41 protein-coding genes (1 of these 41 running past the window's edge) are annotated in these 47784 nt (G+C 56.7%); 13 read left to right on the top strand and 28 right to left on the bottom strand.

Annotation, left to right across the window (positions count from 1 at the left end):
• Positions 1-933: 933 nt before the first annotated feature.
• On the top strand, positions 934-2397 hold the full coding sequence (gene rng / locus OSH04_RS18130) for a ribonuclease G (protein WP_009461688.1): 1464 nt from the start codon (positions 934-936) through the stop codon (positions 2395-2397).
• Here rng and OSH04_RS18125 read toward each other — a convergent pair.
• The 4 genes from OSH04_RS18125 to msbA form a co-directional block, all read right to left on the bottom strand.
• Positions 2384-4162 carry an amidohydrolase gene (locus OSH04_RS18125; protein WP_266108996.1) on the bottom strand — a complete coding sequence of 593 codons (1779 nt, stop codon included), beginning with the start codon at positions 4160-4162 and terminating at the stop codon, positions 2384-2386. The genes rng and OSH04_RS18125 overlap by 14 nt on opposite strands.
• A gap of 460 nt (positions 4163-4622) precedes the next feature.
• On the bottom strand, positions 4623-5102 hold the full coding sequence (locus tag OSH04_RS18120) for an AAA family ATPase (RefSeq protein ID WP_238441682.1): 480 nt from the start codon (positions 5100-5102) through the stop codon (positions 4623-4625).
• 186 nt (positions 5103-5288) lie between these two features.
• Entirely contained in the window at positions 5289-5747 is a 459-nt protein-coding gene (locus OSH04_RS18115) for a hypothetical protein (RefSeq protein WP_115634061.1), read from the bottom strand.
• A 30-nt stretch (positions 5748-5777) separates the two neighbouring features.
• Positions 5778-7571 (bottom strand): lipid A export permease/ATP-binding protein MsbA, encoded by a 1794-nt coding sequence (gene msbA, locus OSH04_RS18110; RefSeq protein WP_143241206.1) that lies wholly within the window; start codon positions 7569-7571, stop codon positions 5778-5780.
• Positions 7572-7718: 147 nt separating this feature from the next.
• Here msbA and OSH04_RS18105 point away from each other — a divergent pair, with 147 nt between their 5' ends.
• From OSH04_RS18105 to OSH04_RS18095, 3 genes are read left to right on the top strand one after another with little or no spacing between them, the layout of a single operon-like run.
• On the top strand, positions 7719-8624 hold the full coding sequence (locus OSH04_RS18105) for a glycosyltransferase family 9 protein (RefSeq protein WP_035270695.1): 906 nt from the start codon (positions 7719-7721) through the stop codon (positions 8622-8624).
• Entirely contained in the window at positions 8621-9385 is a 765-nt protein-coding gene (locus OSH04_RS18100; protein ID WP_009461680.1) for a YdcF family protein, read from the top strand. The genes OSH04_RS18105 and OSH04_RS18100 overlap by 4 nt, the downstream gene beginning before the upstream one ends.
• Positions 9382-9648: a zinc/iron-chelating domain-containing protein gene (locus tag OSH04_RS18095; RefSeq protein WP_009461678.1), complete on the top strand. Its 267-nt coding sequence runs from the start codon at positions 9382-9384 to the stop codon at positions 9646-9648. Before OSH04_RS18100 ends, OSH04_RS18095 begins: the two co-directional genes overlap by 4 nt.
• A 67-nt stretch (positions 9649-9715) precedes the next feature.
• On the opposite strand, the gene OSH04_RS18090 is transcribed toward OSH04_RS18095, so the two are convergent.
• The 8 genes from OSH04_RS18090 to hrpA all read right to left on the bottom strand — a co-directional run bounded on the left by OSH04_RS18090 (position 9716) and on the right by hrpA (position 23072).
• A complete protein-coding gene (locus OSH04_RS18090; protein WP_266108995.1) occupies positions 9716-10831 on the bottom strand; it encodes a glycosyltransferase family 4 protein in 1116 nt (371 codons plus the stop codon).
• 158 nt (positions 10832-10989) lie between these two features.
• Positions 10990-12174, bottom strand: coding sequence for a glycosyltransferase family 4 protein (locus tag OSH04_RS18085; protein ID WP_137431242.1), 1185 nt, complete (start codon positions 12172-12174; stop codon positions 10990-10992).
• Positions 12171-12887 carry a polysaccharide deacetylase family protein gene (locus tag OSH04_RS18080; RefSeq protein ID WP_009461672.1) on the bottom strand — a complete coding sequence of 239 codons (717 nt, stop codon included), beginning with the start codon at positions 12885-12887 and terminating at the stop codon, positions 12171-12173. Before OSH04_RS18080 ends, OSH04_RS18085 begins: the two co-directional genes overlap by 4 nt.
• Before the next feature lie 33 nt (positions 12888-12920).
• A complete protein-coding gene (locus OSH04_RS18075; protein ID WP_266108994.1) occupies positions 12921-13727 on the bottom strand; it encodes a glycosyltransferase family 2 protein in 807 nt (268 codons plus the stop codon).
• Positions 13700-14542, bottom strand: coding sequence for a polysaccharide deacetylase family protein (locus tag OSH04_RS18070; protein WP_022983576.1), 843 nt, complete (start codon positions 14540-14542; stop codon positions 13700-13702). The genes OSH04_RS18075 and OSH04_RS18070 overlap by 28 nt, the downstream gene beginning before the upstream one ends.
• On the bottom strand, positions 14539-15645 hold the full coding sequence (locus OSH04_RS18065; protein ID WP_083053968.1) for a glycosyltransferase family 4 protein: 1107 nt from the start codon (positions 15643-15645) through the stop codon (positions 14539-14541). Before OSH04_RS18065 ends, OSH04_RS18070 begins: the two co-directional genes overlap by 4 nt.
• Positions 15642-19118, bottom strand: a complete 3477-nt coding sequence (dnaE, locus tag OSH04_RS18060) for a DNA polymerase III subunit alpha (RefSeq protein WP_266108993.1) — start codon at positions 19116-19118, stop codon at positions 15642-15644. The genes OSH04_RS18065 and dnaE overlap by 4 nt, the downstream gene beginning before the upstream one ends.
• A gap of 162 nt (positions 19119-19280) precedes the next feature.
• Positions 19281-23072: an ATP-dependent RNA helicase HrpA gene (hrpA, locus tag OSH04_RS18055; RefSeq protein ID WP_035270709.1), complete on the bottom strand. Its 3792-nt coding sequence runs from the start codon at positions 23070-23072 to the stop codon at positions 19281-19283.
• 72 nt (positions 23073-23144) lie between these two features.
• Between hrpA and argA the strand changes: the two genes are divergently transcribed.
• From argA to OSH04_RS18040, 3 genes are all read left to right on the top strand, one after another.
• Positions 23145-24500, top strand: a complete 1356-nt coding sequence (gene argA / locus OSH04_RS18050; RefSeq protein WP_009461662.1) for an amino-acid N-acetyltransferase — start codon at positions 23145-23147, stop codon at positions 24498-24500.
• Between the two features lie 70 nt (positions 24501-24570).
• Complete coding sequence (locus OSH04_RS18045; protein WP_009461661.1) at positions 24571-24843, top strand: oxidative damage protection protein; 273 nt, start codon at positions 24571-24573, stop codon at positions 24841-24843.
• Between the two features lie 358 nt (positions 24844-25201).
• Positions 25202-26482 (top strand): EAL domain-containing protein, encoded by a 1281-nt coding sequence (locus OSH04_RS18040; RefSeq protein ID WP_266108992.1) that lies wholly within the window; start codon positions 25202-25204, stop codon positions 26480-26482.
• A 68-nt stretch (positions 26483-26550) separates the two neighbouring features.
• Here the strand turns inward: OSH04_RS18040 and phoU are convergent, their stop codons facing one another.
• From phoU to alr, 12 genes are all read right to left on the bottom strand, one after another.
• Positions 26551-27285 carry a phosphate signaling complex protein PhoU gene (gene phoU / locus OSH04_RS18035; protein WP_009461659.1) on the bottom strand — a complete coding sequence of 245 codons (735 nt, stop codon included), beginning with the start codon at positions 27283-27285 and terminating at the stop codon, positions 26551-26553.
• 87 nt (positions 27286-27372) lie between these two features.
• Positions 27373-28056 (bottom strand): ribose-5-phosphate isomerase RpiA, encoded by a 684-nt coding sequence (rpiA, locus tag OSH04_RS18030; RefSeq protein ID WP_009461658.1) that lies wholly within the window; start codon positions 28054-28056, stop codon positions 27373-27375.
• Between the two features lie 38 nt (positions 28057-28094).
• Positions 28095-28439 (bottom strand): Spx/MgsR family RNA polymerase-binding regulatory protein, encoded by a 345-nt coding sequence (locus tag OSH04_RS18025; protein WP_009461656.1) that lies wholly within the window; start codon positions 28437-28439, stop codon positions 28095-28097.
• Positions 28440-28466: 27 nt separating this feature from the next.
• Positions 28467-29273, bottom strand: coding sequence for an ABC transporter permease subunit (locus OSH04_RS18020; protein WP_009461654.1), 807 nt, complete (start codon positions 29271-29273; stop codon positions 28467-28469).
• Complete coding sequence (locus OSH04_RS18015) at positions 29270-30190, bottom strand: ABC transporter permease subunit (RefSeq protein ID WP_026484352.1); 921 nt, start codon at positions 30188-30190, stop codon at positions 29270-29272. The genes OSH04_RS18020 and OSH04_RS18015 overlap by 4 nt, the downstream gene beginning before the upstream one ends.
• Entirely contained in the window at positions 30187-31317 is a 1131-nt protein-coding gene (locus OSH04_RS18010; RefSeq protein ID WP_009461650.1) for an ABC transporter ATP-binding protein, read from the bottom strand. The genes OSH04_RS18015 and OSH04_RS18010 overlap by 4 nt, the downstream gene beginning before the upstream one ends.
• A 6-nt stretch (positions 31318-31323) precedes the next feature.
• Positions 31324-32430, bottom strand: coding sequence for a polyamine ABC transporter substrate-binding protein (locus OSH04_RS18005; protein WP_060185758.1), 1107 nt, complete (start codon positions 32428-32430; stop codon positions 31324-31326).
• A 77-nt stretch (positions 32431-32507) separates the two neighbouring features.
• The gene (locus OSH04_RS18000; protein WP_060185757.1) at positions 32508-33227 is read right to left on the bottom strand and encodes a 3-deoxy-D-manno-octulosonic acid kinase; all 720 of its coding nucleotides are present in this window, start codon (positions 33225-33227) and stop codon (positions 32508-32510) included.
• Positions 33228-33236: 9 nt separating this feature from the next.
• Positions 33237-34016 (bottom strand): sulfite exporter TauE/SafE family protein, encoded by a 780-nt coding sequence (locus OSH04_RS17995; RefSeq protein WP_266108991.1) that lies wholly within the window; start codon positions 34014-34016, stop codon positions 33237-33239.
• A gap of 5 nt (positions 34017-34021) precedes the next feature.
• Positions 34022-35407 carry a DNA repair protein RadA gene (radA, locus tag OSH04_RS17990; protein ID WP_266108990.1) on the bottom strand — a complete coding sequence of 462 codons (1386 nt, stop codon included), beginning with the start codon at positions 35405-35407 and terminating at the stop codon, positions 34022-34024.
• Between the two features lie 9 nt (positions 35408-35416).
• On the bottom strand, positions 35417-36133 hold the full coding sequence (locus tag OSH04_RS17985; protein WP_009461640.1) for an SDR family oxidoreductase: 717 nt from the start codon (positions 36131-36133) through the stop codon (positions 35417-35419).
• An 18-nt stretch (positions 36134-36151) separates the two neighbouring features.
• On the bottom strand, positions 36152-37282 hold the full coding sequence (alr, locus tag OSH04_RS17980; protein WP_009461638.1) for an alanine racemase: 1131 nt from the start codon (positions 37280-37282) through the stop codon (positions 36152-36154).
• Between the two features lie 70 nt (positions 37283-37352).
• On the opposite strand from alr, the gene hpnC reads away from it, so the two are divergent.
• From hpnC to hpnE, 3 genes are read left to right on the top strand one after another with little or no spacing between them, the layout of a single operon-like run.
• Positions 37353-38213: a squalene synthase HpnC gene (hpnC, locus tag OSH04_RS17975; protein WP_266108989.1), complete on the top strand. Its 861-nt coding sequence runs from the start codon at positions 37353-37355 to the stop codon at positions 38211-38213.
• 6 nt (positions 38214-38219) lie between these two features.
• Positions 38220-39083 carry a presqualene diphosphate synthase HpnD gene (gene hpnD / locus OSH04_RS17970; RefSeq protein WP_009461634.1) on the top strand — a complete coding sequence of 288 codons (864 nt, stop codon included), beginning with the start codon at positions 38220-38222 and terminating at the stop codon, positions 39081-39083.
• Positions 39080-40366: a hydroxysqualene dehydroxylase HpnE gene (hpnE, locus tag OSH04_RS17965; RefSeq protein ID WP_266108988.1), complete on the top strand. Its 1287-nt coding sequence runs from the start codon at positions 39080-39082 to the stop codon at positions 40364-40366. The genes hpnD and hpnE overlap by 4 nt, the downstream gene beginning before the upstream one ends.
• Positions 40367-40382: 16 nt before the next feature.
• On the opposite strand, the gene speG is transcribed toward hpnE, so the two are convergent.
• The 4 genes from speG to alaC all read right to left on the bottom strand — a co-directional run bounded on the left by speG (position 40383) and on the right by alaC (position 45115).
• Positions 40383-40940 (bottom strand): spermidine N1-acetyltransferase, encoded by a 558-nt coding sequence (speG, locus tag OSH04_RS17960; RefSeq protein WP_009461630.1) that lies wholly within the window; start codon positions 40938-40940, stop codon positions 40383-40385.
• 283 nt (positions 40941-41223) lie between these two features.
• Positions 41224-42633 (bottom strand): threonine synthase, encoded by a 1410-nt coding sequence (gene thrC / locus OSH04_RS17955; protein WP_060185754.1) that lies wholly within the window; start codon positions 42631-42633, stop codon positions 41224-41226.
• A complete protein-coding gene (locus OSH04_RS17950) occupies positions 42633-43931 on the bottom strand; it encodes a homoserine dehydrogenase (protein ID WP_022983573.1) in 1299 nt (432 codons plus the stop codon). The genes thrC and OSH04_RS17950 overlap by 1 nt, the downstream gene beginning before the upstream one ends.
• Entirely contained in the window at positions 43928-45115 is a 1188-nt protein-coding gene (alaC, locus tag OSH04_RS17945; protein WP_026484343.1) for an alanine transaminase, read from the bottom strand. Before alaC ends, OSH04_RS17950 begins: the two co-directional genes overlap by 4 nt.
• A 167-nt stretch (positions 45116-45282) precedes the next feature.
• Between alaC and OSH04_RS17940 the strand changes: the two genes are divergently transcribed.
• The 3 genes in view from OSH04_RS17940 to OSH04_RS17930 are tightly spaced (at most 52 nt apart) and all read left to right on the top strand, a layout consistent with a single transcriptional unit that may run on beyond the window.
• Entirely contained in the window at positions 45283-45726 is a 444-nt protein-coding gene (locus tag OSH04_RS17940; RefSeq protein WP_009457563.1) for an Mth938-like domain-containing protein, read from the top strand.
• Positions 45723-46190, top strand: coding sequence for a peroxiredoxin (locus OSH04_RS17935; RefSeq protein ID WP_088450767.1), 468 nt, complete (start codon positions 45723-45725; stop codon positions 46188-46190). The genes OSH04_RS17940 and OSH04_RS17935 overlap by 4 nt, the downstream gene beginning before the upstream one ends.
• Positions 46191-46242: 52 nt before the next feature.
• Positions 46243-47784, top strand: the 5' portion of a protein-coding gene (locus OSH04_RS17930) for a PhoH family protein (RefSeq protein WP_257113171.1). The gene runs 183 nt beyond the window's last position; only the first 1542 of its 1725 coding nucleotides appear in the window; the start codon lies at positions 46243-46245; its stop codon lies beyond the right edge, outside the window.

Raw genomic sequence — 47784 nt, 5'->3', positions numbered from 1 at the left:
CTTTGCAAGCGCTTCATGGGGTTTTTCTTGGCATTTAAGAAGCAGAAACCCTTCAAAAACACTTAGACCATTGATAACAATAAGGAATAACTATAAAAATAATTTTTAGCTTATTTCGACTTTTTGCCTTCAGGCAGGAGGCTTCGAGCTTCTTCAGAGCAAAACACGAACTGAAAGCTATTTTTCTCACAGAAATTCGTTAAATCATCTCCCCCGTTCTCTGACAACTCCTCCCTCTATCCGCCTCTATATAGATAGAAGAGAAACTCCCTCCGAAAAACAGTCGCCAGTCGATGGGTTGGTTGGTTGGTTGGTTGGTTGGTTGCTGGGTGGATGGATGGATGGATGGATGGATGGATGGATGGATGGATGGATGGATGGATGGATGGATGGATGGATGGATGGATGGATGGCGGACAAAAGAACGGCCACACGAACACTGCATCGGCCCTGTGCCTTCAACCAACAGCGTCTCTATATAGATAACGAGTTGAATGGCCTCCAAGATCGAGCACTATGCTGGGCTGCTAGCCGCTCGAGGCCCCGGGTCCGGGTGTTGGGGCGAGTCAGAGTACTTGCCACAGTCGGAGCCATGATCGGGGATGCAAGCAGTCTGCTGTTTGAGCCCAAGGTTTGTGATTGGTCCGGGGGACCAATCACTGGGCGAGTTCAGACTGCGCCCCGATTGTGACTCCGACAAGGGGACCGGCGCATTGCGCCGGCAAGTAGTCCGCCCCAACACCCGGACCCGGGGCCTCGAGTGGCGACCTGCATAAAGCAGCTGGAACCTTAAACATCCCCAAGCAGTCTCCGAAACAAAGACAAGCGAAGCATTCATCCTCCCTAAACTCTCTATATAGTCATAAAGGCATAGCAGCCTCACCGACTTGGCCCTACACTAGCCCGGAACAGATATTCCTGAGCGAAATTACTATGCATGAAGACATCCTGATTAACGTCACTCCGTTTGAAACCCGTGTTGCCCTGGTCGAGCAAGGTGCTGTCCAGGAAATTCATATCGAGCGCAGCATCCAACGCGGTTATGTGGGGAACGTCTATCTGGGAAAAGTGGCGCGGGTTTTGCCCGGCATGCAAAGTGCCTTTATTGATATTGGCCTGGAACGCGCGGCGTTTATCCATGTCGCGGACTTACGCCAGAATCGCACCGAGCGTAATCAGGGTAGTCCGACCACGCCGATTGAAAAGCTCTTGTACGAAGGTCAGTCTCTATTAGTACAAGTCATCAAGGATCCTTTGGGCACCAAGGGTGCTCGTGTATCAACACAAATCAGTATTGCGGGCCGCATGTTGGTGTATCTGCCTTTTGATCCTCATATTGGCGTATCGCAACGGATTGGTTCGGATGCAGACAGGATCGAGCTGCGCGAGCGTGTCAGTCGTCTTATGCCCAAGGATGAGAAAGGCGGTTTCATCGTACGGACTCAGGCCGAATGCGCGACGGATGAAGAGATCAGTGCAGACCAGCAGTATCTGCGTACTTTGTGGACACGTATTCAGGAACGTATCCGCGAGCAAGGCGCCCCCTCTGTTCTTTATACGGACTTGAGCCTGGCGCAACGTGTTTTACGCGATATGGTGACGCCCAACACCCAATCCATCATCGTGGACTCACGCACCGTCGTGCAGGAGATGAAGGAGTGGGCACAGATTTACACTCCCTCGGTGCTTGAGCGCATCAGTCACCACAAAGGCAGTCGCGCTCTGTTTGATACAGCCCATGTAGATGAAGAAATCAATCGCGCCCTGTCGCGTCGGGTGGATTTGAAGTCCGGCGGCTATTTGATTATCGATCAGACCGAAGCACTCACTACGGTGGATGTGAATACCGGCGGTTTCGTCGGTGGTCGCAACTTTGACGACACGATCTTCAAAACAAACCTGGAAGCAGCGATTGCCCTGGCCCGCCAGCTGCGTCTGCGCAATCTGGGTGGCATCATCATCCTGGACTTTATTGATATGGACGACCCTGCTCACCGGGAGTCTGTCTTGCAGGAGCTGCAAAAAGCGCTGGCCAAAGACCGCACTCGCGTGACGATCAATGGCTTTAGTCAATTAGGTCTGGTAGAAATGACGCGCAAACGTACGCGTGACTCTTTGGCGCACCAACTATGCGAGCCCTGCCCCACCTGCCAATCGCGAGGTTCCGTCCGCACGGCCCGCACCGTCTGCTATGAAATCTTGCGCGAGGTCCTGCGCGAAGCCAAACAATTCAATCCCAAAGAATTTCGTATTTTGGCGGCTCAAGAGGTCGTGGACCTGTTTCTGGAAGAAGAAAGCCAGCACCTGGCCGTGGCGGGCGACTTTATTGGCAAGCCCATTTCCCTGGAGGTAGATCCGCACTACTCCCAGGAACAGTACGACATTATTTTGCTTTAAGTGCTGCTTGACGATTGTGGGATTGACCCTTGAGCCAATCCTCTCCATGCACGACACGCCCACCTAACAAAGTCAGCAAAGATTGTGTCTGGTGCAATTGATTGGCGGGAATGCTCAAGGGGTCTTGATTCAATACCGCAAGATCCGCTAATTTGCCTGTCTCCAGACTGCCACGAGTCTCATCAGCAAAGGCCAACCACGCCGCATCTCGCGTATACAAGGTCAAGGCCTGTTCGGGTGTGAGCAACAAATCAGCTCGGCGCTGAACGACGCCCCCCAAAGAACGCCCACTTACCTGATACTCAATAGCCTGCCAGACACCGGCCACGCCAATACGGGTGGCATCCGTCCCCCCTGCAACCCTCATACCCATCGCCATCGCAGCCTTGCTAGGCGGCGTTTGTTCGGCAACACGAGGACCATTCGCTGCCAGAATTGCAGGGGCCTCGAAGTAAGGTCCCATTTGCACGCTAAACGCCAGCCCCAAATCACGCATACGTCGCAGCGTAACAAGCGAGCCCGTATTCAAATGCGCCAGCGACCAGCGTAAATCCTTGATTGGGTGCTCACGAGCCACTTCCTCAATGGCATCAAGAATGCTGGCTGCACTGTCATCCGTATAGGCATGCAGTTCAACGGGAATACGGCGTTTTGCCGCATAGGCCAATGCCTTACGCATTTCCTTCTGATCAGTAGAAGAGGGAGCGAACCCTGGGGCCATACGTACAGCATCGTTCATGCCCATGACCAAACTTTCACCCAAGCCCAGAAATGCCAGATAACCGTCGTCATGCATGGAAGGTCGAAACGCCATATGGGTTTGCACCCAAGTCGTTTCATTTCCGCCCGGCGGAGGAGACAGACGATATCCCACACGCACGCTCAACGCGCGCTGCTGATGCAGCGAAAAGAGTGGCTCGAAAGCAGCGGGGCCACCGGCCGATGGGTCAATAAAACCGGTCACCCCACGCGCATTCAGTTCCTTAAAAAAAGCACGCAGATTGGCTTCCTGATTCAAACCCTGACTAATGTGGGCAAACAAGGCATTGAAGGGGCCAATTCCACCCAACAATTTCCCAGTCGCTTTACCCTGATCATCTCGCTCTACGGTGATACCCGCTGGCACCAAAGGTTGAGCTGTATCCAGCGCCAGCACCTCGATGCCACGGCGATTGACCAAGGCATAGTCATACAAGGACTGCACATACGCCGGATGATCCGGCACAAAACGGTCCAGGTCAGCGACCGTAGGCGCATGCTTTTCTGCAAACTGCTCGGGGATCCAGGAGCCTACCACAGCAAGCCACTGATCCGGACTACGTTCCTGTGCTGCGCGTTGCAAATCCAATAATCCCGACTGGAGGCTCAAGGCGTCATGCCAGTAGGTTTCGAACAGATAAGTTTGCCCGCCGCGTATTCCATGCAGATGGGCATCGATCAGACCAGGAATCACCACACGACCATTCGCATCCACCACCTGCGTCTCGGGACCAATTTGCGTTTGAACGTCAGCATCATTGCCAACTGCACTCAAATACCTTCCTCGCACCGCCAAGGCCGTGGCCCGCGGTTGCTCGGGGTTCATCGTCAGAATTAGAGCATTACGAATGACGATATCGGCCGATTCCCGCCCGCCGTTCGACATGACAGCCATGGTATCGGCTTCTGGCTGCGCATAAGCCACCACGCTACTCAAACTACAGGCCGTCAGTAAGGCTCGCACTAAAAAACGACGAAAACTGGGAAGGCATACGGGAGAACTCATAGCAAAGGTTTCCTGTTCTAGTTGTTCGATGCCCTTCTTGGAGAGGCAGCAGACACTGAGTCGGCATACCTTGGCAGAGCGGCCTAGCAATATGCAGGAGCCAGGTTCAAAGAGGCGACATGAGTTCACGTAAAACTCTCCAGCCATCTTGCATCTGCTCAAATCCAGGCAAAGGCAAACTCACTATAAACAGCCGAAATCAAGGTCGGTAGTAGGGTGAAAAGCACCTCAGCGTCCCATTTATGGAACGACATTGACTAGCAAGGCGAGATTTCCAAGAACTGAGCTGTTTAAGAGGACGCTGTACAGAGAGTTGTGGCTGTCATTACTGCCGAGCAGATGAGGCCAAACAGAAGCATTTGCTGAAGGTAGAGTGATACCGACAAGGTTATGGCATGAGGTAACTATCAAACTCCCCAAGCCACCCTTCCTTCAGCAGCCTGAACGCCGAAACTGAAGCTTATTCACTAATCTGATGGCGGATGATATGAAAGCCCTCTGACTCCTGAGGTGCCACAAAGTAAGAGCTGAACAAATCAAACTGCGCTTCGGTCGTCTCAAAGGGATGCTCACCACTGGCATTACGAGCATGCAAACGTGCCTTGCACAGTTCGTCAGCTACATCCAGATAATGCAGTTCGTGAGCCACAGCCGATTTTTCAATCAGTTCCCGCGCCCAAGCGCGTGTTGCCAAGGTATTGGACGGAAAATCCAGCACTACAGACATTCCAGCCTGCAACAAAGCAGCAATATGCGGTGCCATGGCCGCCCGCAACTGCGCTGAACAGCGCGCGTAATCTTCCAAAGACGCAATTTGACCGGGGTATACGTTAGCCAGCCAGAAATCTTCGCTGATTAGCACGGTCTTGGGCTGCTCGGACAGCTTTTTAGCAAGGGTGGATTTACCCGCCGCAATCTTGCCGCAAATCAGATAAAGCATCGCTGCTGTCGAGGCTATCTGTCTGGCTTGGGGTGTAGAGGCAAGATCCATAATCATCTCTGTTCATTGAGAGGGACTGAAAACAATAAACCCGCCTGAAAAAGCGGGTCACGAGCAGGACAGTCTTGTCCTGCGATCAGGGCGCCTCATGTGCTGAGCGAGTTGCCCAGCACAAAGCTTGGACACTTACAGCGGCGCAACCGGTACAAAATCATCCTCGGGCAGCACTTCTTTTGGTGCATCGTCCGGGTTGCACACACCTGGAGCACGAATTGAAGTGAAGATCTCCTGAATCTCTCGCTTCACATCAGCGCGGTAAGCGTAAACCTTTGCGTCTACCCAACCCTTTTGCATCAGGGTCAGATCGATCAGGATACTTTTATCCCAGCCCGCCCCCGGTTCCAGTTCGTAGCGCAAAGTGCCGTAGCTGGCCTGACGCTCATCCATTTTGAAAACCGCTGCTTTGCCACACTCGGCCTGATGCTTGAACAAGGCACGCTGAATACCCACAAAGTCCGTATTGATGCGGCGCTCCGTCTTGAAGTAACTGGGACGACGCAAATCCTGTTCTCGCAGTTCCGCACCCTGCTTGGCACACCCTGCCAACACAGCCAGCCCGGCCAGCGCAAGAATGATTTTCTTCATGATGTTCCTTATCGTGCAGCCCCAGGCTGCTTATTCGTTGAACTGAAACTGCATTTGGTAGAAACCGGCGTACACACCGTTGCGGGCCAGCAATTCGTCGTGACGGCCCTGCTCAATAATCCGCCCTTCGTCCAGCACCAGGATTTGATCCGCATTTTGTACGGTAGACAGACGATGCGCAATCACCAAGGTACTGCGGCCCTTCATCAGGGTCTCCAGCGACATCTGAACCTGACGCTCGGACTCATTATCCAGAGCCGAGGTGGCCTCATCCAGAATCAGAATGGGAGCATTTTTAATCAAGGCACGGGCAATGGCCAGACGCTGACGCTGGCCACCAGACAGAGAGTTGGCGTTCTCGCCCACCATCGTATCCAGACCTTGTGGCAAGCCTTCCACGAACTCGCGCAGATTGGCTGCCTCCAGCGCTTCCCAGATACGCTCCGGCGTAACATCGGCTCCCGCACCATAGGCCACGTTTTGGCCAATCGTCGCCTCAAACAGCACCACATCCTGGCTGACCAAAGAAATCTGGCTACGCAAGCTACGCAAGGTCAGCTCTTCGGAGGGAATGCCGTCTACCCGCACTTGCCCACTACTAGGAATCAAGAAACGCGGCAACATATTGGCCAGTGTGGTCTTGCCACTACCGGAACGACCAACCAGAGCAATGGTCTGGCCGGGCTGCACCGCAAAACTGACCTCGGACAAGGTATCGCGATGCGCGTTGGGGAAACGATGTGACACCGAGTCGAACTCGATATGACCGCGTACAGGCTGCGTGAACTCTCGAGTCCCGGTATCGGGCTCCGGGTCCTGGTCAACCAGCTTGAAGACACTTTCTGCCGCCACCAGCATGCGCTGCATCGTGCCGGTGATATTGGTCAAACGCTTGATAGGATCAAAAATCTGTCCCAGGGCAGCCATGAAAGCGGCAAAGCTACCGATGGTCAGCGTGCCGGTATTGGCCTGGTAAAGAGCGACAAAAATCACTCCGGCCACGGCAATCGACACAAACAGCTGTGTAATAGGAGACAGAGCGGCATCCGCAGAAGCTGCACGCATGGCGAAGCGGCGCAGGCGCGCATTCACATACATGAAACGGGTGTTTTCACGCTCGTAGCCATCAAACAGCTTGATGACACGTTGGGCATCGATAGCTTCACTGACCACACGAGTCAGCTCGGCATTCATGTTCACGGTATCGCGGTTGATGCGGCGCAGGCGACGCGACACCAGTTTGGCCACAAAGACCGAGGCGGGCATGACCAGAAACACGATCACGGTCAATTGCCAGGACATGTAAAGCAGAACGCCCAACAAGGCGATCACGGTCAAGGTTTCACGCACTACGACGGTGACCACCTCGGTGGCCACGCCAGTCATGGTGCCGGCATCAATCGTGAAGCGGTTCAGCAAACGGCCAGTATCCCCTTGCTTGAACTCCGAATCGGACAATCCCAGCAAGCGGGAGAACATGTCACCACGTAAAGTCAGCAACATTTTGTTGGCGATCCAGGCAAACAAATAAGAACTGCCGTAACTGGTCACGCCGCGCACAAACATCAGCCCGATCACCGCCAGCGGGATGGACCACATATAGTCCGGATTGGCACCCGTAAAGCCATCATCCAGCAAAGGCTTCATGATCACCGCCAGCACTGGCTGGGTAGCCGAGGAGATACTGACCAGGATCAGCGCCAGCACCGCCACCTTCCAATAAGGCAGCAAACGGCTATAAATGCGCTTCCAGAGATCGGATTTGACAGGATCGTGCCCAGCAGGCTTGATTTTGGTTTCTATGGCGTTGGACAACGAGGACACCCTATATACTATCTAATTGTGTTTATTCTAACGCTCATTGCCTGAGTCGAGCGCCTCCGCACTTGTTGGTTCTGCCTAGTTGTCCTGTTCATGTCTGATCCCTCTGCCCTTTATTTACGATTGCCTAATTGGCTAGGCGATGTATGCATGAGCCTGCCGTGTTTACAGGCTCTGCTGGATACCGGTTTGCCCGTCGTGGTTTGCGCCCGCCCCTGGGCCCGCGAACTGCTGTCGGCTTACCCCTTGCATGGCTTCATCCCCATGAGCAGCCACTGGCACCAGGATGCCAAGGCCATACGCCGTTATCGTCGCCAGCACGGCCATCGCCAAGCGTATGGCCTGCTGCTGCCCGATTCGCTGAGCAGTGCCCTCAGCTTCAAACTGGCAGGTCTGCCAGCCTGCGGTTACCGGGACGATGGCCGTAGCCTTTTATTACGATGGCCGTTAAATAAGCCGCAAAAGCAGTTGCATGCGGTGCAATCCTGGTTCTATATTGTTCAGCAGGCTTTGGCGCTGTGGAAATTGAACCCGGCGCCTGAACAAGCCCCAGCCACCCTGGATTTGACGCTCAGCCCCCTGCAACGGCAAGAAGGCGACAACAGTCTGCGCCAAGCCGCCCTGCGCCCCGGTGACTATATTCTGATCGCCCCTACCGCAACGGGACTGCACAAAGGCCGCGTCAAAGTCTGGCCGTATTTCGACCAACTGACCCGCCATCTGCAAGCCCAAGGCAAAACCGTCATTATGTGCCCCCCGCCCAACGAGCATGAGGCTGCCCTGCAAAATGCGCCCAGCGCACGTTGCCTGCCGCCCCTGCCTTTAGGAGCGTTTGCGCGGCTTTGCCAACAGGCGCAGTGGGTTATTTGCAATGACTCTGGCGTCTCCCATGTCGCGGCAGCTATCAAGGCCCAGCAGCTGACCTTATGTGGCGTCACCAACCCTGAAGACACCGGTCCCTGGTCGCCACGGGCGATTTGCCTGGGGCGCGATGGCCAATGGCCAACGCTGGACGAGGTGGTGCAAGTGCTGGAGTCAGAGCGGGAGCACCCATGAATGTATCGAGCATCCTGACCAGCCTGGTCATTCCGCTGAATTTGTTTGCCGCCCTACTACTTGTGGCGGTGCTGCTCTTTATCTTGCGCCTGCGCAAAACCGCCGCCGCTCTGGCCTTGGCCGGACTGCTCTGGACCGGCGCCTGGTCCCTGCCTGCCACCAGTCTGTATGCGGGCGGTTATCTGGAAAAAATGTATCCCTATCAGCCGGCTGAGCAGGTAACGCAAGCCGATGCCATTGTGGTTCTGGGCGGCCACACTGCTCAAAACCGCAGCAATTGGTTCTTGCCCCAAACAGCACAGAAAACATCGGCGCGGGTAGAACGAGCGGCCGATCTGTATAAAGCGGGCCGTGCACCTTACATTGTCTTGTCCGGAGCCGCGCTGGACGGCGGCATCAGTGAAGCCAAGGTCATGGCCAACACCCTGACTAATCTGGATGTGCCCGCCTCGGCCACACTGATGGAAAACGAAAGCCTGACCACCCAGCAAAATGGTGCATACACCGCCCAGCTACTGCAAGAAAAGCAGGCCAAGAAAGTCTTGTTGGTAACCTCTGCCCTGCACATGCCACGCGCCATGGCAATTTTCCGCAAGCAAGGGGTCGATGTCATTGCGGCTGGTGCCGCCCCACAGCTAACGGTTCCGAACAGCCCCGAGTTTTCCATGTGGAAACCGAATCTGATGGCCCTGCAATCCAGCCGCTCCATCATCAAGGAATATGTCGGGATTCTGGTGTACTGGTCCCGAGGCTGGGCATGATTTGCCGTTCTGAATGTGGGGCCTGCTGTATCGCCCCCTCTATCTCCAGTCCTATCCCCGGCATGCCCCACGGCAAGCCTGCGGGTGTGCCCTGTATTCAGCTGGACGAACAGCTACGTTGTCGGATTTTTGGCCAACCCGAACGCCCTGCCTGTTGTTCGGGCTTGCAAGCCTCGCCGGAAATGTGCGGAGAAAAGCGGGAAGATGCCTTGATCTGGCTGACGGAGCTGGAAACACTCACTGCTCCGTCCCTCAACAACTAAGCATAAAAAAAGCGTTCTGAAATACACTCAGAACGCTTTTTACTACAGGCTTGGCCTGCACCTGACTTTATAGCGCCCGCGCCTTCAAATAGGCCTGATAGGTATCCACCGAAAAACGCTGCGCATCAAAACGGTTTTCTGCGCGCTGCCTGGCACGCTTGCCCACGGTATGCAAGCAGTACTTCTGACATAACATGTCTCGGACATGCGCCTCAATGGCTGCCACGTCTCCACAAGGCACCACCCAACCCTCATGCAAATGCTCGATGCTTTCCGGTAAACCACCCGCATTGGAGATCAAGACGGGCAACCCCAAAGCCAAGGATTCGTAGCACGCGTACGAGGCCGACTCTTTGTATGAAAGCACAAACCCCACATCACAGGCAGCCAGGATCGACCGCACATCCTTAACCAAGCCGGGGAAAACCAATTGTTCGGCACAGCCCAAAGCCTGCACTTGCTCCCGAACAGCCTGCGCAGGTGGATCACCTGCTACCACAATCCGAACGCGCTGCTTGAGTTCCGGCTCCAGACGGGACACTGCTTCAACCAGCAGCAACCAACCTTTTTCCAGATCCGTGCCACCCACTGAGCCCAGCACCAAACTGTTCTCTGCCAAATCAGCGCCGAAAAGTGCTTGGCGTGCAGCCTGCTTTTCCTGCGCGGAAACCGGGGAATAATGCTCCAAGTCCAGACCGTGATAAATCCGTTCAACGTTGCAACGCCGATAATCGGAATTGGCGAGTTGGCGGGCAACATAATCGCTGACAGCAATGCAAAGATCAGTCCCAAAGCGCGCCCGCAAACGGTTACCCATGCTGTGTAGACGCTTGGTATTGTGTTTGGTCCAGATAATAACGGGAGGATTCGACAAGGTTTTGCAGGCGATCATGACATGACGATGATCGGTACTGCCATTGCAATGCACGATATCGAAGGCTTCGCGCTGCAAAAAACGGCGCAGGTTCCAGATTTCCGACAAGGCCGTCCCGATACGGGCGGTATACAGGCCTGGGAACACTCTTACACCGGGTATCTGCGACGCTTCCCGATACAGTCGGCCCGTTGCCGGTGCCGCCAGAGTGAATTCACACTGATGGGCCAAACCGCGCAACAAACCCAGAATATAGGTGACATGGCCACCGCCATTACCATGGTGAATATCAGTGATCAGGACCTTCAAAACTCGCTCCGTCAGCGGCTGTGAATGACAGACAAATACTCAGATCGAGCATCTACAGGCCACAAAGTGTATCCGCTATTGCGTAAGCTGAACAATGACTGAACAGCAGTTTTGACGATTTAATCTCGGTAAAAGAGAAAACCTGGCTGCACCTGCCTTTAATCTTGGCGGCGAAGCAACACTTTTTGATACAGGTCCTGATAGCGAGTCGCGACGGCAGGCCAACTGAATTGCACCAATAACTCACGCGAGTTCTCGATCAGGTTCCTGGCCATGGCCGGGTCCTTGCTGATTTTCTCAATCGCCTGAGCCAGTTCCTGAGCATCCTCCGGATGGCTGAGCAGCAGTGCGTGATAGCCGCCCTGCACATATTGGGCAAAGCCGCACCACGGAGCCGGGCTCAGGACAACCGGCAAGCCATAGGACATGGCTTCCAGCGGTGCCATGCCAAAGCTGTCATTCAGGGTGGGATGCACGTAGATATCGGCAGCGCGATAAAAAGGTTCGACGTTGGAGGTTTCACCCTGCAGGATAACGCGATCCTGCATATTCAGAGTCTGAAGCTGCTGGCGTATCTGGTCACGCAGACCCGGCTTTCCGCCCACCACCAGCAATCGATAATGGGAAGGCAGTTTCGCCAAGGCTTCCAGCACCGTATTCAAGCCTTTACGCAGCGGATTACGAGCCACCAACAGGCAGACGACCTGATCGTTCGTAAAACCCAAAGACTCGCGAACCTGGGTGCGCTCCTGGCCTTGGGCATCGGCTTGCGGCAAGGCCACACCGGGAGCAATGACGGGATAGTCGTGCACGCTGCCATAGGCTTGCTGCAATTGTTCGGCAATCAGGCCCGAAACGGCGACTACGGCATGAGGACCAGGGCGCAAACGGCGTTTTTCCAGGCCCAGATACCCCCAGACCCTCGGGCTGAAGTAAGAGCCCAGTTTTTTCAACAAAGGCAAAGGCCGCACGCGCCAGTTAAACCGCACGGGGGTGACATGCACTACTTCCACGTCCCCGCACCAGCCGTTCATGTGCGAGTGCACAATATCAAAACCTTGCGCCGTGGCCTTGGCGGCCTGACGGGCAAACAGGATGCCGCGTATCCAGCCCGGCCAATGCGACCAATGTCGAATAGGCACATAGGCTAGCTTCAAATCACAGCGACTGTCATATTCGCGCGCAAACACGGTGATTTCGTGTTTTTCGGCCAGCTCGCGCATCAGTTCCACCCCATACGCTTCAGCGCCGCCAAAGCGGTTACCGAAACGGTCGACCACAAAAGCGATGCGCAGGCGCTCGGGAATCGCAGCGGGAGTGTCGCGGGTTTGATCTGAGCTCATGAGCGGGAAACCGTACGACGCTTGTCTTCCAGGCGTGTCACGCACTTTTGCACGAAGCGCAAAATATTGGTGGAACGCGAGACCGTCACACGGGGCAAGTCAAATAAATCATCGTCTGAACGGGCCAGACCGCGATTGGTCGTGGTGGCATTCAGATAACCAGCCTGACGCACCTGCTCACGAATAGCCTGATTCTGATCGCCATAGGGATAGCAAAACGCGCTGACTTCCACTTGCAGCACGTCCTGCAGCTCTGCCTTGGATTGCGCGATCTGGTAATGGGCAATTTCCGAGGACACATCGGTCAGATGCACATGGTCCAGCGTATGCGAACCGGCTTCATGACCGGCGTTCACCCAGGCGCGCAGTTCTGGCAAGGACATCAGACCGGAATGCGGCACTCCTTTGGGTTGGTCCCAGAAGTTCGAACCGTCCAGATGCCGCGCCACAATGTAATTGGTCGCCGTAAAGCCCAATTCATCCAGCACCGGCATGGCGTTCTGAAAGACGTTACGGTAGCCATCATCAAAGCTGATTCCCACAACCTTGCCCTGCTTTTCACCTCGCAGGTACGGCATCAGTTGCGCCATGGATAAACCACGGTAACCCAAGCGCTTGAGCCAAGTCATCTGGCGCCGAAAATCAGTAGGATGCACGGTCAAACCACGGTAAGGCGAGCCCTTGGGAGCAGGCACCCCGACCTGGTGGTACATAAGAATCGGAATCATAGGCGGCATTATAAGGGGCTAATCAGACTTCTGACGGGTGTAATACCACAGCTTACTATATCGAAACAGGCTGCCAGAAGCGGCCATACACGCCAGAATGAAGCCTTGCGGGCCATCCAGAAATCCCCGTCGAACAATATAGTGACGCACGAAGGTCCAGCTGGCATGGCCAGCAATGCCCGGCAGGCTGGTGGTCTTGCCCTTGGCCTGCATTTGACGGGCCGCATCCGAGGAATAACGGTTGATCTTGTCAATAAAGACTTCAAGGCTGGCGTAGGGGTAATGCAGAAAATGTCCATCCAAGACCAGGACTGGATGCTCGGTCTGCACGCTTTCATGGACTTTGGCGTCGTTAAAGCGGGCTGTGCCACGCTTGAACAGTCGTAATACCCGGTCTGGCCACCAACCGCTATGGCGCATCCAGCGGCCAGCGAACTCTGACAGGCGGGCAATCCGGTAAGCCGTACCACGAGGCTGAGTCATTTCCTGCTGAATCAGTTGTGCAAGCTCGGGCGTAACACGCTCGTCCGCATCAATGGACAGCACCCACTCGCCCGTGGCCTGATCCAGTGCCCGATTCTTCTGCGGCCCAAAACCGGGCCAATCCGGGGTGACCGTAACGTTCGCCCCCATGGAACGGGCGATCTCCACCGTCTCATCCGTACTGCCCGAGTCCACCACAATAATCTCGTCCGCAAAGGCAACGGATTCCAGGCAGGCACGAATATGCGCCTGCTCGTTTTTCGTGATCAGGATAACGGACAGGCGCTTGCCAGAACTCGACGCGGCGCAATGCCCTACTTCTGTCGTTGACGACGACGCCATGCTTTCCACCTGTTGAAAATCGGACCGATCACGGGATGTACCGCAACATTCAGCCTGCGTCCTACCGATACGCCCGTCGTGTCACGCACGGCGAAACGATAAATGTGCAAAGGATCGCTACCAGGCTGGTTGGAGCCGAAGGCGCGCGTTGTATACAGATAGCGGAAACCGGCTTGCTGGGCGACCTGCACATAATCAGGATCAAAATAGCCTTGCGGCCAACACAGCTGGTCAGAGACCATACCCATATTGGCCTTCAAGGTCTGACGGGATTGCTCCAGTTCCCAACGCATCTTGTCATTCTTTTGATCGCGCTGTTCGCTCAGGTCCCAGCGAGTATGGGTATGAGTATGACTGTGGAACTCGAACACACCATCAGCCTGCATGGCGTGGATTTCACTCCAGCGCAAAATCACCTCGTCGCTGCGACCTTGCTCGATACGCGCTTCACATTCACGATGATCCGGGCATTCGGGCACGTCCTGGCCCTGGCCCAGATAAGGGCGCACAGGCCCCTCATTGATCCAGCTTGTCACCAGGAAAATCACGGCATTGAAGCCATATTTTTTCAACAAGGGATAAGCGTAGACCCAGTTATCCAGGTAGCCGTCATCAAAGGTAATCAGTACCGATTTGGGCGGTACGCCCTGCCCTTGCAAATGGCCTACAAATTGCTCGGTTGTCAGGCTGGTCCAGCCGTTTTTCTTCAACCATTGCAAATGCTGCTCGAAATGCTCGGGACTGGCATTGATCATGCCCCCTTCCGGGGTGACATGGTGGTACATCATGACGGGCACAGTGCTTGCCACTTTCATCCCTGAAGCTCCTTTAACCAAGCATAATAAGCGCCTTCCAGCCGGTCGCCCATGGCAACCGGGGTAAAGCGCTCGTCGCTACGACAAAACAGGCGCCCTGCGGCTCCCATTTCCTGACGCAACTCCGTGCTCCGGATCATTTTTTCCAAGGCGGCACGCCACTGCTCCGGGTCGTGCAAATCCGCCAGCAAACCGCTGCGGCCTTCTTGCATCATCTCCGGGACCCCGCCAACGCGACTGCCCAGCACAGGAATGCCAGCGCTTCCAGCTTCTACAAAAACAGTGCCCGACGCTTCCATATGGGTCGCCAAGGCAAAAATATCCAGATTGGGCAGAATCGAGGGCACATCTGCACGAGCGCCCAGCATATGAATCCGCCCTTGCAGCCCCAGCTCCGCGATCAAGGCCTGCAACTGTTCATAACCCGGAGAGCCGCCCCCCACCAGCACCAAGTGCAATTGAGGGTAGCGATCAAATAAAGGCTGCATGGCGGCGATCAGTTCATGATGGCCTTTTTCGCGCCGCAATACGGCAACGCAACCTACCAGCAAGGTATCAGACGCCAAACCCAACTGGGCACGCAAATCCAGGAGGGGCGCTGAATCAATCACGCTGGGATCGACACAGGGATAGACCACCCGAACATGCCCAGGTTTCACGCCCCGCTCGATCAGGTGATCGCGCACATAATCGCTGGGCGTAATCACCCGTTTTGGCACGATGGTGTAAGACATCAAGGAGCCCACTTTCTTGGCCAGATGGCGCGTACGCACAATCAAGGGAGTTCCCGCCAGGCGCCCGGCCACACCGGCCAGCATGGTGTCACGGCGGCTATGGCTGTTCAGCACATCAAACTGACCTTGGCGCAAGACCCGACGCAACTGGCGCACACCGCGCATGTAATTGGCCGGGCCATCCATCAACAGGGTATGAACCACAAAACCCTCGTCGCGCAGGCGCTCGGTCAACTGGGCGTGGGGTTGGCAGGCGGCCTCCACCTGATGCCCCCTTTCGCGCAAGATGCGCATGGCTCGCAGAATGTAGTTTTCCTGACCACCAAAGCTGGTGGCAGCTTCCGAGTGCAGAATGCGCAAGGGCCTCATCGGTAGCTGATCTCCACCTCGCGCGTGGCGTCCCAGCCTTCCAGCTGCTCCAGCAGGGAATCCGCCAGACGAACACGCCACTGCGGGCCCAACTGCACCACGCACTCATAATCGGGACGCAGCAGTTGTACCTCGACCGGCACCCCGCCCTGCTCCTGGGCACGGTGTGGTGCCAACAAGGTTTGCAGACGCTGTGCGTCGGCATTATTGTTCAGGCCGATGCTCAGGCAACTGGCACGGGCTTCACGGGCCAACTGCAAGTCAAAAATAGCATCAGCATTGATACGCAAACCGCCGGTGTAATCGTCGTTGCTGACCTTGCCCTGGATGATGATCAACTGGTCTTCTTTCAGGCGCTGGCGATGCTCTTCAAACAGCTCATTGAAGATGGCCACTTCCAGCTGCGCCGAGCCGTCATCCAGCATGGCGTAAAGCATCTTGCCGCGACGTGTCATGCGTACACGCACCGCTGACAGCACACCGGCAAACCACTGCGGACTGCGCGACGCTTCCAGACGTGCCAACGGTGTCGGTGCAAAACGGCGGACCTCATCACGCCAGGCGTCAAACAAATGGCCGCTGAAGTAAAAGCCCAGTGCCGTCTTTTCCTGACGCAAGCGATCTTGCAGGCTCCAGGGAGCCACTTTCGCAACCTCGCCTTCCACAATATCGTTGGAGTCGTCATCAAACAGCGAAGACTGGTTGGCGCTACGTTCGGCCTGTTCGGCAGCTTCGGTAGCGGCACCGATACTGGCCAACAAAGCGGCGCGGTTTTCATCAATCGTGTCAAAAGCGCCGGCACGCACCAAGGCTTCAATGGTGCGCTTGTTCACCTGATGGCGGTCTACACGACGGCAGAAATCAAACAGGCTGGTGAAAGGACCGCCTTGCTTGCGAGCATCCACAATTGCTTCAACCGCAGCCTGACCGGTCCCCTTCACGGCGCCCAGACCGTAGCGCATGGTGCGTGGCGGCAAGCCTTTTTCCGTATAGCTGTCCTGCACAGGCTCAAAGCGATAGTTGGACGCATTGATATCTGGCGGCAAGACTTCCACGCCGTTGGCCAGCGCGTCCTTCCAGAAAATCTGTACCTTATCGGTATCGTCCATATCGGACAGCAAAGTCGCGGCCAGGAACTCGGCCGGATGGTGGGCTTTGAGCCAGGCTGTCTGATAGGCAATGAGAGCATAAGCAGCGGAGTGACTCTTGTTAAAGCCATAGCCCGCAAACTTTTCCATCAGGTCAAACAGCTTGACCGCCAATTCAGGGTCGTGGCCTTTCTTGACCGCCCCTTCCTCAAACAGAACCCGGTGCTTGGCCATCTCCTCGGGCTTTTTCTTGCCCATGGCACGGCGCAGCAAGTCGGCACCACCCAACGAGTAGCCGCCGATAATCTGCGAGATCAGCATCACCTGTTCCTGGTAGACAATCACCCCGTAGGTACTGCTCAAGGTGCTCTCCAGATCCGGGTGGAAATAATCCACTTCAGCCCGACCGTGTTTACGGTTCACGAAGTCCACCACCATGCCTGACTCCAGCGGCCCCGGACGATACAGGGCCAGCATGGCGATAATGTCTTCAAAAGTGGAAGGCCGCAGACTGCGCAGCAGCTCCTTCATCCCACGCGATTCCAGCTGGAACACCGCTGTCGTATTACCTTCGCACAACAGCTTGTAGGAGGCGTCGTCATCCAATGGCAAGGCCATGATGTCGAACTCGCGCTTGTCCGCATTGAACTGGCGTACATAGCGCACGGCCCAGTCCAGAATCGTCAGGTTGCGCAGTCCCAGAAAGTCAAACTTGACCAGGCCGGCAGCCTCCACGTCGTCCTTGTCGTATTGCGACACGGCGTTGGCGTCCGGGCCAGACTGGGCATACAGCGGGCAAAAATCGATCAATTTGCCGGGCGCAATCAAGACCCCCCCGGCGTGCATGCCCACACTACGGGTCAGGCCTTCCAAGGGACGGGCCAGATCGATCAGGGCTTTGACTTCCTCGTCGTTCTCGTAACGCTCGCGGAAGGCCGGCTCATCGGCCAGCGCACGTTCCAGCGTCCAGGGATCGGCGGGGTTGAAAGGAATCAGTTTGGACAAGCCATCGCACAGGCTGTAAGGCAGTTCCAGCACACGGCCTACGTCGCGCACCACGGCTTTTGCGCCCAGAGTACCGAACGTGGCGATCTGGCTGACGGCCTGACGGCCATATTTCTGTTTAACGTAATCAATAACGCGTTCGCGGTTGTCCTGACAAAAGTCCACGTCAAAGTCAGGCATGGATACCCGCTCGGGGTTCAGGAAACGTTCGAACAGCAAGTCATAGCGCAAGGGATCCAGATCAGTAATCCCCATGCTGTAAGCCACCAGGGAACCCGCCCCCGAACCCCGGCCCGGCCCTACGGGCACGCCATTGTGCTTGCCCCAGTTAATGAAGTCCGCCACGATCAGGAAGTAGCCGGGAAAGCCCATGGAAATAATGGTGTTGCACTCCCACATCAAACGCTCTTCGTAAGTGGGGCGTTGCTTCTCGCGCTCCTCGGGGTCGGCATACAGCTGCTTCAAGCGGATTTCCAGACCGTCTTTGGCCTGTTGAATCAGGAAGTCACCCAGCGACATGCCATCGGGCGTGGGAAAATCGGGCAGATAGGGTTTGCCCAGTTCCAGCTCCAGGTTGCAACGCTTGGCAATTTCCAACGTGTTTTCCAGCGCAGCAGGAACGTCCGCAAAGCGCTGCTGCATTTCGTCCGAGCTTAGAAAATATTGCTCTTGCGTAAAACGCTTCACACGCTTGGGGTTGGCCAGCTGTTCGCCTTCGGCAATACACACCCGCACCTCATGCGCGCGGAAATCGTCCGGGGCAATAAACTGAATCGGGTGCGTCGCTACCACGGGCAGGTCCAGCTCCGCGGCCAAGCGCATGGCAGCTTGTACATACAGTTCGTCGCCGTCCGCACCGCTGCGTTGCAACTCAATATAGAAAGCGCCCGGGAACAGACTGTCCCAGTGGCGGGCGCAATCACGGGCCAATTCCAGATTGCCATCGGCCAGAGCCTGGCCTACATCACCCATACGAGCACCGGACAAGGCAATCAAGCCACTACATTCTTTCAGCCAGGCGCGCTGTACCTCTGCCCGCCCCTTGTATTGGTTCCCCAACCAGGCGCGGGTCAGAATGTCACACAGGCTCAAGTAACCGGCCTCGTTTTGCACCAGCAATAGCAAGCGCGACGGTTTTTCGCGGTCTTCCTCGTTTTGCAGCCAGATATCACAGCCCATGATGGCTTTCAGCCCGGCTTTACGCGCCGAGGTATAGAACTTGATCTGTCCAAACAAGTTGCACAAGTCCGTCAAAGCCAGTGCAGGCTGCCCATAGGCCTGCGCTTTCTTGATCATTTCGGGAATACGGGCGATGCCGTCCACCACGGAGAACTCCGAGTGGGATCGCAAATGGACAAAGGAAGGGGTGGTTTCGCTCATGATGGAATTGTACTGAAGCCTATGGACATTGTTGAGGCTGAAATGGCGCTACGGGTGAATACCTTGAAACGTATTGCAAGGCATTCAAACCCAAAGCACATGATCTGCAAGGGCGCATCCCAATGCCCAATATCGCCCTGCAGATCTCAAACGGCTACCGTCTTAGCGTTGCAGCGCCGCCCAGGCTTTTTCCAGACGCTTGACCGAAACCGGCATGGGGGTGCGTAACTCTTGCGCAAACAAGGACACGCGCAGTTCCTCCAGCATCCAGCGGAAATCCCGCAAACCGCTATCAGTCGCACCTTTCAGCGCGGCCACGGCACGCTGGTACTTGGTCAGCAAAACCGACATATCCTGCATCAGGCGTTGATCGCGAGCCGGATCGGCACGCAGCTTGTCCACCCGTGTTTGTACCGCTTTCAAGTAACGCGGCATATGCGCCAACTGCGCGTATTCATTGCTTTCCAGAAACAAGGTAGGCATCAAGGCGTTCAATTGCTGCTGTATGTCTTTCAAAGCCTCGGGGTGGGCCTTGATTTGCGCCAGTTTCTTCTGGGCGGCACTCCATTCAGTCAGAATCTGCCCGGCCAGACGCGCCACTTCCTGGGCCACCAGACCCAGACGGCTGCGGCCCTCCTGCACACGAGCCTCGAACTCGGCCTGGTTCTTGGGCCAGGGCTCCATCATGCAGGACTGTTCCAGAGCCACATCAATGATCTGATCACGCAATTGTTCCTGCGTCCCCAGATTGATGTACAGCATGCTGATACGAGTCAGGTCCGTAATGTTCTTTTCCAGAAAGCGCACCTGCTCGCGCAGGGCCAAACGGAACAAGCGGCGCAAACCCTGACGGTGCTGACGCTGGGCCTGGGCCGGGTCATCGAACACATCCAGATCGCAATGGGTTTTCTTGTCGATCAAGGCCGGGTAGCCAATAAAGCTGCGCCCCTTGCGTTTGATTTCCATCAGCTCGGGCAGTTCACCAAAGCTCCAGCTGGTCAGTTGCTCGTGATCCAGCACTTGCGCTACCTGTTCGTCGCTGGCGGCCATTTGCTGGAAGGATGCCTGGGCCTGACGGCCATGCTCGGCCTTGAGCTGATCCAGATTGCGCCCGCCCGACAACATGCGGCCATGCTCGTCAATGACCCGGAAGTTCATGAACAAGTGCGTCGCCAGCGTCTCGGGTTTGAAGTCACTGCGCTGCGGCCTTTGCTTGAGCTGAGTCCACATATCCTGCGAAATGGCGTCCAGCAGGCTCATGCCCGGATCGGCTGCTTTTTCAAACCAGCGTTGGTGAAAGGCGGCAGCATAATCGGGCAGCGGCACACAATGGCGGCGAATGCGTTGCGGCAAGGATTTCAGCAAAGCCAGCACTTTTTCTTTCAGCATGCCGGGCACCAGCCACTCGCAACGCGCAGCGTCGATCTGGTTCAAGGCGAACAAGGGAACGCTCAAGGTCACCCCATCGCGCACCGAGCCCGGCTCGAAGTGATAATCCAGCGCCATCTTCACGCCCTGCCATTCAACGGAGCGCGGAAAGACCTCGGTGGTGATGCCGGCTGCGTCGTGCTGCATCAATTCGTCGCGGTTCAGCTCCAGGCCCTTGGCCTCTTCTTTGGACAAGCCCTTGAACCACTTTTCCAATGTGGCGGTCTGGTACACGTCCTTGGGAATGCGCTGATCGTAAAACGCGTAGATCAGTTCCTCATCCACCAGAATATCCGGGCGGCGGGATTGGTGCTCCAAACGCTCTACCGCCTGTATCTGCTGACGGTTATGACGCAGGAAAGGCAGGTTGGAGTCGATCTCGCCTGGCACCAGAGCCTGGCGCAAGAACAACTCGCGTGCCTGCACCGGATCAATGCGGCCAAAGTGAATGCGACGGCCACTGTAAATCAGCAAGCCATACAAGGTAGCGCGCTCATTGGCCACTACCTGCCCGGCTTTCTTCTCCCAGCGCGGATCGCCCCAGGTTTTACGCAGCAAATGGGCGCCAACTTTTTCAATCCATTGCGGCTCGATACGCGCCACACAGCGGGCAAAGAGTCGCGTGGTTTCCATCAGCTCGCCCGCCAGAATCCAGCGGCCTGCTTTCTTGACCAGCTTGGAGCCGGGGTGAATCACAAAGCGCAATTCACGCGTACCTTGATAGACACCCGTTTCTTCACTCTTGTAGCCAATATTACCGATCAAGCCCGTCAACAAGGCCAGATGCACCTGCTCATACGTGGCTGCCGAGGGGTTGGCGACCCAGCGCTGCTCCTGTACCAGACTGCGTAATTGAGTATGAACATCCCGCCATTCACGAATACGCAAAGGGGACAACAAAGCCTGTTTGACACTATTGGCAAACTTGCGCTGCGAGCTTTGCTCCTGCGACAGCTCTTCCAGCCAGTTCCATAGCTTCACATAGGACAGGAACTCGGACTTGTCGTCGTTGAAACGGGCATGGGCCTGATTGGCCGCTTCGCGCTCATGGACAGGACGATCACGCGGATCTTGCACGGACATGGCCGAGGCCACGATCAGCATTTCCGTCAAACAATGATGTTCATGACCGGCCAGAATCATGCGGGCCACACGCGGGTCCACAGGCAGTTTGGCCAGGGAACGGCCTACCTTGGTCAGGCGCTGCTGTTCATCCAGCGCACCCAGCTCTTGCAGAATTTGATACCCATCGGCAATCGCCCGGCCCGTGGGCGGCTCCACAAAGGGGAAGGTTTCCACATCGTCCAGATGCAAGGCCTTCATGCGCAAAATCACCGAGGCCAGCGAGGAGCGCAAAATCTCGGGATCCGTAAAGGGGGGGCGGCTCTTGAAATCCTGCTCGTCATACAGACGAATACAGATACCGGGGCCAATACGACCGCAACGCCCTGCCCGCTGGCTGGCCGAGGCCTGACTGATCGCTTCAATACGCAGTTGCTCGACCTTGTTGCGCCAGGAATAGCGCTTGATACGCGCCAGACCACTATCGACCACAAAGCGAATGCCGGGCACGGTCAGCGAGGTTTCTGCCACATTGGTCGCCAGCACCACACGGCGCGCATTGCCTTTGGGTCGGAAAATACGTTCCTGATCCGCCTGCGACAGACGCGCAAACAAGGGCAGGATCACGGTATTGATGGGCTTTTCTTTTTCCAGCGCCTCGGTGGCTTCGCGGATTTCACGCTCACCAGGCAGGAAGACCAGAATGTCGCCCGTACCATGCCGGGCACATTCCTGCACCGCATCCACAATGCCTTGCATCAGATCCCGCTCTTCCTCGGAGGCGGAACGGCGTTCTTCGGCATCGACCAAAGACGGGTCCAGAATCGGGCGGTACACAATATCGACGGGATACAAACGGCCCGACACTTCAATGACAGGCGCCTTCTTGCCCTTGTGGGCAAAGTGCTGCGCGAAACGCTCGGCATCAATTGTGGCCGAGGTAATGATCAGCTTCAGGTCCGGACGCCGTGGCAGCAACTGCTTTAAAAAGCCCAGCAGGAAGTCAATATTCAGACTGCGTTCATGGGCCTCGTCAATAATGATCGTGTCATAGCGGCTTAACAGGGGATCGCGCTGGGACTCGGCCAGCAAGATACCGTCTGTCATCAATTTGATGGCCGAGCGCGGTCCGGTCTTGTCGTTAAAGCGGATTTGGTACCCTACCCAGTCACCAATCTCCGATTGCAGCTCCTGGGCAATACGCTTGGCGACCGACGTGGCGGCCAGACGGCGCGGCTGAGTATGACCAATAATCTTGCCCTGCAGGCCACGGCCCAGCTCCAGACAGATTTTGGGTAATTGGGTGGTTTTGCCCGAGCCGGTTTCACCACACACAATGACCACCTGATGGTCTTTGATCGCCTGCGCAATTTCGGCCCGTCGGGCGCTGACTGGCAGGTCATCAGGATAAGAAATTGTTGGTAAAGAGTGTGGGTTTTCAGTCAATTCGTCGGACTCGTGCATGAAAGGTAGTTTCTGGTACAGACATCATTATAATTTTGGCTTGAAACCATTTGGACGCAAAGATCCCCCGCAATGAACACAGACATCCCCGACTCGTACAACGCCATCGAACCACCTGATGAATCCCAGGCACAATTTGTGCGATGGTTCAGGGAAGTGGCGCCTTATGTGCACGATTTTCGTGGCAAGACGTTCGTGGTGGCCTTTGGGGGCGAGCTCATCAACGATGGACTGCTCTACACCCTGATCCCGGATTTGTCGCTGCTGTCAGCACTGGGCATCAAGCTGGTGCTGGTGCATGGCTCCCGCCCCCAGGTCAATGAGCAACTGCGCCTGAAAGGCGAAACCACGCAATTTGGTCGCGGTACCGAGCCAACCAGTGCGGTCGCTCTGGAATGCGCCAAAGAAGCCGCTGGTGAAATTCGCCTGGACATTGAAGCCGCATTCAGCCAGGGTTTGCCCAACACCCCCATGTCACATGCCCAGATTCGCATCATTTCGGGCAACTTTGTGACCGCGCGTCCGGTGGGCGTGATTGATGGCCTGGACTTCAAGCATTCTGGCGCGGTACGCAAGCTGGACGTGGACGCCATGCGGCTGATCATGAGCCAAGGAGCGCTTATTCTACTCTCCCCATTGGGTTTTTCTCCAACTGGCGAGGCCTTTACCCTGGACATGGAAGATCTGGCCACCAGCACGGCCATCGCCCTGCGCGCTGAAAAGCTGATTTTCCTGACCCCGGAGCATATCGGGCACTCCAATAATCTGGATATCGATTCGGAGCTGGCCCGTGCCGATGCCGACTCCCTGCTGGCCTCGGGCAAGCTGGACGAGGACTGCTCCACCTTCCTGCGCTACGCCTCGCAAGCCGTCAAACGCGGTATTGCCCGTGCGCACCTGGTGCCCTACAAGCAGGACGGCAGCATTTTGCTGGAGATCTTCACCCACGATGGGGTGGGCACCATGGTGGTGGAAGACACACTGGACGATTTGCGCCCGGCCAATCTGGACGATGTGGGTGCAATCGTGCAACTGATCGAACCCCTTGAAATTGACGGCACCCTGGTCCCCCGTGGCCGTTCGGTCATCGAGCGCGAGGTGGAGCAGTTCACGGTTCTGGAGCACGACGGCATTATTTACGGCTGTGTGGCCTTGATTCCATACGAAGAAGAAAGCATGGCCGAAATGGCCTGTCTCATCGTGCACCCGGAATGGCAAGGCTCGGGCGAAGGTGAAATTCTCTTGCGCCATACCGAAGCCAAGGCCCGTGCGGCCGGCTTCAAGCGTCTGTTTGTGCTGACCACCCGCACGTCTCACTGGTTTATCAAGCGTGGCTTTGTACAAGGTGGCGTGTCCGATCTGCCCAAGGGCAAGCAGTCGCATTACAACCGTTCGCGCAACAGCATGGTCTTTATTAAAAAGCTGTAAGCCGGTTTGACCCTCCTGCGCCCCTAAGTACAATACGCCCATCCAAGCATTTGATTGAAAAGGAACACATATGGCACGCATGATTCACTGTGTGAAGCTGAAACAGGAAGCCGAGGGCCTGGAGTTTCCCCCCTACCCCGGCGAGCTGGGCACCAAGATCTGGCACTCGATTTCCAAACAAGCCTGGGCCAACTGGATGGACGTGCAAACCCGTCTGGTGAACGAGAACCGCCTGAACCTGGCCGACGCCCGTGCCCGCACGTATTTGAAAGAACAGATGGAGCAATATCTGTTTGAAGACAAGGACGTGGAAGCCGACGGTTTTACCGCCCCTTCCGCTTAAGTCCCGATTCAGGACGCGCACCCAAACCCCGGAGCATTACCATCGTGCTCCGGGGTTTCTTTATTTCTGCCCCCGACTCCCCCGCCTTCTTATCAAATAGCCCCACCTTCAGCACACAGCCAAAACGTAATTAAATGAAACTCTGCGCGACAAGTTAGTTTCAGACTGGTCAAAAATCAAAAGAAATGGGATTTTTCTACAGTTACCTGAAGCCCTAAGGCACAAAATCACGGCTGGCCTTGATGCGCATACAGTGCCCAAGCCACACCGGCCCATCACGTGTCCATGTCTGAGCAGCCTTGCGCCGAGCCCTGCACAGCACCGCCGCTTACTGCTTTACCCACAGGAAAAGAAGTTCATGTGCCGCCTAGACCTACCCGAGATTGACCAGTACTCCACTCACTTGCGCCTGTGGCTGGTCAACCTGAGCTATTTGGAGGCTTTGTATGGGCCGCAGTTTCATGCTTTTGTGCTGGATACCGTGCAGCAAAGGCTGCTGGACTGTGGGCTGACTGCCAATGAAATCTTTATCCGGGGGGATTTTGTCCTGATTGCCTTGAAGCAGTTGGGCAAGCAACACCGCTTTCAGCGTACCCATCCCAATGCCCTGGCCCAATTGCTGGGTGCGGCACTGGAGTGTGACCCCATCACCCAGGATGAGCACCGCATCTACCTGCACACCCAGATGGCTTACCACTACGATAGCCGTCAGTACGACACGAATCAGTTCCACCCTCCCGCTCCCAACCCCTGCTCTCATAATCATCCAGCCACGCTGGCCGCCTGGCACAAGGTCTGGGCCAAGACGTACCGGGAAGATATGAGTCTGGCAGTTCGCATGCTGGATGATTTACAGAATGGGCTGCTGGCCCTGGCCTTTCAGCCCATCTATCACCTGGGCGAAAAACACAAGAACAAGGACTTTTATGAAGAAGCCTTGATTCGTCACTGTGGCACGGCGGATTACTCTTTACCCGAGGCCATCGCCGCTCTGGAGCGGCTAGGTCTGGTGTCCCGGCTGGATCGCAGTGTCTTGGGCAGTGTGGTGGAGCTGCTCAGTACAAAACCCGGTCTCTGTCTGGGAGTGAATATCTCCGCAGGCTCCCTGCAGGACGATTTGTGGTGGCAGGATCTGTTCAGCTATCTGGACAGTCGCCCGGATGTGGCCCAGCGCCTGATTCTGGAGGTGACGGAAACCGGCACCATCGCCCACAAGCCCACGGCGCTGCGCCTGATTGCCCAACTACAAAACCTGGGGGTACGGATTGCTCTGGACGACACGGGATCGGGCAATAGCACCCTGGCCTTTCTGGTGCAGACCCATGCCGACATTATCAAAATTGACCGCTCGATCTTGCTGCGGGCACGCAGCCCCGGTCAACCAGCCCATTTGCTGCGCAATCTGGTCAATGTCTGCGCCGATTACAGCCCCTACGTGATCATCGAAGGTGTCGAGGACGAGGCTGATCTGGAGTTTGTGCGCCAGTCCGGTGCACACGGCGTGCAGGGCTATCTGCTGGCCTTGCCAACGCTGACCCCACCCTGGTGGAACTCAGCAGTATTGATTACGGTGCAGGATGCGGTACTGCTACGTACCCAGTTCTATCCTGACCAAGCCCCCCCAAGGCTACGGCTTTAGTTTTTGAAAAGCAAACAAGCCTTGCATGGTGTCATGCAAGGCTTGCAGCAAGAAGGCCCGGGTCGGAATCAGGCTTTGTCTTCGGATTCCGGTTCTGGCAAGGGTTCACCACGTGCAGTACGCTCGGTGTTTTTCACACCGGTGTGACGCACGTCGTCACCACGCACCATGTAGATCACGCGTTCAGCCATGTTCTTGGCGTGGTCGCCAATACGCTCCAGCGCACGGGCGATAAAGATCAGATCAATGGAGTGCGAAATCGTGCGTGGATCTTCAATCATGTAAGTGATGATGTGACGCAGCGAACCCTTCCACTCACGATCCACTTCCTTGTCGCTACGCACAATCTGTGCTGCGTGTACGGCATCCTGGCGCGCAAAGGCGTCCAGCACATCGTTGATCATGCCAGCGACTGAGGAGCTCATGTGGCGCAGTTCCACCACGGGCTCGTAGCCAGCGGTACCTTCGTGCAGACGGCGAGCCATCTTGGCGATGCGCTCGGCCTCGTCCCCGCAGCGTTCCATATCGGTCAGCATTTTGGAGATGGACAGCAGCATGCGCAAGTCAATGGCGGTGGGTTGATTACGGGCGATCAGATTAGTGATGCGCTCGTCAATCTCCACCTCCAGGCGGTTGATTTCTTTTTCACGCTCGCGAACCTGATCGACCAGCGACATATCCCCGGTTTGCAGGGCTTCGGTCGCACTGCGAACCATAGATTCAACAATACCGCCCATCTGCAAGAACAGCGAACGGGTGGCCTCCAGATCGGAGTGAAACTGCTTATTGGTATGTTCGTTCATAGTGGCCTTCTGTAACAGCAAAATGGCTCGCGCCAGCGCTTAATCCGTGCATAGATTAAGCACCGATTATGACAGAGACATTAAAATTCAGAAACCGTCGCCAGGCAGGGTACGCACACCCTGTTGACCGGCAATCAAGGCCACGCTGGCTGGGGTAATCGCGAACAGGCCACAACACACCACACCGGGCATATTGTTGATCTGGGCTTCCAGAGCAGCCGGGTCTGCAATCGACAAACCGGACACGTCCAGAATCAGGCCACCGTTATCGGTGACAAAGCCCGTGCGCTCGACGGGATTACCGCCCAAGGCACGCAATTGACGAGCCACGGCATTCTTGGCCATGGGGATGACTTCCACCGGCAAGGGGAACGCCCCCAGGCGATCCACCAGCTTGGAATCGTCCACAATGCACAGGAACTTGTCCGAGACCGAGGCCACGATTTTCTCGCGGGTCAAAGCGCCACCGCCGCCCTTGGTCATGTTCAACGCCGCATCGATTTCGTCGGCACCATCCACATACCAGTCCATGCGTTCGATGGTGTTCAAGTCTTGCACTGCAATACCCAGACTTTGCAGGCGAGCGGTCGAGCGCTCCGAGCTGGAAGCAGCAGCCTTGAAGGCATGTTTGTGCGCCGCCAGAGCATCAATAAACAAATCAACCGTGGAACCCGTACCCACACCCAGAATGGAATCCGGGGTCAGGAAAGGAAGGACGTAATCAACCGCAGCCTGAGCCACCTGTTGTTTGAGTTCGGTCTGTGTGTACATGGCAGATATAAAAATGGGGGGGCTTGGCCCCCCTTGGTTTACTTAAGAAAACGAGCAGCAAATTTGCCTTCGTTGAAACCCACGCTGACCTCGCCCTCGGGCGTAATCAGCAAGGGGCGGCGCACCAGCGCCGGAAATTCAGCAATCAAGGCCAGCCATTGGGCATCGTCCTGCGGCTCTTTACGTTCCGCAGGCAGATTACGCCAGGTCATGGAGGCACGATTGACCAGCTTGGGCCAGCCACCTAGCTCCTGCGCCCATTGTTGCAGGCGGGCCGCTTCCAAGGGATGTTCACGGTAATCCACAAAGTTCAAAGGCAGACCGTTTTGCTCAAACCAGGCAATCGCCTTTTGGCAGGTGCTGCAATTTTTCAAACCATACATCGTGAACACGGCAATACTCCTTATCAATCAGGCGCGACGCTCGCGGCGTACCTGCAAGCGGCTGGCGACCACAACAAAAATACCAATCACCAAAATCAGCAGGGTCGCCAACGCGTTGATCTCGGGCTTGAGACCCAAGCGTACGCGCGAAAACACTTCCACCGGCAAGGTGGTAAAGCCCGGACCGGACAGGAAGGAGGCGATCACCACATCGTCCAGCGACAAGGTAAAGGCCAGCAACCAGGCCGCCATCAAGGCAGGCACGATCGAAGGCAGGACCACCTGGAAAAACGCCCTCAAGGGGGTGGCACCCAAATCAAGCGCCGCTTCTTCCTGAGAGCGATCCAGCTCACGCATGCGCGATTGCAGAATCACGGTCGCGTACGCGGTGCACAGCACCACGTGACCAATCCAGATAGTGAAGATACCGTTCTGTTCCGGCCAGCCAAACAGGGAGTTCAGCTCCACAAACATCAGCAGCAGGGAAATACCCAGCACCACTTCCGGGATGACCAGCGGTGCACTGACCAGACCGATATACAGAGCAAAGCCCTTGAAGCGCCCCATACGGGCCAGCACATAGGCGGCCCAGGTGCCCAGAATGGTGGCCATGGTCGCGGTCAGCACGGCTATCAGGAAAGACAGCTTGGCAGCACTGAGCAGCGCTTTATCCTGAAACAGGGACTCGTACCAGCGGAAGGAAAAACCCGACCAGGACGTCATGATGGCCGATTCATTAAATGAAAAGACGATCAGGAACAGGATAGGAATGTACAGAAAACCAAAGCCCAGCGTCAGGACGATGGCACGCAGCCAGGGATTAGGCTTGGTCATGAGCGGCCTCCCCGTTGCGCTTCCATCTGTCGCATCTGGCTGTACTGGAAGAAAATCAAGGGAATGATCAAGAGCAGGACCATCACGCAAGTGACGGCAGCAGCCATCGGCCAGTCCGCATTATTGAAGAACTCGGTCCACATGACACGGCCCATCATCAAGGTGTCAGCCCCACCCAGCATTTCCGGAATCACGTACTCACCTACGGCCGGAATGAACACCAGCATGGCACCGGCAATCACGCCGGACATGGACATGGGCAAGGTGACATTCCAGAACGCCGACCAGGGACGCGCGCCCAGATCGTAAGCCGCTTCCAGCAAGCGCATATCCAGCTTTACCAGATTCGCATACAAAGGCAGGATGAAAAATGGCAGATAGGCATAGATCAAACCGATATAGACGGCCAGATCGGTGCGGTAGATTTCCAGCGGCGCATCAATAATCCCTATCCACAGCAAGACCTGATTGAGCAGGCCATCGCCACGCAAAATGCCTACCCAGGCGTAGACACGCAGCAGCATGGAGGTCCAGAAAGGCAGAATCACCGCCAGCAACAACAGACTACGCACGGCGGGTGAAGAGCGCGCAATGTAGTAAGCCACCGGGTAGCCGATCAAGATACAAAAGATCGTGGTGACGGCAGCCATCTTCAAGGAGCTGACGTAGGTGGCCAAATACAGATTGTCGCTGAACAGCAGGATATAGCCGCGCAGGTTCAGTACAAAGGAAATGCTTTCCTCGGCAAACTGGGCCAAGGGCGTATACGGCGGCACCCCGAAATCAAGATCGGCAAAACTGATCTTGAGCACGAGCAAAAATGGCACCAGCAGAAACAGGATCATCCACAGGAATGTGGGTGCGACCACCAGCGTGCGACTGGTAGGCAGCAGTTTGCGCCAGGACAGGTTCTTCATGTGCTCAGTACCGTTGCGCTATCGTCGGACCAGGACACGTAGACCTCTTCGTCCACGCCGGGAGCATCTGGCTGGGCCAAGGTGCCACTGGGCATTTGCGCCTCGATCAGCATGCCGGCGTCCAGACGAATCTGGTAGCGGGTGTAGCTGCCCATCCAGGACACATGAGTCACAATGCCGTGGCCCCAGTTGGTGTCCTCGGAAGGCAACTCACGACTCACCTTGATCTGCTCGGGACGAATGGACACATACACGTCCATGCCCAGCGGTTCGCTGATCCCGTGGCTGACATACAAGGGGCGGTTTAACTCCTCGCACTCGATATGAACATGGTCCGGTTCGTCCACCGTCACTACGCCGGTGAACAAATTGGTGGAACCGATAAAGCCCGCCACAAAGCGCGAGTTCGGGAAGGAGTACACATCGTAAGGCGTACCGGACTGGATGATCTGCCCATCGGACATTACCGCCAGTCGGCTGGCCATGGTCATGGCCTCTTCCTGGTCGTGAGTCACCATAATGCAGGTCACTCCCACACGCTCCAGAATCTTGACCAATTCAATCTGGGTTTTCTGACGAATCTGCTTGTCCAATGCGGACATGGGTTCGTCCAGCAAGAGCAGCTTGGGACGCTTGACCAGGCTACGCGCCAAAGCGACACGCTGTTGCTGCCCGCCTGACAACTGATTGGGTTTGCGGCGTGAAAAACCCGCCATCTGCACCAGATCCAGGGCTTCAAATACGCGTTCGTGGATTTCGTTGCGGGGCACGCCTTCCTGCTTCAAGCCAAAAGCCACATTGGCCTCAACCGACATGTGCGGAAACAACGCGTAGGACTGGAACATCATATTGACCGGCCGCCGGTAAGGCGGCAGGTCGGTAATATCCTCGTTGTCCAGATAAATCCGACCGGAAGTCGGCTCCTCGAAACCTGCCAGCATACGCAGCAAGGTGGATTTGCCACTGCCTGAACTACCCAGCAGCGCAAAAATTTCGTGACGGGCGACGTCCAGACTTACAGACTGGACGGCCACCGTATCGCCAAAAATCTTGACGACTTCGTCCACACGCACGAAAGCATCCTCGCCATCCATCCAGGGCGAGGTTCCGGTACGGATATCTTGCATGATGCCTTAACGTCCAGACTTGAGTTCAGCCCACAGGCGCGTTTGCAGACGCTGCACCTTCAGTGGCTGTGGTTTGATGACGAACAAAGTCTTGGAGACTTCGGGCGAAGGGTAAATCATGGGGTTGTCAGCTACTTCCTTGACCACGAACTCGCGCGCATCTTTATTGGCGTTCGGGTAGAACATGGTGTTGGTAATGGCGGCATGGACTTCCGGCGTTTCAATGTAGTTGATGAAGGCGTGAGCCTCTTTCACATTGTTCGCGCTCTTGGGGATGGCCATGGTGTCAAACCAGACCGGCGCCCCGCCTTGCGGAATGTAGTAGTCGATGGCGTAAGGCTTTTTAGCCTGGCGCGCACGATCAGCGGAGATCATCACATCGCCGGAGAAACCGTAGACCATGCACAGATCGCCCGCAGCCAGCTCGTCGATATAGCCCGAGGAGCTGAACTGACGCACGTAAGGACGGATTTGCTTGAGCAAGTCCAGGGCTTCGCGATAATCGGCTTCATTGCTGCTGTTGGGGTCTTTGCCAATGTAGTGCAGCACGGCCGGGAACACCTGGGCGGCTTCGTCCAGAATGGAAATGCCACAGCCTTTCAGCTTCTCGGCATTTTCAGGCTTGAACAGCATGTCCCAGTTGCCCAGGTCCACCTGCTCGCCCATGATTTCCTTGACCTTGGTCACGTTGTAGCCCAAGCCATTGGTGCCATAGCCCCAGGGAATCAGGTATTCATTGCCGGGGTCCACGTCCGAGAGCAAGGCCATGATGTCCGGGTCCAGATGGGACCAGTTGGGAATCTGACTTTTATCCAGCTTCTGGAACAAACCGCCTTCGATCTGACGCGCCGCGTAATGCGTGGAGGGAACCACCACGTCGTAACCCGACTTGCCCGTCAACAACTTGGCTTGCAAGGTGTCGTTATTATCGTAAACGTCATAACGCACGGTAATGCCCGTGGCTTTCTGAAAGCCGGACAAGGTATCGGGGGCCGTATATTCAGCCCAGTTATAGACGTTAACAACCTGATTTTGTGCCTGTGCAACAGGCATGATGGCAGCAGCGGCCAGCAGGCCGGCGAGTACCTGTGGTGTGTTCATCCCAAAAGACATCACGAGTCCCCTTCCTATCGAAAGCGAAAAACCCAAAAGGCGAGATGATAAAGCTTTTTTAAAGCCCGTAGTCGTAATTAACGCTGCGTTTGGTGACGGTAAGCAGAAAACATCTGCTGCCACCACTGATCGCCACGCGGCCCACACACTTTGAGCAAAGATCGTCTCAGGCGTTGCACATTACCCAGCGCCTGGGCGGGGCTGACGGGCCCCTGTCGTGCACGGTCAAAATCGATCAGCCAGACTTTGTCATTCGCATCCAGCAAAATATTGTAGGCGTTAAGGTCAGCGTGCCAAACCTCGAATTGGTGCATGCGGACAATCTCGTGTGCCACCGCTTCGGGGGAGGCACGGTCCAGGCACAGAGTCAAAGGCTGCACATCGGGCACACGCTGGCTTATCAGGGCCGCATGGTACCAAAAACCCTGTTGCCACCATGCGCCCGCCAGCACTTTGGGGACGGCCAAGCCCTTGTTGTGCAAATAAGACATCACCTGAAATTCTCGCCAGCTGCGAGTCCGCGATGCCCCTTGCCACAAGTAGGAAGACTCATTGAAGCGAGCCACCAGGCCACCACGCCGGTAGTGGCGCAGCACCGCCTGACCAAAGGGCCCGTTCACAAACCAGGCGGCCTGACGCCCCCCCTGCCCCACCTTGCTGGCCTGGTCGCCATACGAGGCGGCCTCGAACCAGCGCTGCAAGGCCTCGGGTTCCAGATCCAGCTGATTGGCCAGCTCCGGAGCCAACAAGGCACCGCCACCGGGCAAGGAATAGACAGTTTCGGATTGGGTGCTCACGGCAGCTCCTCAGGCACGAACCAGCAACAGGGCCATGATCAATACCAGCATGCAGGCAAAAATAAACTTCAGACGATTCTCGGGCAAACGATAGGCCAAGCGCACGCCAAACGGCACCAGCAGCAGGCTGCCTATCGCCATCGGTATGCCGACCTGCCAGGTAGCCTGACCATGAAACGCGTACGTCGCCAAGGCGACCAACGTGCCGGGAATAATCATGGACAGGGCCAAGCCTTGCGCACCGGTCTGGCTATAACCCATACGGCTGGTCAGGAACGGCACTACCAGCACCGCACCGCCCACACCAAACACGCCACCGGCCAAGCCCGCCATCATGCCTACCGCGATATACCACAGCTGGCCAAACGACTCCGGGTCTGGACGCAGCTTGTCACTGCGACGGCGCCGCCGGGAAAAGCCCAAACTCTGGTCGAAATAATACAGGGCAATGGCCATCACAAATACAGAGTAAATGCGACGCAGCAAGATCGCATCCATGCCCAGAGCCAGACGTGCGCCCAGCCAGGTAAAGATGATGGAGGAGATCGCCCCCAATGCTGCCCGGCGGAAATCAATATGGTTGCGACGATGGTACTGACGCACGGTCAGCAGCACCGCAGGCACCACCATGATCAAAGCCGTACCTTGAGCGGTTTGCTGATCCATACCCAGAATCAGGCCCAGCAATGGAATAGCCAGCAAGCCGCCACCGATCCCCAGGACCCCGCCGGTATAGCCAATAAGCGCGCCTCCCAGCAAGCAGGCCAGGATCAACTCAATACTTATCATGGCGGTTACAGATTACGCAGACGGTCGACAGCGTCTTCCACCCGGTCTACCGCCCAGATTTCCAGGCCTTCGATCGCCTGACGCGGGGCGTTGCTCTTGGGAATCAAGGCAATGCTGAAGCCTAATTTGGCCGCTTCGCGCAAACGCTCCTGCCCACGCGGGGCCGGACGAATTTCACCGGCCAGGCCGATTTCCCCAAACACGACCAGGCCACGTGGCAAGGGGCGGTTATTCAGGGAGGACAAAATAGCCAGCAACACCGCCAAGTCAGCGGCTGGCTCGGTAATCTTGACGCCCCCTACAGCGTTCACGAACACGTCCTGATCGTAAGTGACCACGCCAGCATGACGATGCATCACCGCCAGCAGCATGGCCAGACGGGAGCTTTCCAGCCCCACAGACAGGCGACGCGGATTGGGTACATGGGCCGAGTCCACCAAAGCCTGAATTTCCACCAGCAAAGGCCGTGTGCCTTCCTGGGTGGCCATGACGCAGGAACCGGCTACTGACTGGGAATGCTGGGACAAGAACAGGGCCGAAGGATTGCTGACTCCTTTCAAGCCTTTTTCCGTCATGGCAAACACGCCCAATTCATTTACCGCGCCAAAGCGGTTCTTGAATGCGCGCACCATGCGGAAGGAGGAATGGGTATCCCCCTCGAAATACAGCACCGTATCCACAATGTGCTCCAGCACACGCGGACCGGCCAAGGTCCCGTCTTTGGTGACGTGACCGATAAAAATCATGGAAGTACTGCTTTGCTTGGCCAGACGGGTGAGCTGGGCCGCACATTCACGCACCTGCGATACCGAGCCTGGGGCCGCACTGAGCTGATCGGAATACAGGGTTTGAATCGAATCTATTACCACTACGCTAGGCTGGTGCGACTGCAAGGCCTGGCTGATGGATTCCAGACGAATTTCAGCCAGCAGATCCACACCCTCGGTAGGCACGCCCAAACGGCGAGCACGCAAGGCGACCTGCTCGGCGGATTCCTCGCCCGTCACATACAGAACTTTGGTTTGCTGGGCCAAGGCTGCCATGGCTTGCAGCAGCAGCGTGGATTTACCGACACCGGGATCGCCCCCGATCAGGATCACGCCGCCTTCCACCAGGCCACCGCCCAGGACACGATCGAACTCGCCTATGCCTGTGGGCACACGCGGCAGTTCCCGTGCCTGTACATCTGAAAGACTTTGGACCGGGCTGGAGCCAGCCAGGGAAGCAAAACGATGCGCACTGGCCGCAGCCGGTGTTTCTACCGTTTCCTGCAAACTGTTCCAAGCCCCGCAGGCCGGGCATTTGCCCGCCCACTTGGGTGTATCTGCCCCGCACTCCGTGCAAACAAATACAACTTTGGCCTTGCGGGCCGCACGAGTACTGGTGGCCATAGAAATTCCTTAACGTCCGGCCAAGCTGCCACCGCCATCCACGCCCAGGTTCTGGCCGGTGATATAAGCGGCTTCATCGCTTAGCAAGAAGGTAACCGCAGCAGCCACTTCGGCCGCCTGCCCAAAACGTCCCAAAGGAATGGAGGACAGGCTGCGCTGTTCGGCTTCGCTGCCGACGGGATGATTGGCACGGAACAATTCGGTTTCGATCGGACCAGGAGAGACCGCATTGACGGTAATGCCGTAAGGAGCCAATTCCAGTGCCCAGGTGCGGGTACAACCCAGCAAGGCACTTTTGGCCGCGGCATAGCTGGTGCGATCGGAACCGCCGTGCACAACACGACTGCAAATATTGACGATGCGGCCTTCCTTGCGCGCTTTCATCGAAGGGATGAAAGCCTGGGCCACTTGCACCGCCACACGCACATTCAGGTCAAACACCTGATAAAGATTGCCCAGGTCCACCTGACCAATCGGTTCGGGCGCGACCATACCTACGTTGTTCACCACCGCATCGACGGGATATTTTTCGCGGATAACGCGCAGCATTTCCTCGGTTTCGCCTGCATTGCTCAAATCGCAGGAGTACAGATATCCGGGGAAATCAATGCTTTCGGTGTGGCGGGCCAGACCCACAACGTGGGCCCCGGCATCAGCCAGCCTTTGGCTGATTGCCCAGCCGATTCCTTTGGTAGCGCCGGTAACGAGTACACATTTATTTTTCATGGCTATGCCTTGTTGGTGTTAATCCTGGATGACGCGCGGCACGCGTGGGGCGACCGCGCAAATCAATTCGTAGCCCAGGGTTCCGGCTGCCGCAGCAACCTCATCCACACTGGGCCCGCCTTGACCGAACAACACCGCCTGACTGCCTACACCGGCGGCGGGCACCGGGGTCAGGTCGACTGCCAGCATGTCCATGGACACACGACCGAGCAAACGAGTGCGCACACCGTTCACGGTAATCGGGGTGCCAGTTCCCGCGTGACGCGGGTAACCATCGGCATAGCCACAAGCCACCACGCCAATACGCATGGCCTGCTCGGCAATGTACGTATGGCCGTAGCCAATGCCCTCGCCCTGCTTGACGCCGCGCACGCTGATCAGCTCTGCGGCCAGAGTCATACCAGGCTGCAGGCCGAAGTCCTCGGCGCTGATGTCCGCAAAAGGAGAGCTGCCGTACAGACAGATACCGGGGCGTACCCAGTGATCCGGACCGGAGGGCATGTATGCACCCAGGTCAGGGCTTAGTGTTGCCGCTGAATTACACACACTGACCGGGCCCGGCAAGCCGTCGGTGATCCGGTTAAAGCAGCGAATCTGCTCCAGCGTGGCGTCGATATTGTCGTCAGCGCGCGCAAAGTGCGTCATGCGCCCCACGGTTCCCAGCTTGCCTGCCTTTTGCAGACGCTGAGCGCGCTCGAAGGCGGCGGGGTAATCGTCCACGCTGAAACCCAGACGGTTCATGCCGCTATTGAGCTTGACCATGGCATTCAAGGCCACCCCGCCCTTCCACTGCTCCAGCATCTTGAGCTGCTCGTGGCAATGAATGACAGTGGTCAGGCCGAACTCGGCCAGCACATCCAGATCTTCAGGCTGGAAAAAACCTTCCAGCAACATGATGGGGCCGGTCCAACCGGCAGCCCGACAACGTATGGCTTCTTTCAGGTCCAGCATCGCCATGCCTTCGGCGGCACTGAATGCCCGCACTGCATTTTCGATGTCATGACCGTAAGCATTGGCCTTCATGACGGCCCAGATATGGGGCCGTTTTACGCCGGATGGAGCCGTGGCGTTATTCAGGCTCTGAATAACCATATCGAGATTGTGACGCAGTGACGCAATATGAATGGTGGCCGAGATAGGACGTGGCATGGTTCTCCCCGAAGCAATACGAAAGTCTAAACCAGCCCTAGTGGAAACGAAAGCCGTATACTGGCGGACTATGTCTATCGAGCACTATGAAAACTTCCCTGTCGCCTCTGTGCTGCTACCTCGTCGGCTACGCCGACCGGTCACCGATATTTATCGTTTTGCCCGCAGCGCCGACGACATTGCTGATGAAGGCGATTTAAGCGCTGCCGAGCGCCTGGAACTGCTGGCGCAGTTCGAAGCCGGAATAGAACAACTGCAGTATCACCAGCCCGTCCTGGCCGATACCCCGCACAGCGAAATTTTTGTCCCTCTGGCCAGCAGCATCAGCAACTTCCAGTTGCCTCTCAAGCCTTTTCTGGACCTGCTGTCTGCGTTTCGCCAGGATGTCACCACTCATCGCTATAGCGATATGGCCCAGGTGCTGGATTACTGTACCCGCTCGGCCAATCCGGTCGGCCGTTTGATGCTGCATCTGTATCAAGCCCACAGCCCGGAGCTGGTCGAGATGGCCGACTCCACCTGTACCGGGCTGCAACTGGTTAATTTCTGGCAGGACGTGGCACTGGACTGGCACAAGAACCGTGTCTATATCCCGCAAGACCTGCTGGCCCAATATGATCTGGATGATGATTACATCCAGGCCCGTACCCAGCTGCTGCGTCAGCCCGAGGCCGATGCCCGCTGGCAGGAAATGATGCAGTTGCTGGTTACCGATGCCCGTCAACGCCTGCAAGCCGGGCTGCTGCTGTCCAGCTATCTGTCCGGGCGCATCAGCCCGGAACTGAAAATGATGGTATTGGGCGGCCTGCGTATTCTGGAACGCCTGGAAGCGGTAAAGTTTGATGTCTTCAGCCATCGTCCCACCCTGTCCCGCCTGGACTGGCTACGCCTGATTACCCGCGGCTTGAGCCGTACCCCTTACCGACCCTGAACGTCCATGAGCCCAGACGAGTATTGTCAGAACAAGGCAGCCCAGAGCGGCTCCAGTTTTTACTACGCCTTTTTGTTTCTGCCGCCTGAACGCCGCCGTGCCATCACGGCGCTGTACGCGTTTTGCCGCGAGGTGGACGACGTGGTGGACGAGGTTCACGAGGAATCGGTTGCCCGCATGAAGCTGGTCTGGTGGCGCACGCAAGTGGCCGATCTGTACGAAGGCCGTGCCCATCACCCGGTCATGCAGGCCCTGGCACCGCATATCAAGGCGTTCGATCTGCCTCAGGACGAGCTGCTGGCCGTGATTGACGGCATGGAAATGGATCTGGACCAGGTTCGCTACCAAAGCTGGAGCGAGCTGGAACGCTACTGTTGGCACGCCGCCAGCGTGGTGGGACTGCTGTCGGCGCGTATTTTTGGCCAAACCCAGGAACAGACCAGCGATTATGCCCAAAAACTGGGCCTGGCTTTTCAGTTGACTAATATCATCCGTGATGTGGGCGATGACGCTCGTCGTGGCCGCATCTACCTGCCCCAGGAAGATCTGGACAAGTTTGGTGTGTCACCTCACGAGATCCTGGATCAACAGCATTCGGAGCGCTTCGAGGCCCTGATGGCCTTTCAAACCGAACGCGCCCAGGACTTGTACCGCCAGGCCATGCGCGCCCTGCCCGCTGTGGATCGCCGGGCACAACGCCCAGGCCTGTTGATGGCCGCCATCTACCATGCCCTGCTGGTGGAAATTGCCAATGATCGTTGGCATGTACTGGAACAGCGCATTTCGCTGACACCCATTCGCAAATTCTGGTTGGCCTGGAAAACCTGGGTATCGGGCGGCCGCAGCTTGCAACGCAAACTGGGCCGATGAAAGTCGCGGTTATCGGGGCGGGCTGGGCGGGCTGTGCTGCCGCCTGGCGGCTGAAGACGCAAGGCCATCAGGTCAGTGTCTTTGAAGCCTCGCGCCATATAGGCGGGCGTGCCCGCCGCATCCACAGCCCCAATCTGGGGCGTGATACCGATAATGGCCAGCACATCATGCTGGGCGCCTACTCCGTCATTCTGGGTTTGATGGGGGAAATCGGACTGGACGAAGCATCCCGTCTGGAACGCAAGGATCTGGACGTGATCTCGGCCGATGGGCGCTTTCGCCTGCGCAATCGCCCCTTGCCCGCCCCCTTTCATTTATTGACTGGCCTGTTGGGCGCCCAGGGCCTGAGCTGGTCGCAGAAAATCAAGCTGGCACGTTTTTGCCGCTGGCTGATGAAACAGCAATGGCGCACCCCGGATGGTCTGACGGTTTTGCAGCTCCTGGAGCAGCATCAGCAAGACAGCCATGTCATCCGTTTGTTCTGGCAGCCGCTCTGCGTGGCGGCCATGAACACGCCCATTGAGCAAGCCTGCGCCCAACTCTTTGCCCATGTCTTGCGCGACAGCCTGGGCGGTCCCCGGCAAGCCAGCCAAACCTTGATTCCCTTGATGGATTTAAGCCAGCTCTGGTGCGAGCCCGCCCTGCGTGACATTCAGCTACAGCTGGGCCACAGAGTACAAAGACTGGAACTGACAGAGTCAGGTGTACAAATTGACGGCCTGCAGTTTGATGCAGCCATTGTGGCCTGCCCTCCCGTCCAGGCTGCACGCCTGCTGCATAGCCTACCCAGCAGCCCGGCCAGCGAACAACTGCTGGCCGATCTGGAAGCCTTCAGCTACATCCCTATTGCCACCCTGTATCTGGAATTGGAACAGGCCTGGAATCTGCCCCATTCCATGTTGATGCTGGACGATAAAAGCGGCAGTGGTGGCCAATGGCTGTTTGATCACAGCGCCCTGAAACCGGGCAGCGGTGAAACGCTGGTGGGGATCGTCATCAGCGATGCTGTGCGCCTGCAAGCGCTGGACCGCGAGCAAGCCATTGCCGCGATCATCGAGCAGGTACGCAACCAGACCCGGCACCTGAAAGCCATGCCTGCCATACGGGCCAGCGAGCTTATTATCGAAAAACGGGCCACGTTTGCGGCTGTGCCCGGTCTGCGTCGCCCTTCGGTAGCGACACCTTGGCCAGCTATTCGCCTGGCAGGCGACTGGACCGATACCGGCTACCCCGGTGTGCTGGAAGGCGCTGTGCGCAGCGGGCTGAAAGCCGCGCATCTGTAAGGGCCACGACTGAGCACTACTGCGCCGACGGTGTCAGCAAAGTCTGCGCAGGCTTATGAGCGGCCAGAAACTCCGATTGAAACAGGCACATGCGCACCACATCCCGATATTGGCCGTTAATGAAGAACTCGTGCTTGAGCTCGCCTTCCACCTGAAAACCAAACTTCTGATAAATGTGAATGGCCTTGTGGTTTTCCTTATCCACAATCAGCACGATCTTGTACAGGTTCAGCACCCCAAAGCCGTACTCGATAGCCAGCTTGGTCGCCCGCGAGGCAATGCCCTTGCCCTGGAACTCCGGCGCAATAATGATCTGGAACTCTGCCCGGCGGTGTACATAATCAATTTCCACCAGTTCCACCACGCCGGACGGCTGCCCTTCCCACTCCACAACGAAACGACGTTCACGCTGATCGTGAATATGCTCATCGTACAGAGCCGCCAGCTCGCCATAGGTTTCGTAAGGTTCCTCGAACCAGTAGCGCATCACGCTGGCGTTATTGTCCAGCAAATGCACAAAGCGCAAGTCTTCGCGCTCCAGCGGGCGTAATTTAACGTGAGTCGTTTTACTCATGATTTTTCTATCCTTTCTCTATGTTCGATAGACGAGCCGCCTATCTGCCTATACCAAAGGCCATAGACATCATGCCCGCATATCGTGTGTTTTTGATGAAGGCCTGATAGAAAAAGTTCAGTTGGCGGCAAAACCGGCCAAAAACGCAAAAACCCCGATTTCTGCTTTCCTGCATAGCAAACTGAACATCAGTCAGGCCAGCAGGAATATCAAAATCGGGGTTTGAAACTACTACCTGGCCGCTATGGCTGCGCCAACCCGGAGCTAGCGCAGGTAGCGGGCATCAGGTTGGGGCGTGTTCCTCGATGTAGCGACGTACTTGAGCTACATCCGAATCCATCACCACCACCTTCTGTGGCAAGTCTGCCAGACCGGTCAGGTGCGCAGGCACCGGAGCGGGCTGACCAATCGCTTCTTCGATTGTCTCGGAGAACTTGGCAGGCAGCGCGGTTTCCAGCACCAGCATGGGGATGCCTTCTTCGCGGAAGTTCTGAGCCACCTTGACGGCGTCTGCCGTGTGCGGGTCGATCAGAGTCTGGTACTGCTTGTTCACCTGAGCAATGGTGTTCAGACGATCCTGGTGCGAGCTGGCACCAGCCACAAAGCCGAACTCTTCCTGGAAGCGTGGCAGATGCTCGCTCAGGTCGAATTGGCCTTCTTTGGCCAACTGCTCCCACAATGCCTTGACCTTGCTGCCATCACGGCCCAGCAAATCAAACACAAAGCGCTCGAAGTTGGAGGCACGGGAAATGTCCATGGATGGGCTGGACGTGGCGTAAGTTTGCTCGGAACCACGGGGACGATAAATACCGGTGCGGAAGAACTCTTCCAGCACGTTGTTTTCGTTGGTGGCCAGAACCAGCTTGGCGATAGGCAGCCCCATCTGACGAGCAATGTGGCCCGACAGAATATTGCCGAAGTTACCCGAAGGAACGGCAAAAGAGACTTTCTGACCCGCCTGGCTGGTGCTTCGCAGCCAGCCCCAGAAGTAGTACACCACCTGAGCCGAAATGCGGGCCCAGTTAATGGAGTTCACGGCGCCCAAATGCCATTTGGACTTGAACTCCAGATCACCCGCCAAGGCCTTGACGATGTCCTGGCAATCATCGAACACACCTTTCACCGACAGGTTGTGGATGTTTTCGTCTTGCAAGGAATACATCTGAGCGCGTTGGAAAGCACTCATGCGACCGTAAGGCGAGAGCATGAACACGCTGACGCCACGCTTGCCGCGCAAGGCGTATTCAGCCGCCGAACCCGTGTCGCCAGACGTGGCACCCACAATGTTCAAAGTGCTGTTGCGCTGTGTCAGCACGTATTCGAAAACCTGGCCCAGGAACTGCATGGCCATGTCTTTAAAAGCCAGGGTTGGGCCTTGGGACAAGCCCAGCAAGGAGAAACCGGGTTCCAGTTCCTTGACCGGTACCACCTGCTCGCTGTCGAACACGCCAGGGGCGTAAGCACGTGCCGTCAAGGCGGACAGTTCATCAGCCGGAATATCGGTGACAAACAGGCCCAGCACTTTGGCGGCCAGTTCGGGGTAGCTCAGGGCGCGCCAGGACTCCAGCGTTTCTGCACTGACTTGAGGGTAGCTTTCTGGCATGGCCAAACCGCCATCCGGAGCCAGGCCTTCCAGCAAAATGTCCGAAAATGGCTGGGCCTTCATGCCGCCACGAGTAGAGATGTAATTCATTACAGGTTCTCCACGCGCAGACGGGTCACGGCAGACTGAACAAAAGGCAGATTCTGAATCTGGCTGATCGCGCCATTAATGGCACCTTCACGTGCTTCATGCGTCAGGAAGATGATGTCAGCCTGTTCGCCAGCAGGTTCTTGGAACATGGAACCGATCGAGATCGAGGCTTGCGCCAGAATGCGAGCCACATCAGCCAGCACGCCAGGACGGTCATCCACACGCAAACGCAGGTAGTACGAGGACACCACTTCATCCATAGGCAGGATGGGCGTATCGGACATGGCGTTGTGCTGGAAGGCCAGGTAAGGCACGCGATGTTCCGGTTCTGCCGTTTGCAGACGGGTCACATCCACCAGGTCGGCCACCACCGCCGACGCGGTTGGCAAGGCGCCGGCACCGGCACCGTAGTAAACGGTTTGGCCCACGGCATCGCCATGCACCAGCACCGCGTTCATGGCACCTTGGACATTGGCCAGCATGCTTTGCAGTGGAACCAGTGTGGGGTGTACGCGCAGTTCGATACCTTCTTCACGGGCGCGGGTAATACCCAGCAGCTTGATGTTGTAGCCCAGGCGTTGTGCGTGTTGCAGGTCTTCCAGTGCCAGGCTGGTAATGCCTTCCACGTGAGCCTTGCTAAATTGCACGGGGATACCAAAGGCCAGGGAGGCCAGCAGGCTCAGCTTGTGCGCAGCGTCCACACCTTCAATGTCGAAAGTAGGATCGGCTTCGGCGTAACCCAGACGCTGGGCATCGGCCAGGGCTTCAGCAAAGCTGACACCACGGTTGCGCATTTCGGACAGGATGTAGTTGGTGGTGCCGTTGATAATGCCGGCCAGCCACTGAATACGGTTGGCCGTCAGGCCTTCGCGAATTGCCTTGATGATAGGAATACCACCGGCCACAGCGGCTTCGAAGGCCACCATGACGCTACGCTCGTGAGCAGCGGCAAAAATCTTGTTGCCATGCTTGGCCAGCAGCGCCTTGTTGGCGGTGACCACGTGCTTGCCCTGGGCAATGGCTTCCATGACCCACTCGCGTGCCAGGGTGTCGCCACCCACCAGCTCGACCACAATATCGATCTCGGGGTTGCGCACCACATCCATGCCGTCTGTGGTCAGGGTCACCTCGTCCCCCACCAGCGCGCGTGCCTTTTCCAGGTCACGCACAGCAATAGCGACCACCTCAATACGGCGACCGGCGCGGCGAGCGATTTCATCTGCATTGCGTTTCAATACGTTCCAGGTGCCGCTGCCAACCACACCCAAACCCAGCAAACCTACTTTGATAGGACTCATTGAACAAATCCGTCCTTACGGAACATTTCTTTGATGCCGCGTACCGCCTGACGGGTACGTTGCTCGTTTTCGATCAGCGCAAAGCGCACATAGTTGTCGCCATACTCACCAAAGCCGATGCCGGGGGATACGGCTACTTTGGCATCGCTCAGTAAGCGCTTGGCAAACTCCAGCGAACCGATGTCCTTGTAGAACTCGGGAATCTTGGCCCAGATATACATTGATGCCTTGGGGACATCGACCATCCAGCCTGCTTCATGCAGGCCCTTGGCCAATACATCGCGACGGCGGCGGTACTGCTCCACCACCTCGCTGACACAATCTTGTGGTCCTTCCAGCGCCGCAATAGCGGCCACCTGAATCGGTGTGAAGGTACCGTAGTCGTGATAGCTCTTGATACGTGCCAGGGCATTGACCAAGGACTCGTTCCCCACCATGAAGCCAATACGCCAGCCGGCCATATTGTAGCTTTTGCTCATGGTAAAAAACTCGACTGCGACATCGCGCGCACCTTCCACCTGCATGATGGAGGGGGCCACGTAGCCGTCAAAGGTAATGTCGGCATAGGCCAGATCGTGTACCACCAGAATATTGTGCTCGCGTGCCAGCGCCACAATACGCTCAAAAAAGGACAGTTCCACACACTGGGCCGTCGGATTGCTGGGAAAACCCAGAATCATCATTTTGGGCTTGGGAATGGACTCCCGCACGGCTTTTTCGATTTCCTCGAAAAAGTCCACGCCGGGGACCATGGGCACCGAACGGATATTCGCGCCGGCAATGACGGCACCATATATATGAATCGGGTAGCTGGGGTTGGGCACCAGAACGGTGTCGCCCTTATCCAGGGTTGCCAGCATCAAGTGGGCCAGACCTTCTTTGGAACCGATGGTAACGATCGCTTCACTATCAGGATCCAAGTGCACATTGTAGCGGCGCTCGTACCAATTGGTCACGGCTCGGCGCAGACGCGGAATGCCTTTGGAGACAGAATAACCATGAGTGTCCGGGCGGGTGGCCGCCTCGACCAGCTTTTCCACGATGTGCGCCGGTGTCGCGCCGTCCGGGTTCCCCATGGACATGTCGATAATGTCCTCGCCACGACGGCGGGCGGCCATTTTCAGCTCGCCTGTAATGTTGAACACGTAAGGCGGCAAACGCTCGATGCGCGGAAAGCGAATCATGACATTCCTTGAGAAGAAAACAGCGAAGACCCAAACCAAAAGGTGCGAAGTAAATCAAAGAGTTTAATCCATGATTGACTTACTGAGAATCACTGCAAACAGATCAGGTGCCGCATCGTCCCTGACTCTTTGCGCTATCATCGACCCTGTAACGGGAGAGACTCATCGTGCAACTGCAACGCGAACACAATCCAGCCATGAATGCCATCACCGCTTACGGTGAGGACTATGTGGCAATCAACTTTCAAAACCACGATCATTCCATCTTCTTTAGCCCTGAAGGTCCTGTGCAGGACCTGGCCATTCAAAGCGCAACCGAGCTGACAGCCCCGTTGCTGCGCCGGATTGCCGGACTGGAATCGGTCAAGCAAGACCCCATGGCCTTTCTGGACGACGCCCCGCCGGCGCGCCCTGACAACGCCCCCGAATTGATTTTGATTGGGACTGGCCAGCGCCAACACTTTCTGCACCCGGCTGTCACGCAGGAAATGCTGCAGTGGGGCATAGGTGTGGAAATCATGGATACCCAGGCCGCCGCCAGAACCTACAATATCCTCATGTCCGAAGGCCGCAAAGTTGTCGCCGCCTTACTCATACAGGAAAAAGCATGACAGCCCTACAAATTGGTGCCCCCATCCCCGACTTTTCCGTGCCCTCCACCCAGGGCGAGTTCAGCGCCGCTGACCTGAAAGGAAAAATGACAGTGTTGTACTTTTACCCCAAAGACAACACGCCGGGCTGCACCACCGAGTCCCAGAATTTCCGCGATGCCCTGACCGAATTTCAGGCTGCAGGCGCGCAAATCATTGGCGTTTCGCGCGACTCGCTCAGTTCGCACGAACGTTTTATCGACAAGCAAGCCCTGACTTTCCCTTTGCTTGCCGACACCGAAGAGCGCTTGTGCGAACTGTTTGGGGTCATGAAAATGAAAAACATGTACGGTAAACAGGTACGTGGCATCGAGCGCAGCACCTTTTTGATCGACGCCCAAGGTGTGTTGATTCAAGAATGGCGTGGCATCAAAGTGCCCGGCCACGTCCAAGCTGTATTACAGGCTGTTCAGCAAGCCGCCTGAAACCTTACCGTGCCGACTTGCAGGTCGGCACACAACCAGGAGTACGTGTTATATGCCGCTACCAACGTTGCCCACCAAGCTGGGAACCCTGCTTAGCGAAAAAGATGACAGTGTCATCCTTGCCGATCCACCCGTACCACTAGACGAACCCGACACTCCCCCCGCCAGCCCCAAAGCCGCCACCAGTAAAGCGGCTGCTACGCCACGCTCCAAAAAGCCTGCGCCCGTCAAAACGGCGCCCGCGGCCCCCGCAGCAGCGCCTGCGCCCGCCAGTGTGGCCAAAGCAGCTCCCAGCAAAAGCGCTGCCGCCAGCCCTGCCCAGGCTCCCAAGCCTGTCGCCGGCGCAGCCAGCAAACGCACCCGTCTGGCCCCCACCCAGCGCAAATTGTTTGTGCTGGATACCAACGTCTTGCTGCACGACTCCAATTCGCTGTTCAAGTTTGAAGAGCACGACATCTTCCTGCCCATGATGGTGCTGGAAGAACTGGATCACCAGAAAAAGGGCCTGTCCGAAGTCGCCCGCAATGCGCGTCAGGTCAGCCGCTCCCTGGAAGGTCTGGTGGGCGATCATGGTCTGGACAAACCCATAAATCTGGATGGCATCGGCAATACCGAAGCGCGTGGCGCCGTCACCTTCCAGACCAGCGCTCTGGATACCACCCTGCCTATCCAGCTGCCGCTGGGCAAGGCGGACAACGCCATTTTGGCCGTGGTCAATGCCCTGACCCAGAGCATGCCCAAACGCGAAGTGGTGCTGGTATCCAAAGACATCAATATGCGCCTGAAGGCCAAGGCTCTGGGCCTGCTGGCCGAAGACTACCGCCACGACCACGTACTGGATGACTCCGACTTGCTGTACGACGGGGTCATGCCCTTGCCGGACAATTTCTGGACCAAGCACGGCAAGAACATGGAGTCCTGGCAACAGGGTGGCACCACCTTCTACCGTATCAGCGGGCCGCTGTGCAGCCAGTTCATGGTCAACCAGTTCGTATTTACCGAAGGCGACGATCCCTTGTATGCCCAGGTACGCGAAACCGCTGGCAATACCGCCGTACTGGCCACCTTGCGCGACTACAGTCACGGCAAGAACAACGTCTGGGGCATTACGGCTCGCAACCGCGAACAGAACTTTGCCCTGAACCTGTTGATGAACCCGGATTTTGATTTCGTCTCCCTGCTGGGCCATGCCGGTACCGGTAAAACGCTGCTGGCCCTGGCCAGTGCGTTGACCCAAACCCTGGAGACCAAGCGCTACAACGAGATCATCATCACCCGTGCCACCGTGCCTGTCGGAGATGACATTGGCTTCCTGCCCGGTACCGAGGAAGAGAAAATGCAGCCCTGGATGGGTGCGCTGGAAGACAACCTGGAAGTCCTGCACCTGGGCACCGGCAAGTCCTCCAGCAACCTGAACAACCCACAAGGCACCGAGGCTCCGCGCAACTCCACCATGGAACTGGTGCGCTCCAAGATCAAGGTCAAATCCCTGAGCTTCATGCGCGGTCGTACCTTCATGAACAAGTTCCTGATCATCGACGAGGCGCAGAACCTGACGCCCAAGCAGATGAAAACACTGGTGACGCGCGCCGGT

The sequence above is a fragment of the Alcaligenes nematophilus genome (assembly GCF_026344155.1).
In the GTDB taxonomy this organism is placed as follows: Bacteria; Pseudomonadota; Gammaproteobacteria; order Burkholderiales; family Burkholderiaceae_B; genus Alcaligenes; species Alcaligenes phenolicus.
Note: the sequence above shows the minus strand (reverse complement) of the source record. Positions and strands in the feature narration are given on the sequence as shown.

Bases quoted from the DNA above. Each gene is read 5' to 3' on its own strand.
- rng (WP_009461688.1), top strand. From the start codon at position 934: ATGCATGAAGACATCCTGATTAACGTCACTCCGTTTGAAACCCGTGTT.
- OSH04_RS18125 (WP_266108996.1), bottom strand. From the start codon at position 4,162: ATGAGTTCTCCCGTATGCCTTCCCAGTTTTCGTCGTTTTTTAGTGCGA.
- OSH04_RS18120 (WP_238441682.1), bottom strand. From the start codon at position 5,102: ATGCTTTATCTGATTTGCGGCAAGATTGCGGCGGGTAAATCCACCCTT.
- OSH04_RS18115 (WP_115634061.1), bottom strand. From the start codon at position 5,747: ATGAAGAAAATCATTCTTGCGCTGGCCGGGCTGGCTGTGTTGGCAGGG.
- OSH04_RS18105 (WP_035270695.1), top strand. From the start codon at position 7,719: ATGAGCCTGCCGTGTTTACAGGCTCTGCTGGATACCGGTTTGCCCGTC.
- OSH04_RS18100 (WP_009461680.1), top strand. From the start codon at position 8,621: ATGAATGTATCGAGCATCCTGACCAGCCTGGTCATTCCGCTGAATTTG.
- OSH04_RS18095 (WP_009461678.1), top strand. From the start codon at position 9,382: ATGATTTGCCGTTCTGAATGTGGGGCCTGCTGTATCGCCCCCTCTATC.
- OSH04_RS18085 (WP_137431242.1), bottom strand. From the start codon at position 12,174: ATGAGCTCAGATCAAACCCGCGACACTCCCGCTGCGATTCCCGAGCGC.
- OSH04_RS18080 (WP_009461672.1), bottom strand. From the start codon at position 12,887: ATGTACCACCAGGTCGGGGTGCCTGCTCCCAAGGGCTCGCCTTACCGT.
- OSH04_RS18075 (WP_266108994.1), bottom strand. From the start codon at position 13,727: ATGGCGTCGTCGTCAACGACAGAAGTAGGGCATTGCGCCGCGTCGAGT.
- OSH04_RS18070 (WP_022983576.1), bottom strand. From the start codon at position 14,542: ATGAAAGTGGCAAGCACTGTGCCCGTCATGATGTACCACCATGTCACC.
- OSH04_RS18065 (WP_083053968.1), bottom strand. From the start codon at position 15,645: ATGAGGCCCTTGCGCATTCTGCACTCGGAAGCTGCCACCAGCTTTGGT.
- dnaE (WP_266108993.1), bottom strand. From the start codon at position 19,118: ATGAGCGAAACCACCCCTTCCTTTGTCCATTTGCGATCCCACTCGGAG.
- hrpA (WP_035270709.1), bottom strand. From the start codon at position 23,072: ATGCACGAGTCCGACGAATTGACTGAAAACCCACACTCTTTACCAACA.
- argA (WP_009461662.1), top strand. From the start codon at position 23,145: ATGAACACAGACATCCCCGACTCGTACAACGCCATCGAACCACCTGAT.
- OSH04_RS18045 (WP_009461661.1), top strand. From the start codon at position 24,571: ATGGCACGCATGATTCACTGTGTGAAGCTGAAACAGGAAGCCGAGGGC.
- OSH04_RS18040 (WP_266108992.1), top strand. From the start codon at position 25,202: ATGTGCCGCCTAGACCTACCCGAGATTGACCAGTACTCCACTCACTTG.
- phoU (WP_009461659.1), bottom strand. From the start codon at position 27,285: ATGAACGAACATACCAATAAGCAGTTTCACTCCGATCTGGAGGCCACC.
- rpiA (WP_009461658.1), bottom strand. From the start codon at position 28,056: ATGTACACACAGACCGAACTCAAACAACAGGTGGCTCAGGCTGCGGTT.
- OSH04_RS18025 (WP_009461656.1), bottom strand. From the start codon at position 28,439: ATGTATGGTTTGAAAAATTGCAGCACCTGCCAAAAGGCGATTGCCTGG.
- OSH04_RS18020 (WP_009461654.1), bottom strand. From the start codon at position 29,273: ATGACCAAGCCTAATCCCTGGCTGCGTGCCATCGTCCTGACGCTGGGC.
- OSH04_RS18015 (WP_026484352.1), bottom strand. From the start codon at position 30,190: ATGAAGAACCTGTCCTGGCGCAAACTGCTGCCTACCAGTCGCACGCTG.
- OSH04_RS18010 (WP_009461650.1), bottom strand. From the start codon at position 31,317: ATGCAAGATATCCGTACCGGAACCTCGCCCTGGATGGATGGCGAGGAT.
- OSH04_RS18005 (WP_060185758.1), bottom strand. From the start codon at position 32,430: ATGTCTTTTGGGATGAACACACCACAGGTACTCGCCGGCCTGCTGGCC.
- OSH04_RS17995 (WP_266108991.1), bottom strand. From the start codon at position 34,016: ATGATAAGTATTGAGTTGATCCTGGCCTGCTTGCTGGGAGGCGCGCTT.
- radA (WP_266108990.1), bottom strand. From the start codon at position 35,407: ATGGCCACCAGTACTCGTGCGGCCCGCAAGGCCAAAGTTGTATTTGTT.
- OSH04_RS17985 (WP_009461640.1), bottom strand. From the start codon at position 36,133: ATGAAAAATAAATGTGTACTCGTTACCGGCGCTACCAAAGGAATCGGC.
- alr (WP_009461638.1), bottom strand. From the start codon at position 37,282: ATGCCACGTCCTATCTCGGCCACCATTCATATTGCGTCACTGCGTCAC.
- hpnC (WP_266108989.1), top strand. From the start codon at position 37,353: ATGTCTATCGAGCACTATGAAAACTTCCCTGTCGCCTCTGTGCTGCTA.
- hpnD (WP_009461634.1), top strand. From the start codon at position 38,220: ATGAGCCCAGACGAGTATTGTCAGAACAAGGCAGCCCAGAGCGGCTCC.
- hpnE (WP_266108988.1), top strand. From the start codon at position 39,080: ATGAAAGTCGCGGTTATCGGGGCGGGCTGGGCGGGCTGTGCTGCCGCC.
- speG (WP_009461630.1), bottom strand. From the start codon at position 40,940: ATGAGTAAAACGACTCACGTTAAATTACGCCCGCTGGAGCGCGAAGAC.
- thrC (WP_060185754.1), bottom strand. From the start codon at position 42,633: ATGAATTACATCTCTACTCGTGGCGGCATGAAGGCCCAGCCATTTTCG.
- OSH04_RS17950 (WP_022983573.1), bottom strand. From the start codon at position 43,931: ATGAGTCCTATCAAAGTAGGTTTGCTGGGTTTGGGTGTGGTTGGCAGC.
- alaC (WP_026484343.1), bottom strand. From the start codon at position 45,115: ATGATTCGCTTTCCGCGCATCGAGCGTTTGCCGCCTTACGTGTTCAAC.
- OSH04_RS17935 (WP_088450767.1), top strand. From the start codon at position 45,723: ATGACAGCCCTACAAATTGGTGCCCCCATCCCCGACTTTTCCGTGCCC.